General features: G+C 41.1%; 42 protein-coding genes, 1 tRNA gene, 1 pseudogene and 1 riboswitch. Of the genes and pseudogenes, 18 read left to right on the top strand and 26 right to left on the bottom strand.

Annotated features, from left to right (window positions below; translation table 11 throughout):
* Window positions 1–496 precede the first annotated feature (496 nt).
* The 6 genes from BLQ57_RS16885 to BLQ57_RS16860 form a co-directional block, all read right to left on the bottom strand.
* Window positions 497–1,516 carry a PorP/SprF family type IX secretion system membrane protein gene (locus tag BLQ57_RS16885; RefSeq protein WP_087940736.1) on the bottom strand — a complete coding sequence of 340 codons (1,020 nt, stop codon included), beginning with the start codon at window positions 1,514–1,516 and terminating at the stop codon, window positions 497–499.
* On the bottom strand, window positions 1,513–3,846 hold the full coding sequence (locus BLQ57_RS16880) for a T9SS type B sorting domain-containing protein (protein ID WP_087940735.1): 2,334 nt from the start codon (window positions 3,844–3,846) through the stop codon (window positions 1,513–1,515). The genes BLQ57_RS16885 and BLQ57_RS16880 overlap by 4 nt, the downstream gene beginning before the upstream one ends.
* Before the next feature lie 94 nt (window positions 3,847–3,940).
* Window positions 3,941–5,212: an adenylosuccinate synthase gene (locus tag BLQ57_RS16875; RefSeq protein ID WP_087940734.1), complete on the bottom strand. Its 1,272-nt coding sequence runs from the start codon at window positions 5,210–5,212 to the stop codon at window positions 3,941–3,943.
* Window positions 5,213–5,481: 269 nt separating this feature from the next.
* Window positions 5,482–5,826, bottom strand: coding sequence for an STAS domain-containing protein (locus tag BLQ57_RS16870; protein ID WP_087940733.1), 345 nt, complete (start codon window positions 5,824–5,826; stop codon window positions 5,482–5,484).
* Window positions 5,823–6,296, bottom strand: a complete 474-nt coding sequence (locus BLQ57_RS16865; protein ID WP_087940732.1) for a Fur family transcriptional regulator — start codon at window positions 6,294–6,296, stop codon at window positions 5,823–5,825. The genes BLQ57_RS16870 and BLQ57_RS16865 overlap by 4 nt, the downstream gene beginning before the upstream one ends.
* A 51-nt stretch (window positions 6,297–6,347) precedes the next feature.
* The gene (locus BLQ57_RS16860) at window positions 6,348–8,567 is read right to left on the bottom strand and encodes a RelA/SpoT family protein (protein WP_087940731.1); all 2,220 of its coding nucleotides are present in this window, start codon (window positions 8,565–8,567) and stop codon (window positions 6,348–6,350) included.
* 153 nt (window positions 8,568–8,720) lie between these two features.
* On the opposite strand from BLQ57_RS16860, the gene BLQ57_RS16855 reads away from it, so the two are divergent.
* The 4 genes from BLQ57_RS16855 to clpX all read left to right on the top strand — a co-directional run bounded on the left by BLQ57_RS16855 (window position 8,721) and on the right by clpX (window position 12,204).
* Window positions 8,721–8,802: transfer RNA gene (locus tag BLQ57_RS16855), tRNA-Leu, on the top strand.
* 95 nt (window positions 8,803–8,897) lie between these two features.
* On the top strand, window positions 8,898–10,226 hold the full coding sequence (tig, locus tag BLQ57_RS16850) for a trigger factor (protein ID WP_087940730.1): 1,329 nt from the start codon (window positions 8,898–8,900) through the stop codon (window positions 10,224–10,226).
* A gap of 77 nt (window positions 10,227–10,303) precedes the next feature.
* Window positions 10,304–10,978, top strand: coding sequence for a ClpP family protease (locus tag BLQ57_RS16845; protein WP_087940729.1), 675 nt, complete (start codon window positions 10,304–10,306; stop codon window positions 10,976–10,978).
* On the top strand, window positions 10,978–12,204 hold the full coding sequence (gene clpX / locus BLQ57_RS16840; RefSeq protein ID WP_087940728.1) for an ATP-dependent Clp protease ATP-binding subunit ClpX: 1,227 nt from the start codon (window positions 10,978–10,980) through the stop codon (window positions 12,202–12,204). The genes BLQ57_RS16845 and clpX overlap by 1 nt, the downstream gene beginning before the upstream one ends.
* Window positions 12,205–12,270: 66 nt before the next feature.
* Here the strand turns inward: clpX and BLQ57_RS16835 are convergent, their stop codons facing one another.
* Together BLQ57_RS16835 and BLQ57_RS16830 are read right to left on the bottom strand one after the other, a co-directional pair.
* Entirely contained in the window at window positions 12,271–13,767 is a 1,497-nt protein-coding gene (locus tag BLQ57_RS16835) for a S1C family serine protease (protein WP_087940738.1), read from the bottom strand.
* A gap of 155 nt (window positions 13,768–13,922) precedes the next feature.
* Window positions 13,923–14,354 carry an Hsp20/alpha crystallin family protein gene (locus BLQ57_RS16830; RefSeq protein WP_087940727.1) on the bottom strand — a complete coding sequence of 144 codons (432 nt, stop codon included), beginning with the start codon at window positions 14,352–14,354 and terminating at the stop codon, window positions 13,923–13,925.
* A 394-nt stretch (window positions 14,355–14,748) separates the two neighbouring features.
* Between BLQ57_RS16830 and BLQ57_RS16825 the strand changes: the two genes are divergently transcribed.
* Entirely contained in the window at window positions 14,749–17,205 is a 2,457-nt protein-coding gene (locus BLQ57_RS16825) for a mechanosensitive ion channel family protein (RefSeq protein WP_169712783.1), read from the top strand.
* 59 nt (window positions 17,206–17,264) lie between these two features.
* Here the strand turns inward: BLQ57_RS16825 and BLQ57_RS16820 are convergent, their stop codons facing one another.
* On the bottom strand, window positions 17,265–17,456 hold the full coding sequence (locus BLQ57_RS16820) for a cold-shock protein (protein WP_087940725.1): 192 nt from the start codon (window positions 17,454–17,456) through the stop codon (window positions 17,265–17,267).
* A gap of 86 nt (window positions 17,457–17,542) precedes the next feature.
* Between BLQ57_RS16820 and BLQ57_RS16815 the strand changes: the two genes are divergently transcribed.
* Window positions 17,543–18,031 (top strand): SixA phosphatase family protein, encoded by a 489-nt coding sequence (locus BLQ57_RS16815; protein WP_087940724.1) that lies wholly within the window; start codon window positions 17,543–17,545, stop codon window positions 18,029–18,031.
* Here the strand turns inward: BLQ57_RS16815 and BLQ57_RS16810 are convergent.
* The 5 genes from BLQ57_RS16810 to BLQ57_RS16790 form a co-directional block, all read right to left on the bottom strand.
* The gene (locus BLQ57_RS16810; protein ID WP_087940723.1) at window positions 18,028–18,762 is read right to left on the bottom strand and encodes an SDR family NAD(P)-dependent oxidoreductase; all 735 of its coding nucleotides are present in this window, start codon (window positions 18,760–18,762) and stop codon (window positions 18,028–18,030) included. The two genes, BLQ57_RS16815 and BLQ57_RS16810, sit on opposite strands and share 4 nt — an antisense overlap.
* A 162-nt stretch (window positions 18,763–18,924) precedes the next feature.
* Window positions 18,925–20,322 (bottom strand): ATP-dependent protease ATPase subunit HslU, encoded by a 1,398-nt coding sequence (gene hslU, locus BLQ57_RS16805; RefSeq protein ID WP_087940722.1) that lies wholly within the window; start codon window positions 20,320–20,322, stop codon window positions 18,925–18,927.
* A 76-nt stretch (window positions 20,323–20,398) separates the two neighbouring features.
* On the bottom strand, window positions 20,399–22,873 hold the full coding sequence (gene lon / locus BLQ57_RS16800) for an endopeptidase La (protein WP_087940721.1): 2,475 nt from the start codon (window positions 22,871–22,873) through the stop codon (window positions 20,399–20,401).
* Between the two features lie 248 nt (window positions 22,874–23,121).
* Entirely contained in the window at window positions 23,122–24,441 is a 1,320-nt protein-coding gene (rseP, locus tag BLQ57_RS16795; protein ID WP_087940720.1) for an RIP metalloprotease RseP, read from the bottom strand.
* Window positions 24,441–25,607, bottom strand: a complete 1,167-nt coding sequence (locus BLQ57_RS16790) for a 1-deoxy-D-xylulose-5-phosphate reductoisomerase (protein WP_087940719.1) — start codon at window positions 25,605–25,607, stop codon at window positions 24,441–24,443. Before BLQ57_RS16790 ends, rseP begins: the two co-directional genes overlap by 1 nt.
* Window positions 25,608–25,919: 312 nt before the next feature.
* Here BLQ57_RS16790 and BLQ57_RS16785 point away from each other — a divergent pair, with 312 nt between their 5' ends.
* Entirely contained in the window at window positions 25,920–27,371 is a 1,452-nt protein-coding gene (locus tag BLQ57_RS16785; protein WP_087940718.1) for a S1C family serine protease, read from the top strand.
* Between the two features lie 274 nt (window positions 27,372–27,645).
* Window positions 27,646–28,062 carry a nucleotidyltransferase substrate binding protein gene (locus BLQ57_RS16780; RefSeq protein WP_087940717.1) on the top strand — a complete coding sequence of 139 codons (417 nt, stop codon included), beginning with the start codon at window positions 27,646–27,648 and terminating at the stop codon, window positions 28,060–28,062.
* On the opposite strand, the gene dnaA is transcribed toward BLQ57_RS16780, so the two are convergent.
* Window positions 28,056–29,480 carry a chromosomal replication initiator protein DnaA gene (dnaA, locus tag BLQ57_RS16775; RefSeq protein WP_087940716.1) on the bottom strand — a complete coding sequence of 475 codons (1,425 nt, stop codon included), beginning with the start codon at window positions 29,478–29,480 and terminating at the stop codon, window positions 28,056–28,058. The two genes, BLQ57_RS16780 and dnaA, sit on opposite strands and share 7 nt — an antisense overlap.
* A 329-nt stretch (window positions 29,481–29,809) precedes the next feature.
* Between dnaA and BLQ57_RS16770 the strand changes: the two genes are divergently transcribed.
* From BLQ57_RS16770 to BLQ57_RS16760, 3 genes are all read left to right on the top strand, one after another.
* The gene (locus BLQ57_RS16770) at window positions 29,810–31,213 is read left to right on the top strand and encodes a methylmalonyl-CoA mutase family protein (RefSeq protein ID WP_087940715.1); all 1,404 of its coding nucleotides are present in this window, start codon (window positions 29,810–29,812) and stop codon (window positions 31,211–31,213) included.
* Entirely contained in the window at window positions 31,210–33,342 is a 2,133-nt protein-coding gene (gene scpA, locus BLQ57_RS16765; RefSeq protein WP_087940714.1) for a methylmalonyl-CoA mutase, read from the top strand. The genes BLQ57_RS16770 and scpA overlap by 4 nt, the downstream gene beginning before the upstream one ends.
* Before the next feature lie 62 nt (window positions 33,343–33,404).
* Window positions 33,405–35,288 (top strand): TIGR00341 family protein, encoded by a 1,884-nt coding sequence (locus tag BLQ57_RS16760; RefSeq protein WP_087940713.1) that lies wholly within the window; start codon window positions 33,405–33,407, stop codon window positions 35,286–35,288.
* A gap of 2 nt (window positions 35,289–35,290) precedes the next feature.
* Here the strand turns inward: BLQ57_RS16760 and BLQ57_RS16755 are convergent, their stop codons facing one another.
* Complete coding sequence (locus tag BLQ57_RS16755) at window positions 35,291–35,674, bottom strand: hypothetical protein (RefSeq protein ID WP_139162779.1); 384 nt, start codon at window positions 35,672–35,674, stop codon at window positions 35,291–35,293.
* 159 nt (window positions 35,675–35,833) lie between these two features.
* Here BLQ57_RS16755 and BLQ57_RS16750 point away from each other — a divergent pair, with 159 nt between their 5' ends.
* Both BLQ57_RS16750 and BLQ57_RS16745 read left to right on the top strand, forming a co-directional pair.
* Window positions 35,834–36,451 carry a hypothetical protein gene (locus BLQ57_RS16750; protein WP_087940711.1) on the top strand — a complete coding sequence of 206 codons (618 nt, stop codon included), beginning with the start codon at window positions 35,834–35,836 and terminating at the stop codon, window positions 36,449–36,451.
* 59 nt (window positions 36,452–36,510) lie between these two features.
* On the top strand, window positions 36,511–37,437 hold the full coding sequence (locus BLQ57_RS16745; protein ID WP_087940710.1) for an IS1595-like element ISAfa1 family transposase: 927 nt from the start codon (window positions 36,511–36,513) through the stop codon (window positions 37,435–37,437).
* Window positions 37,438–37,465: 28 nt separating this feature from the next.
* Here BLQ57_RS16745 and BLQ57_RS16740 read toward each other — a convergent pair whose 3' ends face one another.
* The 7 genes from BLQ57_RS16740 to BLQ57_RS16710 form a co-directional block, all read right to left on the bottom strand.
* Window positions 37,466–38,227, bottom strand: coding sequence for a hypothetical protein (locus tag BLQ57_RS16740; RefSeq protein WP_087940709.1), 762 nt, complete (start codon window positions 38,225–38,227; stop codon window positions 37,466–37,468).
* Window positions 38,228–38,269: 42 nt separating this feature from the next.
* On the bottom strand, window positions 38,270–38,593 hold the full coding sequence (locus BLQ57_RS16735) for a 2Fe-2S iron-sulfur cluster-binding protein (protein ID WP_087940708.1): 324 nt from the start codon (window positions 38,591–38,593) through the stop codon (window positions 38,270–38,272).
* 16 nt (window positions 38,594–38,609) lie between these two features.
* On the bottom strand, window positions 38,610–39,614 hold the full coding sequence (locus tag BLQ57_RS16730) for an NAD(P)/FAD-dependent oxidoreductase (RefSeq protein WP_087940707.1): 1,005 nt from the start codon (window positions 39,612–39,614) through the stop codon (window positions 38,610–38,612).
* A 72-nt stretch (window positions 39,615–39,686) separates the two neighbouring features.
* Complete coding sequence (locus BLQ57_RS16725; protein ID WP_087940706.1) at window positions 39,687–40,136, bottom strand: MarR family winged helix-turn-helix transcriptional regulator; 450 nt, start codon at window positions 40,134–40,136, stop codon at window positions 39,687–39,689.
* A 120-nt stretch (window positions 40,137–40,256) separates the two neighbouring features.
* Window positions 40,257–41,234, bottom strand: coding sequence for an ABC transporter ATP-binding protein (locus tag BLQ57_RS16720; RefSeq protein ID WP_087940705.1), 978 nt, complete (start codon window positions 41,232–41,234; stop codon window positions 40,257–40,259).
* Window positions 41,235–41,236: 2 nt separating this feature from the next.
* The gene (locus tag BLQ57_RS16715; protein WP_087940704.1) at window positions 41,237–42,262 is read right to left on the bottom strand and encodes a FecCD family ABC transporter permease; all 1,026 of its coding nucleotides are present in this window, start codon (window positions 42,260–42,262) and stop codon (window positions 41,237–41,239) included.
* A complete protein-coding gene (locus BLQ57_RS16710) occupies window positions 42,255–43,367 on the bottom strand; it encodes an ABC transporter substrate-binding protein (protein ID WP_240507853.1) in 1,113 nt (370 codons plus the stop codon). Before BLQ57_RS16710 ends, BLQ57_RS16715 begins: the two co-directional genes overlap by 8 nt.
* 129 nt (window positions 43,368–43,496) lie before the next feature.
* A riboswitch (cobalamin riboswitch) is annotated at window positions 43,497–43,699 on the top strand.
* 123 nt (window positions 43,700–43,822) lie between these two features.
* Here BLQ57_RS16710 and BLQ57_RS16705 point away from each other — a divergent pair.
* Both BLQ57_RS16705 and BLQ57_RS16700 read left to right on the top strand, forming a co-directional pair.
* Window positions 43,823–45,667: a TonB-dependent receptor gene (locus BLQ57_RS16705; protein ID WP_087940703.1), complete on the top strand. Its 1,845-nt coding sequence runs from the start codon at window positions 43,823–43,825 to the stop codon at window positions 45,665–45,667.
* On the top strand, window positions 45,664–46,716 hold the full coding sequence (locus BLQ57_RS16700) for a DUF5074 domain-containing protein (protein WP_087940702.1): 1,053 nt from the start codon (window positions 45,664–45,666) through the stop codon (window positions 46,714–46,716). The genes BLQ57_RS16705 and BLQ57_RS16700 overlap by 4 nt, the downstream gene beginning before the upstream one ends.
* Window positions 46,717–46,826: 110 nt before the next feature.
* Here the strand turns inward: BLQ57_RS16700 and BLQ57_RS16695 are convergent, their stop codons facing one another.
* The 3 genes from BLQ57_RS16695 to BLQ57_RS16685 form a co-directional block, all read right to left on the bottom strand.
* Window positions 46,827–47,558 (bottom strand): DUF3298 and DUF4163 domain-containing protein, encoded by a 732-nt coding sequence (locus BLQ57_RS16695; RefSeq protein ID WP_087940701.1) that lies wholly within the window; start codon window positions 47,556–47,558, stop codon window positions 46,827–46,829.
* Between the two features lie 93 nt (window positions 47,559–47,651).
* A complete protein-coding gene (gene meaB / locus BLQ57_RS16690) occupies window positions 47,652–48,635 on the bottom strand; it encodes a methylmalonyl Co-A mutase-associated GTPase MeaB (protein WP_087940700.1) in 984 nt (327 codons plus the stop codon).
* Complete coding sequence (locus BLQ57_RS16685) at window positions 48,628–49,035, bottom strand: hypothetical protein (RefSeq protein ID WP_139162776.1); 408 nt, start codon at window positions 49,033–49,035, stop codon at window positions 48,628–48,630. Before BLQ57_RS16685 ends, meaB begins: the two co-directional genes overlap by 8 nt.
* Before the next feature lie 51 nt (window positions 49,036–49,086).
* On the opposite strand from BLQ57_RS16685, the gene BLQ57_RS16680 reads away from it, so the two are divergent.
* The 3 genes and pseudogenes from BLQ57_RS16680 to BLQ57_RS16670 form a co-directional block, all read left to right on the top strand.
* Entirely contained in the window at window positions 49,087–49,623 is a 537-nt protein-coding gene (locus BLQ57_RS16680) for a CopD family protein (RefSeq protein WP_087940698.1), read from the top strand.
* Window positions 49,624–49,630: 7 nt separating this feature from the next.
* Window positions 49,631–50,284 (top strand): SCO family protein, encoded by a 654-nt coding sequence (locus BLQ57_RS16675; RefSeq protein WP_087940697.1) that lies wholly within the window; start codon window positions 49,631–49,633, stop codon window positions 50,282–50,284.
* A 204-nt stretch (window positions 50,285–50,488) separates the two neighbouring features.
* Window positions 50,489–50,700: pseudogene (locus tag BLQ57_RS16670) on the top strand (IS110 family transposase); the annotation flags it as partial.

Genomic DNA, 50,700 nt, shown 5'->3' with positions numbered 1-50,700 from the left:
TTTCTTCTTTTTTATTAGCCTTACATCACTTCAAAGAACTTTATATCCCCGCATTCGGAGACTTGGTGGAAATGCGCCCCTATGGACTCTTCAATCTCCTTTTTTCTGTTTTTCTGCCCCGTTCCTTCCGAACAGGAGTGCAAAGGTAAGCGATATTTTTTCTCCCGCAAAAAAAATGTTAAATTAAATTTTTGCAGGATGGGAAGATACTCTTTCCCACATTCCCTTACCCCATGTCAATCTTATAACCTCCTCTTCTCCTCTCGCTTTCCCGCGCGCCGTTTGCGTCGATTGGGAGTGCAAATATCGGGGGATTATCTGAGTTTACAAGACCTCAATCAAAAAAAATGACAGACTCTCGGTAATTCATTGAAAGTGAAGTAGAAAAATTATTTCCAAATTTTATTCCAATATGTGGACATGATTAATAGCTATTTAAAACAGACGATCCCGATCCGAATAAAAACCAAAACATTATTTTGAAAAGGTCTAGTAATTAGAATCTAAAAGATGGGATTGACTGCAAATATCGATCTTTAGGACCCTTAGAGGAGAAAATATACCGAACTGTAAGCTCATGACTGCCTCCCGTCATGGATTGACCCAACCTAGAAACAGAAAAATCAAAACTGTATCCCAACTCTAGGCCTGACTCTAGAACAAGTCCTATTACAGCAATTAATGATTCATTATTCGGTAAAGAATATTTGGTAGGAAACCCTCTATACCACAAGCCCAAAGCCAATGGTTCGAAAAAAAACTCACCTCCCAAATCCAACTGAGAGAACTCTCCTTGGGCTTTATAATTAAAAGCTAAAGCAAATGACCTCTCCTGATCTGTATTATTAAAGAAATCATTGATATTCCCTGGTGCCAAGTTCCAGCGATATCCTCCATGCAAAGCCCATCTAACCGGTAGAGAATTAGCCTCTACATCAAAATAGCTAATCGGTGGTTCTAAGAGATGAAAAGCAGCGACTCCCAGCCAGATATTTTTTCCTGAATAGAGCCCCCCTACATTCAAGTCCGCTGACCTTAAGATACTTTCTCCTTCAAAACCATCTCCAGGCTGACCAATAATCACTCCTCTATCAATATCCAATTGATCCCCCAATATCACGCCATCAAATAAAGCATCTCGCATCATCAAACCGCCTTGGGCTCCAAACTGGAAAAAACGATCCTCTCCTAACTTTAATCTATAGCTATAATTTAGATGTATCTCCGTCTGTTGGCTTTGAGTGAAGGAATCTCTAGTGCCTGAAACCCGTATTCCCAAACCACTATTAATTGATTCAAAATAATGATCTCCATAAACTGTAAAGGCCAAAAAACTCTGATCTATACCTGGCCATTGATTTCTAAAGCTTAAACCGATCCGAGATAGGCCCGTACTTCCCGCCATAGCAGGATTCAGGTATAGAGGATTAGCATAAAACTGAGAATACTGTATGTCCTGAGCCATCAAACTTAAACTGCCTAGAAGGACTAAAATGACTGTTATAACCCCCTTCATCTGATTAGTTTAAATTTCCCAGATTCCTTTACTGATTCTCCATCTACTGAGGTACCATTAAATCGATATACATAGGTTCCCGCGTCTAAGAGGACACCATCTGGTTTACCATCCCAACCCAAGGCATTAAGGCTATTTGACTGAAATATTAATTCACCCCAAGTATTAAATATTAGCAATTCGGCCTCTACGATCCCTTTATACTTTGGAACAAAAACCTCATTGGTTTCTTCAGTTGGAGTAAATCCTGTCGGAAACATCAATCGATAGCTTTTCGTGATAGAAATTACCTTGACCACACTCGCCTGACATCCATTCTCGTCGGTTATAAGAAGTTCTACTTCAAATGTCTCTCTCTCCCCAAAAATATAAAATGGGTTTTCTTCTTCTGAAGTAGCTCCGGGTCTAAAGTTCCATTCCCATTGGATTCCCCGCTCATCGGATAAATTGGTAAATTGAATAGTGTCGTCAGCAAAAATACCTCCATCAGCATCTCCTTTTATTCCAGTCCCTAAAACTTCAAAATCGAAATCTGCCCTCAATTCTTCTTCATAAATCAATACTTCAAATTCTATCGGAGGCCCATAACAATCCAAATCTTTATGCTTGGTCTCAAGTTGGTAGGTTCCTGATTCAGCGATCTGGACAATCTCTTCATTATGCAACTCTATATCATCTTTGGTAAGTCGATAATCAAAGCGCTCAAGATCTAAATCCAGAATAGCTGACAATCCATCTACTGACTGATTTGGCTCACAGCCTATCAAGGGTAAATTCAATTCCGGAATTGGAAAGTCAGGATACGCTATAAAAATTGGATTGGAAGTGGCTGGACAATTCTTCCTATTATATACGATCACTTCATAAGTACCTGCCTCTTGAATCCACAAGCGCTCGCTTCCTTCATCTGGAATCAAAACCCCATCCTTGTACCATTCAAATCGTTCATATTCCTCATCACCCAAGGCCTCAAGTTGAATCTCCTCTTCAGGACAAAGCCTTATCGAATCTTGAGATTCTTCACCATCTACTCGTTGCAGCGTAACAGGGTCAGGAGATTCTTGAATGACTAATGTCATAGCATTTCCTTCTGAGGTTTTGCCATAGCTATCGGTAATGGTATAATATACGGTGACACTTTGATCAGTAAAACCATCATTTGGAAAAAAAGTAAAATCCCCACCCTCTCCTGAAGCTCTAAAAGTCCCCTCTGGAAGTACCAACTCCCGATTTTCTTCTCTGCACCTCCCCTGCGAACAAATATCTGCTTCTTCCACTTCAATATCATCAAGGGATGCATAGAATTGTAAACACCTGATTTGAGAATTAGGATTGGGCAAAACTACTTCTTCATCCGTAATGAAATACGTGTTTTCCTGACCCTCACAGCTCGCCTTATCAGAAAAATCTACCCCTTCGGGATCTAGCAATCCATCATCATTGGACACCTCTACTATTAAGTTTCGTATTTCATGAAAATTAGTAGAACCTCCTGTAGAAGCGGCAAAACCCAATTTTAGATTTTCAGGCGCTTCAAAGGGATACGGTAATTGCTCAAAAATTGAAATTAATCTTGAATTATTAGCTGCTGTGGTAAACTGCATCTCCACCGTGATGAGGTATCCGACATCATTAGGATTCGGTTCGAGATTGATAAAGACTTTTCGATATCCTGGCTGATTTGGGTCAGTCACTCGATTAGTACCAGGCCCCCCTGAGCTAATTGGGAATTGCTGATCTGCAGGCAATCCAAATGGTCCAGCCTCCATAGTCCTTCTACCTGCGATGAATTCATACCCGGTAAATCCATTACCTGGACCTCTGATTACTACCGCGTCGGGGGCTTCTCCTTCCACAAGACCTGGAAATCCCCCTGTTCTTCCTTCCCCTGTGTTTCCAAAACTCCCATACTCATCAAACCCAATTCCAAGATAAGCTCCTGCTAAACCCTGCTCTTGGTTTCTTTTAGAATATCCTAAAGAGCCTCCAAAACCCCCGATCGTAAAATTGGGAATATTGGCATCATACAGAAAGAAAGATATCCCATCCGCCCCAGTCCCTCCATAAGAGAAATACTCAAAAGAGGCCTTGATTCCGAAAATCGAAGAAAAGGGAATATCAACGTAAACATAGCCTCTTTGAAATTCTTCATTAGATGTCAATCGAAGCACATTACCTACCAGCTGTGCATCTGCTCCGAAAACTGTATTGGATTGGGTATCATTTCCTTGAAAAGTCTCACAATACGGAAATCCCACCTGCCCTAGAACGGAAAAAGTATTGAAATAAATTAAAATCAGAAAAACCCACCAGGCCCTAAATCCATCCATAGAAAGCTAAAATAAGTCGAATAAGCCTAAAAATAAAAAAACCTCTAAAAAGACCTGGCTTTCTAGAGGTTTGGTGTATTTGAATTCTAATGATTTAGCGCAAAATAGTCTGAACACGATCTGGTCCAACTGAAACCAGTTTGATTGGTACATTCAATTCGGATTCAAGATAAGACACATAGGCTTTTAACTCTTCTGGAAATTCATCATAAGAGCGAACATCTTCTAATGAACAGTTCCAGCCTTTCATTTTCTTATAGATAGGCTTAACATCCATATTAGAAACCTCGAAAGTCAACTGATCGATTTGCTCTCCATTTGGGAGTTCATAATGAGTACAAACTTCAATTTCTTCAAAAATATTCAATACGTCGGCTTTCATCATAAATAGCTGAGTGACTCCGTTAATCATAATCGAATATTTCAATGCCGGAAGATCCAACCACCCGCATCGTCGGGGACGACCAGTAGTGCTACCGAATTCATTACCTTCTTTTCTCATCTCCTCTCCTGTCTGATCGAAGAGTTCGGTAGGAAAAGGACCACTGCCCACTCGGGTACAGTAGGCTTTAAATATTCCAAAAACCTCCCCAATTCTAGATGGAGCCACCCCCAGCCCAGTGCAGGCCCCAGCTGTCATGGTACTAGAGCTTGTCACAAATGGGTAAGAACCAAAATCAATATCCAATAAGGAACCCTGAGCACCTTCAGCTAGAATTTTTTTCTCCGCAGCCAGCGCTTGATTGACGACATATTCACTATCAATCAGATTCAGGGTTTTGAAAAACTCGATGGCTTCAAAAAACTGAACCTCCATTTCCTCCAACTGATCCAAAGGATGGTTGTAAAAGGATAAGGTGGTTTTGTGTTTTTCGACAAGTGCCTGATATTTCTCTTTAAAATCGGGACTTAAAATATCTCCCACTCGCAGGGCCAATCGACCAATTTTATCCTGATAGGTTGGACCGATACCTTTTAGGGTAGAGCCGATTTTTTTTTCTCCTTTAGATTGCTCTAGGGCAGCATCCAACAATTTATGAGTAGGGATGATGATAGTAGCTTTCTTAGAAATCAATAAATTTTTTCTGTAATCAATGGAGAACTTTGCCAATCCACCGATTTCCTTTTGGAGAACAATAGGGTCCAAGACCACTCCATTACCAATGATATTCAGAATTTGGGATCTAAAAATCCCGGAGGGAATTTGGTGCAAGACGTGCTTAATGCCATCAAATTCAAGTGTATGGCCAGCATTTGGCCCTCCTTGAAATCGAGCAACAAGCTCATAGTCAGGAGCTAAAACATCTACTATCTTGCCTTTTCCTTCATCTCCCCACTGGAGACCCAGCAATACATCCATCTTCATTTGAAGTGCGGTCTAATCGGTTTATATTAAGACTTTTTGAAGGGCGAAATTTGCGATAAGCCCAAAGAAAACCAAGTGAAAGCTTGTAAATAATTCCAAACAGCCTTTTCTCCTTTGTCTAAGCCCTGAGAATAGAATGATAAAATTATCCAATCCTAGTAAAACCTGAACCTTGAATTGGCGGAAAAAATGAGGATAAATGCAACAGAGACATTCTTAAATTGAGGAATGAAAAAACGCTTTCTTTAACAAAAAAGAATGTAAAACCCTTACTCTGGTTTGTTTTTAAAATCTTCCACTGAATCAAAAACTGTAAATATATTATTCAGCTTGGTGATGATTAGCAATTTTTTCACATGCTCAGAAGGAGCTGTAAGATAAACTTCACCTCCCTTGTTCCGCATTTTGGTCAACATAGTGATAAGCAGTCCAATCCCACTTGAACTGATGTATCTTACTTCGCTGAGATCGATTACGAAATTTTTGGCTCCTTCCTCGATCGCATCAGAAACGACTTCTACCAACTTGGGACCTACCTCATCCCCGATCAAATCACCTTGAATAAAAAGGTAGTGCCCTTGAGCATCTTTTTTTGTTTGATAGCTTAGTTTCATATTTCTTCTACAGGTCTATTTTCACAAGTTTCTTTGGTACAATTACCGTATAAAATCAAAGAGTGATGAAGAACTTTAAAGTTCAAAATTTCCCCTACGGTATTTTGGATATTTTGGATACGTGGATCACAGAATTCCAAAACTTGATTACAATCGATACAGATCAAATGATCATGCTGCTTATATCCGTAGCTTTTTTCAAACTGTGCTAAATTTTTACCAAACTGATGCTTGGTAACCAAGTCACACTCTACCAGTAAATCAAGCGTATTGTATACTGTAGCCCGGCTGACTCGATAGTTTTTGTTTTTCATGCTGATATAAAGAGACTCCACATCGAAGTGACCCGATCTTGAGTAAATTTCCTCTAAAATCGCATAGCGTTCGGGTGTTTTACGGAGTTTTTGATTCTCTAGGTAAGCAGTAAATATTTTTTTGACCTCTTCGAAATGAGCAGTATTCAAGGACATCTTCTTTTTTTTTCAAATATAACTTTTGTATTCAAGAAAAGATTCAATTGACTAATCGAATCGGGAAACCTTAATGATCCCCTCCACCTGTTGAAGATTTTCCATCAGCTGATCCAAATGTTGGGTGCTGTGAACATAAAGCTTTATAGTACCTTCAAAAATTCCTGCATCCGAATCTACTGTAATGGAGCGCATGTTTACTTTCAGTTCGCTGGAAATCACCTTAGTGACATCATTGATCAGTCCTACGCGGTCAGTCCCCACGATGTGAAGTCCTGCAAGAAAAGCGATTTCCTTTTGACTGGTCCATCTAGCTTTAATGACTCGGTTGCCGTGATTAGAGAGCAGTTCCAATGCATTGGGACAGGAAGTTCGGTGGATCTTTATCCCTTCATTGACCGTCACAAAACCAAATACATCATCACCAGGGATTGGATTGCAGCACTTGGCTAGGATATAATCCACCACATCCATGTCTTCCCCAATTAGCAACTGGTCATGGTCTGGTCCTTTGAGGCTTTTAATTTCTTTGGTAAAGGAGGATTCATCTTTTACCTTTTCTTGTATCGCTTTATGCTTAAGTTTTTGGTTTTCTTTGAAATCTTTAAACGATTTGATCGTCGTGGGATCAATTATACTTTTTCCGACTCTGTAGTAAAACTCATTGGCGGTTTTCAGTTCAAAGTAAGCTCTGAGCTTATCCACCGTTTCTGAGTTAAACTCCATTTTCATTTGCTTAAGCTTGCGCTGCACAATCTCCTTCCCGTCGAGTATAGCTGACTTCTTATCTTCTCGTAGTGCATCCTTTATTTTAGCTTTTGCTCTCGAAGTGACTACATTATTAAGCCAGTCCTCGGTGGGTTTTTGTTTGTTTGAAGTTAGAATTTCTACCTGATCCCCATTCTTTAACTTATGATTGATAGGAACCAATCGCTGATTAACCTTTGCTCCTATGCATTTTGCACCTACCTCGGTATGTATTTCAAAAGCAAAATCCAAAGCTGAGGCCCCAAAAGGAAGTACCTTTAAATCTCCCTTGGGTGTAAATACAAAAATCTCCTCGTGAAATAAATTTCCACGGAAATCATCCATAAATTCGATTGCATTGCCCTCATTAGTCTCTAGCATGCTACGAACCTGAGTGATCCACTCGTCAAGCCCAGAGCCTGATTTACCAGGATGGTCTTTTTCCTTGTACTTCCAGTGTGCAGCATAGCCTCTCTCGGCGATTTCATCCATTCTGTTGGTTCGAATCTGCACTTCCACCCATTGTCCTGTATTACTCATGACTGTTGTATGGAGAGATTCATATCCATTAGACCTAGGCGTACTGATCCAATCTCTCAGTCGGTCAGGATTGGGGCGATAAAAATCTGTCACTATCGAATAGACTTGCCAGCAGTCTGCCTTTTCATTTTCCAACTCACTTTCCAAAATAATCCTAACCGCAAACAGGTCATATACTTCTTCAAAAGGAATACCCTGCTTTTTCATCTTATTGTAGATAGAATAGACAGATTTTGGCCTTCCCTTTATACTAAAGTTAAAAGCTTGTCGGTTTAACTCTTCCTCAATGGGATGTATAAAATTCTTGATAAATCGATTTCGGTAAGCTTTAGATTCATTGATCTTGTTGACAATCTCCTTATAGGTATCTCCATCGGTATATTTCAGATAGAGGTCTTCCAACTCAGACTTGATTGCATACAGCCCTAGTCTATGAGCCAAAGGTGCATAGAGATACATGGTTTCTGAAGCAATCTTCAATTGCTTATGGCGGGGCATGCTGGCTAGTGTCCTCATATTGTTTAGCCGATCGGCTAATTTGATCAGGATCACTCGTACATCATCAGAGAGCGTCAGCAGCATCTTCCGGAAATTTTCAGCTTGCTGAGAACTTCCATATTCAAAAACCCCCGCAATCTTGGTCAGCCCGTCAATGATGGTCATGACTTTCTGGCCAAACTCCCTCTCGATGTCCTCCAGCTCCCAATAGGTATCTTCCACCACATCATGTAAAAGAGCCGCGACGATAGAAGTGGTTCCTAGACCTATCTCCTCCACACAGACTAGCGCTACTTCCAGAGGATGGTAGATGTAAGGCTCCCCGGATTTCCTCCGCATATCCTTGTGCGCCTCTAGTGACACATTAAAAGCCCGTTTGATCAGCTTGGCGTCGCCAGGTTTTAAAATTGGTTTTGCCTGACGAAGCAATCTCCGATAGCGTTTTAATATCTCTTTTCGTTCTTCTTCAACATCAACTTGAATCATACAGAAGGAATTTAATACAAAAATGGGTGGTTACAGATAAGATTTTCGAATAATTCTCAATTTTTTTTCAAACCTGATTTGCAAATTCTCAATTAGTATCTACATTTGCATCCACAATTGAGAAGGGGATTATAACCTTCCGATTTTGATAATGCGGATGTGGCGAAATTGGTAGACGCACTAGACTTAGGATCTAGCGCCGCGAGGCATGGGGGTTCGAGTCCCTCCATCCGCACTTATACCGAACCCTCAATCACTACACTGTCTTTGCGAAGCAGGAAAGAGATTGGGGGTTTTTAGTTCACTTTCATCTTAAAATGTAAAAGCGCTTTGGAAATCACGTTAGACAAGCACTCAGCAAATCAAGCCTCAATTAAAATTAAGTTAACTGAAGCAGATTATCAACCAAAAGTAGATGCGAAACTGAAAGACTATGCCAAAAAGGCCAATATCCGTGGCTTTAGACCTGGCAAAGCTCCCGTTTCGATGGTGAAAAATATGTACGGTACTTCTATCCTAGTCGAAGAGATTAACACGTTGTTGGGAGAATCACTCAATAAGTACCTTAAAGAGCAAACTTTTAGAGTTCTCGGAGATCCACTACCGGTGGAAACCGAAGAAGAAAAGATTGATTGGAAAACTCAAAAAGAGTTTGATTTTGAGTACAAAATTGGCTTCATCGAGAATTTCGAACTTCCTCTTGACGAAAAAATCACAGCCAATAAATACAGCATCAAAGTAGATGACAAACTTGTCTCTGAGACAATCGACAATCTTAAGTCTCAATACGGAGAAAGTACCAATCCAGAAAAGGCAGAGGCAGGAGACAATGTCTACGGAGACCTTAATTTGGTAGAGGGTGATTTCACCAAGACACTCTCCCTCCCTCTTGACAAAGTAACTAAGAAATTTGCTGGCAAATTCATCGGCTTAGGTAAAGATGATGTAGTAGAATTTGAAGGCAAAGAAGTTAAAAAAGGAGAATGGTCTGAGGCTTTTGGGTTGGAAAATGAAGAAATGGAGCATACCAAAGGCGCCTTTACATTCACAATCAAAAACATCAACCGTACAACAGAAGCCGAGATGAATCAGGAGTTTTTTGATAAAATATTCGGTCCTGATCAAGTTGCTTCAGAGGAGGAGTTTATCACGAAAGTGAGAGAAACTTTGCAATCTAGCTATGATCAAGAGTCTAAAGCCTTCTCAGAAGAGGAGTTGAAAAAAGTATTGGTAGAAAAAGCAAACCTCGATCTTCCAGAGGATTTCCTTAAAGAATGGCTAATCAAAGCCAATGAAGGGAAAGTAAGCGCTGAAGATGTAGAGAAAGAATTTCCTCAGTATGCTAATCAGTTGACTTGGTCCCTTATTTCTAACGAATTGGCAAAAGCAAACGAAATTCAGGCTCAACACGAAGAAGTCATTGAAAAAACAAAGGAGATGATCAGGCAGCAATTTGCCTCTTCAGGTCTAGGTTCTCAGATGGAGAGCAGTATGGACATGTTTGTCGACAATTACCTCAAAGGTGAAGAAGGACAAAACTATATGAATATGCTCACCTCAGTGCAAAATGACAAAGTCCTTTCTTTTGTACAGGAAAAAATCAAGTTAACAGAGAAAGAAATTACGATCGATGAGTTTAAGGAACTTTTAGAGAAGTAAAAACCTTCATATAATCATAAAAAAAAGTCCTTATTCAAGGGCTTTTTTTATTTTTGTTTACCACAACATATCAAAACATGATCAATAAAGAAGAATTTAGAAAGTACGCCATCCATAATCAAGGCGTAAGCGGGACGGCTTTTGACCAGTATACTCAGCATATTGAGAATATGACGCGGTCAGTGATTGAGGAAAGACCTCAGAATTTTAGAGAAATTGATGTGTTTTCTAGACTCATCATGGATAGGATTATTTTCTTGGGTACAGGAGTAGATGATCACATTGCCAATATCATCGTGGCTCAGCTTTTATTTCTGGAGTCAGTAGATGCTAAAAAAGACGTGCTACTCTACATCAACAGCCCAGGTGGATCAGTTACTGCCGGTTTGGGAATCTATGATACGATGCAATACATCGGACCGGATGTAGCGACTATTTGTACGGGTATTGCCGCTTCCATGGGTGCTGTTTTACTAGCAGGTGGAGCTAAGGACAAGCGATCTGCACTGCAGCACTCAAGAGTTATGATTCATCAGCCATCAGGCGGTATGCAGGGACAGTCTAAGGACATGGAAATCTCTCTGAAATTGATCCTTTCTATGCGTCAGGAACTTTATCAAATCCTTGCCAACCATACAGGCAAAACCTACGAAGAAATCGAAAGTGATTCGGATAGAGACTATTGGCTCAAAGCACCTGAAGCCAAAGCTTATGGTCTTATCGATGAAGTATTAGTTAAAAAATCAGTCTAATGGCTCAAGTAACCTGCTCCTTTTGCGGTAGAAACAAAAAAGATGTAGACCTTATGGTATCGGGCATTTCTGCCCATATCTGTAACTTCTGCATTGATCAAGCTTATATGATTCTTGGGGAAGAAGAAAAAACCAAGAAAACAACTGCAAGTAAGCCCAAGTTCAAATTAAAGAAACCCAAAGAGCTGGTAAGCTACCTGGACCAGTATGTCATCGGTCAGCAGGATGCCAAAAAGGTTTTGACCGTAGCCGTCTATAATCATTATAAGCGCCTGCAACAAAAAGTCGATCATGATGAAATCAAAATCGAAAAATCCAACATCATCATGGTCGGTGATACTGGAACCGGGAAGACTTATCTTGCCAAGACTCTAGCACGTACACTGGAAGTTCCTTTTTGTATAGCAGATGCGACAGTACTGACCGAGGCAGGATATGTAGGTGAAGATGTAGAAAGTATCCTTACGCGACTCCTCCAGGCTGCCGATTACAATGTAGAAGCAGCCGAAAGAGGAATCGTATACATAGACGAATTAGATAAAATTGCCAGAAAGTCAGACAACCCCTCCATCACCCGTGATGTAAGCGGAGAAGGAGTACAGCAGGCCATGCTTAAGCTACTGGAAGGAACCATAGTCAATGTCCCCCCTCAGGGAGGGCGAAAGCACCCTGATCAGAAAATGATCGCAGTGAATACAGAAAATATTTTATTTATCTGCGGTGGGGCATTTGATGGCATCGCAAGACATATCGCAAAAAGACTAAACACTCAGCCTTTGGGCTTTTCTAAGGCCAAAGGTGCTGTAGTGGCTGATAGAGAAAACCTCCTCCAATACGTGACCGCTCAAGACTTAAAAGCCTTTGGTCTCATTCCAGAATTGATCGGTCGACTACCTGTTTTGACTCACCTAGATCCGCTTGACAAAGATGCTCTAAAACAAATCTTGACAGCTCCTAAAAATGCCTTGGTAAAACAATACTCCAAGCTTTTGGATATGGAAGGGGTAAAATTGACCTTTGAAGAAAGTGGTATAGATTTCATTGTGGAAAAAGCGGTAGAATATAATTTAGGAGCTAGAGGCTTGCGTTCTATTTGTGAAGCAATCATTACAGATGCCATGTACGAATTACCTTCGGATGATACCATTAAAGAATTGATCATCGACGAGGAGTACGCCAAAGCACAATTTGATAAGTCTAAATTTAAAAGACTCCAAGTAGCTTAAAAGCCCAGTAACTTAAACAAAAAAGACCAGCTTTTCAGCTGGTCTTTTTTGTTTAAAGGTTTGGACTTAATCCAGTTGCAGCTCAAAATAGTATTCTGTTCCGTCTTGGAACATTCCCAAGATCACTAATTCCTCACCCGACATACTTTCCAGTTTGTCCAACAAATCATCTACATCGGCGATTCTACTTCGGCCATTTTCGCTGATTATAGAGGTAATGATAAATCCAGACCTAGCTCCAGCATTTCTCCACTTAGAGTTACCTAGAGTGGTAATTAATGCGCCACCTGAAATATTTAATCTTTCCATTTGCTCCTCGGTCAGGTTCTCAAACATCACACCTTCAAAATCATAAGTCTTTGGAATCACCTTTTCGACTATATTGGTTCCCCCATCAAAATTCTTGAGTGTAGCCTTGGTTTTTTGAGTTTTGCCATCTCTTACATATTCCACCTCTACTTGATCGCCAGGACGTTTTCTGGCGACCATTTCTTGTAGCATCGCAACATTATTAGTCGGACGACCATCCACACCAACGATGATATCACCTTCCCTCAGGCCAGCTTCCTGTGCTCCGCTATCGTTATTCACACTACCAATATATACTCCTTGCTCTACTGGAAACTCTACTCCCAGCCTCTCTTCCAACTCTGGCGAAACATCATTAATATTCACTCCAAGGAGGCCACGCTGTACTGCACCATAGTTCATCAGGTCATCCATAACCTTTTTCACCAAACTACTAGGAACAGCAAAAGAATAACCGGCAAAAGAGCCCGTATTTGATGCTATCGCAGTGTTGATACCTATTAATTCTCCTGCCAAATTTACCAGTGCACCTCCTGAATTCCCAGGATTGACCACTGCATCTGTTTGAAGAAATGCTTCTACTTGTAAATTATTCTCAACTCCTCTGAGGATACCGATATTTCTGGCTTTAGCGGAAATTATACCTGCCGTTACTGTGGAATTCAGGTTAAAAGGATTTCCAACTGCAAGTACCCACTCTCCAATTTGGGTTTGATCAGAATCTCCAAATCTTACGAAAGGTAATCCTGACTCTTCTATTTTGAGCAAAGCCAAGTCAGTAGTAGGGTCAGTTCCTATGACTTTGGCTATATAGCGTTTATTATTCTCTAAAGAAATATCAATTTGAGATGCTCCTTCTACTACATGGTTATTAGTGACAATGTATCCATCTGCGGAGATAATTACACCTGAACCAGAACTCATCGGAGCCCTGCCTCCATTTTCCTGACCTCCTCGAGGCGGAAAGCCAAAAAACTCCTGAATTGGATCCCTTTGAGAACGGGGAGAATAAGATAATGTACTCTTGACGTGTACCACCGCAGGGGTAACCATACCCGCTGAAGCAACGAAGTTTATGCCGTCTGGAATGGTGAAATTTTCTCCGTTAAGTAGGTTCACGAAGCTTGTTTGCTGTTTTTCGTCAAATGAACTCGCCTGTTTGGGTTGAATTAGATAACTGACACCAGCTAAAGCTACCATCCCACCAATGACGGAGGCTAAGAACATTCCTAGAAAGAATTGTTTTTTATTCATCATATTATTTGTGGTTCGAGTGATTATACAAACCCTAAGACTCAACAATAGCGCCTTAGGGTTTGATTTGAGGTTTAAATTAACAAGAATTAACCGCAAAAACTCCTATACGTTAAATAACTGTAAATAGAGAATACGGTTACTTTTCAAAGGATTTATTTTACCTCAATGGTAGCCTTCTGAGTTCTTTTTTCCACTTTGGGAAGTTTAATTTTCAAGACGCCGTCTTCATAGATAGCTTCGATCTGCTCCGAAAGAACAGAATCGGGAACATAAAAAGATCTTGAAAAAGCCCCGTAATGAGTTTCTAAGCTATGGAAACTCCTACCCTCTCTTTTTTCTTCCAATCTACGCTCTCCGGAAATAGTCAGCTTTCCTTCGGTCAAGTCTACTTGGAATTCACTCTTTTTCATTCCAGGCACGGCCACATGTATTTCAAAGGCTTGTTCATCCTCGAATACATCCACGGCCGGATTAAACTTCCTTGCTGAAGCAGTTCCCATTGATTCATTGAAGAGCTTTTCGACTATCCCTCCAAAAGAAGAAGGGAAAGCAGGATCTAATTGATTATATCTAACTAGTTTCATTGTTTTGTTGGTTTGGTTGTGAGTTTTATCTCAAAAGAAAATTCATACCAAATGAAATAAACAGCCTTTTTGTCAGATAAAAAGAGTTTCTCAGTTCAAAAAAAGTCAATTTGTCATTAGAATGAGCAACAATTCGCTTTAAAATGGGATCGATTTCTTAAAAGTTTACTTTGCCTGCGCATGATTTCAAAATGTAATAAAATGGGAACTTGTCTCGTGGATATTTTGCCAGGCGAGTTTACTATCTTAGCTTGTAGCTATAGGCAAAAAACGATCTGATTTTTAGATAATTTCTTTGCTTATTTAAAAGAGGTGAAAAACTCCAAAAAATGAAATACAGATGAAGGAAGGTTTATTTTATACTTTCCATGGATCTTTGTACAACTACCCTATTATGAAAAATAGTATCCTGTTCTTGCTCTGCTGCTTTTCAATTTTACCTGTTTTTGCTCAACAAAGTTCAAACGAGCCACTTTTGGACAGTATTTTTCAGCGCCCCACCGAACTCGATTTGGATAGCGGAAAAGTTGATCCTACTCCGAGCTTGGAAGAATTGATCCGTAAAACGGAGGAATATACCATTCAGACTAATAGACTTCAGATTCAACTTCAGGACAAAATAGACACCTTGATGCTGTCCAGTGGCATTCAAGAAATGAGTCAAAGCTTAGAAACCCTCAGACAGCGTTTTAATCTGAGCTCCTTCACCTTTAACCTTCGATACATTGGAGTGATCAATCGGTTTTTGGAATCTAACAAGATTGAATTTGAGGAATACGAAAAAACCATCAAAAACAAATCTCTCGCTCTCTCCCATGCTGACTCCTTATTGAAATCGATTAGAGAGGATATCATATTTGATTATCTTCCTAAGGACACGGCCACTTTTACCTCCTATTGGAAAAAGGTAAATTACCTAAGAGAGCAAGTCAAAGAATTAAGCAATGAAGTATTTCAGCAAGAACTACTGACCGCCCAATATCAAACAGAACTTAGTAGTATCAAAATAGAAAGCGAGCAACTTAAAGAATACATCGCGATCAAAGAAAAACAGATCAATGCAAACCTCTTTAAGCAGGAAATCAATCCAATCTGGAAAAAATCCGCCCAAGTCAAGCAAGAGAGTATTCTGGAAATCACACAACAATCGGTTATGCTCAATGGCCGGTTTCTATTTAGGTATTTCAATGATCATTCCACAGCTGTCATCCTTTCATTTTTCATCATCCTTGGTATTTATTTAGGGATGCACTTGGTTCTGAGACAGACGTCAGAAAAGAAAAAAGTAGGAGACATTATACTAAAAAGAGTGACTTTTTTCAGGCAAAGGCCATTTTCAGCAGTGATGGTTTCGATTCTTCCGCTCTTGGTTTTTTTATTCGAAAGAAATTCAGTCACTTTTCTGTCCTTTATTTTATTCCTTCAATTAATTTTTACTACCGTACTTATTGAGGCAAATTACCCAAAGAGAGTTTTAATAAAATGGCTTCTTATTTCCTTGTTTTTCGTGTATTGCTTGGTGTCCAACCTGTACTGGGAGATCGCCTTTAATGAACGCTACTATTTACTTTTAGGTAGTTTTATCCCCCTTTATTTCAGTTGGGAGGCCTTTAGAAAATTTGAAAGTAGAAGCACCACAGAGCAAAATTTCATTAAGAGACTCTCCTTCCTAACCTTCATTTTACTCACTTTAGGAGTCTTTTTAAATATCCTAGGCTGGTTTAGCTTTTCCAAAATTCTAACCATCTCTGCTACTATCGGCTTTATACATGGAGTAAGCTTATACTTTTTTGTGATAGTCATCATGGAGGCTATCTATCTACTACTTGAGAATAGTAAGAAGGAAAAAGATCATTTCACTAGCTATTTTGATTACCAAGGTATTCAAAGACGACTGAAAGGAACATTTTTACTGGTTGCTTTTCTGCTTTGGGCTTCCATTTTATTGCAAAATTTATCAATTCAGCAGCCCATCATTGAGTCGGTCAGTGATTTTTTATCTAAAGAACGCTTCATAGGAAACAGCTCTTTCACTTTTGGCAGCATATTTCTATTTGGCATCATACTCTATGTCACGATGCAAGTAGCCAACACAATCGCTTACTTCATCTCCCTCAGGGATCAAAAAAATGCAAGCAGTCGGGAAAAAAAGCTGGGGAGCTCTATCCTCATTATCCGCTTGGCGGTTTTCACCATCGGGTTTTTCTTGGCTACTGTTGCCTCTAGCATTCCCCTAGATAAAATCACTATCGTACTAGGCGCCCTTTCTGTGGGCATCGGTTTTGGACTACAGACTATCATTAATAACCTTGTATCGGGGATTATATTGGCCTTTGAGCGACCCATTCAAATCGGAGATGAAATCCAGGTGGGTCAAAACTCCGGTACTGTCAAAGAAGTGGGAATCAGAGCCAGTAAAATCCAAGCCTACGACGGGTCGGAAATTGTGGTACCTAACGGGGATTTACTTTCCCAAAGCTTGATCAATTGGACTCTATCAGATAAAAGAAGAAGGGTAGAATTGATCATTGGGGTTTCTTATGATTCGGATATGTCTCAAGTAAAAAGTACCATCGAGGAAATATTAACAAGAGAGAAAATTCTAAAATTTCCCGTCCCAAAAGTCTACATGCAAACTTTCAATGATAGCTCGGTAGATTTCAGAGTGCTTTTTTGGGTAGAAAGTATGGACATTTGGTTACAGGTTCGGTCCGAGGTAATGATCGAAATCTTTGAGGCATTTAAAGCTAAGGGTATTGAAATTCCTTATCCTAAGAGAGATCTTTATCTCAAAAATTTGGGTGAAATACCTGATACAGTCCAAAATAAGCCAAGTTCGCCAGCTGAATAAAGAAAAAATCCCAAGAGTGGCCTTGGGATCTTTACTTCTAATTTCTAATTCAAAAGCTCTTAGGCTTTCTTTACGTTGATTGCATTAGGCCCTTTTTTGCCTTCTTTGACTTCATAAGACACCCTGTCGTTTTGTGCAATTTTGTCAATCAATCCAGTAGCATGGACGAAGACTTCACTCTGGGACTCATCATCTACTATAAATCCGAACCCTTTGGCTTCATTGTAAAATTTTACTGTTCCGGTAAACATAATAAGTATTATAAATTGTAATTTAATTGCGATAAAAATAAATATTCAGCTAAAAAAAACAAAGAATCATTTTTAATTTTCCAAAAATGAAGAAAATTATTTTGGTAAGGCATGCAAAATCCTCTTGGGAAAAGCCCTTTCTAAGAGATCATGATAGGCCTTTGGCCGAGAGAGGAATTAAAGCAGCCCCGGAAATGGGTAAAAGACTCAAGAGTCGAAATATAGAACCGGATCTAATTTTAAGCTCAACAGCCGAAAGAGCCAAAAGTACGGCTCAATTAATCTCCAAAGAACTTCAGCAATCAGATGCCTTAGTTAGATTAGATAAAAATCTATATCATGCATCTCCACCTACACTACTTTCTATTATCCGAAAACTTCCAGAATCTCTAGAGACAGTCCTACTCGTAGGACATAATCCGGGACTAAACGATTTAGCCAATCAATGGGGAGCATCTCTTGAAAATCTACCCACTGCTGCGGTTTATGCTGTAAAAGCAAACTCCACTTGGACAGATTTCAATGCTGATAAGGTTGAGTTTTGGTTTTATGATTTTCCTAAAAACAAAGCCTAGGGTAGCTCAAAATTTCGCACATCTTGAATCACTTCAGGAAACCTCTCGGGATTTCCCAATAAATACCCAATTTTCTCAGCTACTAAAGCCGGGGCGGTCAACTCTCCTTTTTCTTTAAAGCTTTTGAATTTCTCCAGTTCGGGAAAATCCTTCACATCAGCTTGACGGATTTCATCCTGCATGGTCGTATCCACTATACCGGGAGCAAGACTATAGAAATGAAAGGATTCGGTTTTATTATCCCGATCGGCTACCATAGTAAACATAGCCAAAGCTGCTTTGGTACTGCAGTACCCGCCCCAACCTGAAACAGGTCGGGTGGCTGCCCCCGAACTGATATTGCAGATCACTTTCTTAACCGAATTGGATTTATACTTTTTTATAAATGCATTGGTCAAAAACATCGGAGCCAAAAGGTTGAGATTGACCTGCTGCCTCAGTTCTTTAGGATCCAATTCTCCAATGGCCTTAACTTCTCCGATCCAACCGGCATTGTTGATCAAAAGGTAATTTTCAAATTCTTCACTTGGAAAAATCGAATCTAATTCCTGCTGAAGTACTGAGAGATCAGATAGATCTAAGTCCTTTTGGGTGAGGCGAGGATGGGTGATTGAAAGTGCGGTGCGGGAGATCGCTATTACGTCAACTTGGTCCATCGATAAATAATGATCCAAAATCGCTCTCCCAAGGCCTTTACTGTGGCCAGTGAGAATCAGTAAGGTTTTTGACATGGGTAACAGGGTGAATGTTTAATAAAACCTAACAAGGATCGACCCAATTTTTCTTTAAAAAATTCAAAAAATCACAAAACACTGTATATCAATAATTTATATTTTTATAAAATTGAATTTTTAAAAGAAAGTGGGCATCCCCACCTTCTTTTAATCCAATTTTTACAAAATATATTGAGAAAGATCTCTATTTTTCACTAGTGTACTTAGTCTTTCTTGTACCATTTCATGAGTGATCATGATTTTAGAATTGGGCTCAATTGTATCCGGCACATCGAATAAAAAGTCATTCAGTAAATGTGACATTACAGTGTGTAATCTTCGAGCTCCTATATTCTCTACTTCTTGGTTGATCAGAAAAGCCAACCTTGCCAGTTCATCTATCGCGTCTTCAGTAAACTCCAGCGATACATCCTCCGCCTCAAACAGGGCCTGATACTGCTTAGTCAAAGCATTCTTAGGTTCTCTCAGAATTCTTGAAAAATCATCTTCTGTAAGGGCATTGAGTTCTACTCGAATCGGGAATCGACCCTGTAGCTCGGGAATTAGGTCTGAAGGTTTGCTCACATGAAATGCTCCCGCTGCGATAAATAGCACATGGTCAGTATTGATTACCCCATATTTGGTCGTGACAGCAGTACCCTCCACGATAGGTAGTAAATCCCGCTGTACACCTTCCCTACTCACGTCCGGTCCTCCTCCATTTTTTCCAGACTTGGAGGCAATTTTATCAATCTCATCTATGAAGATGATACCGTTATTTTCTGCTAGCCGAATAGCTTCTTCCTTGAGCTCATCAAAATCGATAAGCTTCGAAATCTCTTCCTCCAAAAGTACCTTTCGCGCTTCGGCGATAGTAAGTTTCCTTTTTTTCATTTTCTTAGGCATCATGCCTGAGATCATGTCCTGAAGCCCTGCCATGCTGGCATCATCCATCATCCCGTTGCCGATCATGCCTATTCCCACAGGAGAGGAGGCCTTTACATTGATTTCTATTTTCCGATCGTCCAGCTCTCCGTTTTGCAACTTTTCTCGGAAACGCTCCCGGGTTCTTTCATTAAGCTCCTCATCAGAACGTGGATCTTCCTCTTGAGCAATAGCAAGGTTATTTTGCTTAAACCCGGCATTTTTTACAGGAGGGATTAAAATATCTAAGATTGTTTCTTCTACGGCAGCCGCCGCTTTTTCTTTGACCTCTTCGTTTTTCACTTCTCGGACCAAATGGACAGATTGCTCTACAAGGTCTCGGACCATGCTTTCGACATCCCGACCTACATAACCCACTTCGGTAAATTTAGAAGCTTCTACCTTGGTGAAAGGTGCCTGAGCAATTTTCGCAAGTCTACGGGCTATTTCGGTTTTACCCACTCCTGTAGAACCAATCATGAGAATATTATTTGGCACAATATCCTTTTGAATATCTGTTTTGACCATCATTCTCCGAATCCGGTTTCGGAGCGCGATAGCGACGTTTCGCTTGGCGTCTTTCTGCCCGATGATGTATTTGTCTAGTTCTGCTACGATCTGCCTAGGTGTGAGTGATAACTTCTGATTTGTCATAATCTTTAATTTGCTGATTTTGCATTAAGTTGAAAAAGAAAGGGGGAAAGGACTTTAGCTGCCTTTCCCCCTTTGATTAGTTGCTTTTAGAATCTGAATGGAGGGAAAAGTGCAAAGGCCTATCCACTTTGGATTTCAAAAGGGCAATGTCTAGGACTTCCCCTACTCGATCCACAAAATGAAACTCCAAGCCTTTCAGATAGTTTTCATCTATTTCCTCAATATCTCTTCTGTTTTTCTTGCAAAGGATGATTTCTTTGATCCCTGCTCTCTTGGCGGCTAAAATTTTCTCTTTGATTCCTCCTACAGGCATTACCTTACCGATCAAGCTGATCTCACCGGTCATTGCCACCTTAGCCTTGACCTTACGCTGAGTGTAGACAGAGGCCATCGCAGTCAGCATCGTAATACCTGCAGAGGGTCCATCCTTTGGCACAGCTCCTGCAGGCACGTGGACATGAAGGTCATACTGATCAAATACCCGATGATCAATTCCCAGCTCTTCTGCTTTTGATTTGAGATAAGAGAGTGCTGTGACAGCCGATTCTTTCATCACATCACCTAACTGCCCTGACAAGGTCAATTTCCCCTTGCCTCTACTCAGACTTGACTCTATAAAGAGGATTTCTCCTCCTACACTAGTCCAAGCCAAACCTGTCACCACACCGGCGACAGAATTATCCTGATAGGTTTCTTTATCAAATATTTCTGAACCCAAAATCCTCCGCACTGCCTCTGTATTGATTTTTGGATCGTATTCTTCTTCCATAGCGATGGATTTTGCCACATTTCTGATGACTTTACCTATAGCACGCTCCAAGTTTCTAACCCCCGACTCTCTGGTGTAATCCTCAATAATTTTTACCAAAGCAGCCTTCTCAAAGCGAATTTGATTGGCTTTTAATCCATGTTCCTTTCGCTGTTTTAGCACTAAGTGACGCTTAGCGATTTCTACTTTTTCTTCTTGAGTATATCCTGTCACCTCGATGATTTCCATCCGGTCTCTTAAGGCAGGCTGTATTGAGTCTAGAGAGTTTGCAGTGGCGATAAACAATACCTTGCTGAGGTCATATTCGACCTCAAGATAATTATCCAGAAAAGCAAAGTTTTGCTCAGGATCCAACACTTCCAAAAATGCTGAACTCGGATCACCCCTGAAATCAGAAGAAAGTTTGTCGATTTCATCCAATACAAAAACTGGATTTGAAATCTTCACTTTCTTCATATTCTGAATGATCTTACCAGGCATAGCGCCTACATAAGTTTTTCGGTGGCCTCTGATCTCGGCTTCATCATGAAGACCACCAAGGGACATTCGTATATATTTTCTACCCAGTGCCGCAGCGACGGATTTCCCCAGAGAAGTCTTCCCTACTCCAGGAGGTCCGTACAGACATAATATCGGCCCTTTGAGATCATTTTTTAATTTAAGTACTGCCAAATACTCAATGATTCGGTCTTTCACTTTCTCTAACCCGAAATGATCAGCATCTAAGATTTTACGAGCATTTTTTAAATCAAAATTATCCTGAGTCAATTCATTCCAGGGTAGCTCTACCATCGTCTCGGCATAATTCAGCGCGATAGGGTATTCGGCTGCTGAAGGATTGATTCGGAGAATTTTATTCAATTCTTTTTCAAAATGAATCCCAACTTCTTCAGGCCATTTCTTGGAAGCTCCCCGAAGTCTAAGCTCCTCCACTTCCTTTTCGGGACCTTCTTCACCCAACTCGGTCTGAAGGACTTTCATCTGCTGCCGGAGAAAATAGTCCCGCTGCTGCTGATCAATATCCGTATGAACCTTCTTTTGAATCTCGGACTTCAACTCAAGCATTTGAATATCTTTCATCATGAACTCCAAAAGCAAGGTAGCCCGCTCCACACCATCGTTGATTTCCAATAATCGCTGCTTGGATTCTACCGGCGCATTGATATTGGAGGACAGGAAATGAGTCAAAAAAGGAGTATTATCAATATTATCTAAAGCTACTTGTGCTTCTCTAGGGATCTCCGGATTCAAATGTAAAATCCGAGTAGCCGCGTCTTTCAGAGATTCCTCCAAGGCTTGGATTTTCTTAGAACTCTTGGGAAAGTTTTCTTCCAAATAATCCACCTTAGCAATAAAATACGGATCGTCAGTTACCTCTTCTTTAATTCGAAAGCGTTTTTTGCCTTGAATAATGATGGTAGTATTACCATCAGGGAGCACGATCATTTTGATGATTTTGGCCAGTGTACCCACATGGTAAATATCATCCCAAGCCGGGTCGTCATTGTTAGGATTAATCTGTGCGCAGACGCCAATGTATTTATCTCCTTTATGGGCTTTTTTGACAAGTTTGATAGAACGCTGTCTACCCACCGTAATCGGGATAACCACACCTGGAAACAATACCGTATTTCTCACAGAAAGGACGGGGATTTCTTCCCCTATATCATCTTTTCCCTGTTCTTGCTCCTCATCATCGGTAATCAGCTGGATCAGATCCCCTTCAGCTACATAATCACCACTCATTAAGTTTTCGAATTGGGAATTTTCAAATTGACTCATATAGACATTTTGACAGACATGCTGTCGGTTTAAGACTTTATTTAATAAAGAACCCTCAATGTACGAAGGATTCACGGTAAAGTTCAATGGCCATGCCAAACGGAAACTGGGTCAGATTGGCAGACTAAGCTCATCCCAAATAGCATGAAGGAAAAACAATGAATTTGATTCGAGATTAACTGAAGCAACCCGAAAAAAAAACAGACCCCAAATCAGAGGTCTGTACATGTTTTCAGGTTGAAAATGAATTAGCCTCCGGTGAAGATTTTCAAAATATCATTTCCAATCGCAAAAACCATCAAAGCCAATAGAATAACCATTCCTACCTTTTGTGCATTTTCTAAGAATCGGTCCGATGGGGCTCTACCTGAAACCATTTCATACAATAAAAACATCACGTGTCCTCCATCAAGGGCAGGAATAGGAAGCAAATTCATGAAAGCCAAAATCATCGAAATCAGGCCTGTAATGCTCCAGAATTTTGACCAATCCCAAGAGTTGCCATAGATTTTTGCCATACCAATAGGCCCGCTGACGTTTTTAGCAGAAACTTCTCCTGTAAACATTTTACCCAGTGCCTTAGCATTGATAATCACCACCCCAAAGGCTCTTTCGGTTCCTTTGCTAATCGCCTCTCCGAAAGCAAACTTCCTCCTAACAGGATCGATCAGCGGATTTGCCGCAATTCCTATTGTACCTTCGGCAGATACCGGCACCGAAAGGGTATCAATTGACCCTTCAGAGGAAACCACTAGGCTGGCATTCTCATTTTTCAATTCAGCCAAAGCACTTTGAAGCTCATCAAAATAGGTGATTTCCTGACCATTGACAGCTAGAATCTGATCTCCTTTAGAAATACCAGCCTCTACTGCAGCACCTGATGGATCTACGTCTAAAATATCAAAGGGAAATCTGATGCTGATAAATTTAGCGAAAGCTTCTTCGGAATTAAATGAATTGATAAAACCGCGGGGAATATCAATTTGCAATTCTTCACCATTTCGCTCCACGGTATAGTATCCGTTTTCGCTCAGCAGTACGCTTCCACTACTGAGATCATTGATACTTTGATAAGGTTCCCCGTTTACGTTTAAGACTTTGTCTCCAGTCTTCAGTCCTATAGACTCGCCATATTCGTAGGATACAATTCCGTTTTCGACTACTTGATCTCGGGAAAAATAGGTCTCCCCATTATTATAAACCATAATCACGAAAATGACAATACCGGTAATGACATTGACAATAATCCCTCCTAGCATGACGATCAGTCTCTGCCAAGCTGGTTTGGAGCGAAACTCCCAAGGCTGGGGCTCGGAGGATAATTGGTCGGTATCCATAGACTCATCGACCATACCGGAGATTTTCACAAACCCTCCCAGAGGAATCGCCCCAATAGAATATTCCGTTTCCCCCCATTGAAATCCTGCGATTTTTGGAGGAAATCCGATGGAGAATTTCTCCACCCGCATGCCAAATAGTTTGGCAGTTAATAAGTGACCCAATTCATGTAGCCCCACTAGAATTGATAATCCTAGGAGCAATTGGCCCACCATAATCAAAGTATCCATTATGTATTACGCTTAATTAATTCTTCTGTATATTTTCTAGCTTTCTCATCGGTCGCCACGTAGTCATCAATACTGGGACTAGAGATAAATTCAATGTTTGCCATGGTCTCCTCGATTAAATCAGACATCTGAAGAAAACCTATTTGGTCTTTCAGAAAGGCGTCCACCACAATCTCATTGGAGGCATTTAGTACACAAGCGGCATTACCTCCCCTCTCTAAAGCGTCAAAGGCCAGTTGAAGGTTCCTAAAGGTCTTTTTATCGGGTTGCTCAAAGGTGAGATTTGGGTAATTAATAAAGTCAAATCTCTCGAAATCACTTTTTAATCTGTAAGGATAGCTCAGAGCAAATTGAATAGGGATACGCATATCCGGCAACCCAAGTTGTGCTTTGAGCGAACCATCCTCAAATTGTACCAAAGAATGTACGATGCTCTGAGGATGTACGATGACATCAATTTGTTCGGTTTTCAGACCAAAAAGCCATTTGGCTTCAATCACTTCCAATCCTTTATTCATCAAGGATGCAGAATCAATGGTGATTTTGGCGCCCATTTCCCAGTTGGGATGTTTTAGCGCTTGAGCTTTGGTCACTGTCTCCAGAAATGTCTTGTCTTTCCCTCTAAAGGGTCCACCTGATGCGGTAAGGATGATTTTTTCAATGGGGTTGTGAAACTCTCCCACAAGGCATTGAAAAATAGCAGAATGTTCAGAGTCTACAGGATAAATATTTACACCCTTTTCTTTGGCAAGTGCTGTGACTAATTCACCAGCCACCACCAGTGTTTCTTTATTGGCAAGTGCTATCTGCTTGCCTGCCCGGATCGCAGCGAGGGTAGGTAATAATCCAGAGTATCCCACCAAAGCGGTCAAAACCACATCAATCGTCTCCATTTCCACGATTTGCTCCAGAGCTTTTTGCCCGGCAAAAACCTTAATTTCATGAGAAATTAAGGCATCCTTAACTTTCTCATAGTTTGAGATATTGCCGATGACTACGGCATTGGGATTAAACTCCAAGGCTTGGGCGATCAGTAAATCGCAATTATTTTGTGCAGTAAGCACTTCTACTATAAAATCCGATGGATGCTGACGAATCACCTCCAAAGTCTGTGTACCGATACTGCCCGTGCTACCGAGAATGGCTACACGCTTCGCTTCTGTCATTCAATTTTGTTTTTGAAGAAAATTAAAACCTCCGCAAAATAAGAAGGTTTAATTGATAGGCTGACAAAATTACAAGATGCAAAGACTTTTCCTCGTACAATTTCGTCAGTTTTTATGTTTAGGAAAAATTTTTGATGGAGAAAAAAAACTCAAATATGCAAACTTGAATCATCGATAACACGCCTTTCATGAAGAAGAGGAAAATCCAAACGCTCAGGTTTTGCTTAAAAGAAGGTTCTGTTCCTTAGCGTTAAAATATGTGAATGAACCTAACCGAAGGATCATTCATTCGTCCAATTGAAAAAATGACCCATGAAACACTTTCTTAAAACTACTGGAATTTCATTCTTGGCAGGATTGGCAGGAGCTGCCTTTTGGATGTCTGTCACAGACTATCAAAACCCCACTTCACAAGATAATTCTCCTCGGTTAGAATCTCTGATGACCTCTTACACTGAGGCGCCTGAAAAAGAAAACCCCAAGCCTATCAGGAGAACTGACCCTCCCATTTCTTTTGTGGAAGCTTCAGGGAACAGTACCGAATCGGTCGTTTTCATCAAAAATTTCTCTGGTAGTGACCCAAGAAGGTACAGTATGTTTGATTACTTTTTTGGGACAGGCCCTACACAGCAAGTAAGTACCGGATCAGGGGTGATTATCTCTGAGGACGGATACATCGTGACTAATAATCATGTCATCGACCGAGCAGAAACCATCGAAGTTGTTCACAAAAAAAGAACTTATCAGGCAAGACTAATCGGCACAGATAAAAATACAGATATCGCTGTATTGAAGATAGATACTGAGGGGCTACCAGCGATCAAGAGAGGCTCATCTCGGGATTTGCAAATCGGTGAATGGGTCTTAGCAGTAGGAAATCCCTTTAACCTGACTTCTACTGTGACCGCGGGAATCGTATCTGCCAAAGAGCGACAAATTAATATTTTGGGGGGAGATTTCCCCTTGGAAAGTTTTATCCAAACGGATGCTCCTATCAATCCTGGAAACTCAGGAGGAGCGCTCGTCAATGTGTCGGGGGAGCTCGTGGGAATCAACACCGCCATATTGTCCAGAACGGGTTCCTATACGGGGTATGGTTTTGCGGTCCCTGTGGATATCGCTATGAAGGTGGCCAATGACCTGATTCAGTATGGAGAAGTTCAAAAAGCCATTCCAGGAATTGAAGCTGTAGAAATCACACCGGAACTCGCTGAGGAAATGAATATTTCATCTTTGGATGGCGTTATCGTCAAGCATGTCATCAAATCAGGCGCGGCAGAGCAAGCTGGACTAGAGAGAAATGACGTAATTATTCAACTCGGTGATCAGACAATTACGGGAATGGGCAGTTTTGAAGAGGCATTATCCTATTATTATCCGGGGCAAGAACTTCCCGTCACCTTTACCAGAAAAGGTAAAAAATCTACAGCAATCCTGAAACTTCAAAACTTAGAAGGTGGGACAGGTGTCCTGAAACGGGAATTTTACAGTTCCAGACTGCTAGGAGCCAGACTAGAAGCAGTCAATACTATCGAAAAAGACCGACTAGGCATCGACTTCGGCATTAAAATCACTGCATTGAGCAGAGGGTATCTTCGCGACTTAGGCTTGAGAGATGGATTTGTGATCACTCAAATCAATCGAGAACCCGCCCGCGATCCAAAATCTGTGGGTAAGTACCTAGAAGATTACAGTGGAAGGCTATTATTAGAAGGAGTGGCGCCAAATGGCCAACCTTTCATGCAAAGCTACACCGTTCGCTAAGGTGAATAGCAAAACTCTGAAATCAACCCAGATAAGAAGTTTGCTTTAAACGCTTATACAAGTAGGAAAATGAAAAACTGTTTCAAGAGCGGAATTTTGTTAGACCTTCATTAACTACCACCACAATCAAAAAGGGGGATCGATTAACCTTCGGTCCCCTTACTTACCTGAGGAAAAGCCATATTTTTCCAAGAAAACTCTTATTGAGTATTGCTATTTTCCTTTTGACCATAAATTACCGTATCTTATACTTGACTAACCAAATCATTTGCAAATGAAGTCTTTACCTTCCTCCTGCGAACAGTGCTTTGAAGAATTTAAGACAGCGCTGGAAGATCTCCGCATTTATGCTGTGAGGAATAAACAGGGTAAGCTTTCTGAAAGTCAGTCTAGAGAATTAATCATCAGCTTTGAAGTGACCCATGAGCTGGCACTGAAAGTCATGAATACGTACTTTAAAAAGTATGGAAAAGGCCCATTTTCAGGATCTAGGGATTTGACTGTAGAAGCTTTTCATGCCGAGCTGATCGATGAAGGTAAACCTTGGCTAGACATCGTGATCGACCGAATCCAATACAATCCTATTTATGAAATCGATACACAAAGTCTGTTCATTGAGAATATTCTCAAGAAATACATAAGCTTGTTTGAAAAATTTGAGGAAACCATGAGCAAGAAGCTGGATCAATAAGATCGCATCTTGAATTTTTTCTTCAACTCTGTGATTGAATTTCTAAAGGAGCTATCCGTTTCAATCATGTCATTCACCGTTTGTACCGCGTGAATCACTGTGGAATGATCTCTTCCTCCGAAATGATACCCAATCGATTTGAGGGAGTGGTTGGTAAATTCTTTTGAAAAATACATGGCAACTTGACGAGCCACGACGATCTCTTTTTTACGAGTTTTCGCTTTGAGGTCTTCTAGGTTGATAGAAAAATATTCTGAAACTGTTTTTTGGATAAAATCTATTCCTACCTCCGTCTCTATATCCTTGATGATATTTTTCATGACGGTTTTTGCCAGTTGAAGATTGATTTCCATCCGATTGAGAGAAGCATGGGCTATTAATGAAATCAAAATACCTTCCAGTTCGCGGACATTGGTGTCTACCGTGTAGGCCAAATACTCGACTACATCATCAGGAATAAAGATTCCCTCAGATTGCATTTTTCTCCGAATGATAGCTACTCTGGTTTCGAAATCAGGCATTTGCAAATCAGCCGTCAAGCCCCATTTGAATCGAGAAAGCAATCGCTCTTCCAGTCCTTTTAAATCTCTAGGAGGACAATCGGAGGTCATGATGATTTGCTTTTTGTTTTGATGGAGATGATTGAAAATGTGAAAAAACATTTCCTGAGTTCTATCTTTTCCTGCCAAAAACTGAATATCATCTATTATCAAGACATCTACCTGCATGTAGAAATTGGTGAAGCTTTTCACGTTTCCATCCTTGATTGAATCCATGAATTGGTTCACAAATTTTTCTGAGGAGACGTAAAGCACAAACTTGTCTTCGGGGCCATTTTTAATTTCATTTCCAATCGCCTGAACCAAATGGGTCTTACCCAATCCTACTCCACCATAAACCATCAGAGGATTAAAGGAAGTAATACCCGGCTTAGTGGCTACAGCAAAGCCTGCAGACCTAGCTAAACGATTACAATCTCCCTCGATGTAGGTGCTGAATAAATAATTGGGATTAAGGTTGCTTTGTGTCAGAGCTTCTGCACCAAGAGACTGCATCTCAAATGGCGTTGCTTTTTGCTCTGAGTTGGCTTGGGACCCACCTTTTTTGGCACCGTGATTCCCTTGCGGATAGGACACAACATAGGGTTGGTTGGCTGAGTTGCCTCGATCTACTACGACCGCATATTCTAACCTTCCACTACCTCCTAAGGTTGTTTTTATGGCTAGTTTAAGCTCCTGAATGTAATTATCCTCCAGCCATTCGTAGAAAAATTGACTAGGCACCTGAATGGTCAGGCTCGTACCCTCCAACTTGACAGGGTTTATGGGTTTGAACCAAGTAGAAAAGCTCTGCTCATTCACGTGTTGCTCTATGACACGTAAACACTCATTCCAAACTGCGCTAGCTTCTGAACTCATTAGAAAAGATTTCTGAAAAACAAATACCCGGACGGATTTCTACAAGGGCGTCAAATTTGAAGAAAATTCACTTAAATAAAAAATGATTCAGTACTTGAAAATCCGGAATTTTGTTCAATGTTAAGTCAAACCAAATATAATTCTGTAGAAAGGAATACAAACTCAATTACAATCCCAATCTACGTGAACAAGTGAGTGATAAAATAAAAGGGAAAAAACATAAGAGTACCCTTTCACCTATTAATGAAAGTAATTTCTGACAATATTCGGCAATTCATTAATTTTGAGAAGCTCAAAAGCAGAGAAATTATAAAATATAAAAACCCAATATGACTCCAATAGATTTTTATCCCTTCGAGACCCAAAGCAAGTCAGACTGGCTGAAACTGGTAGAAAAGGATCTAAAAGGCAAAGATTTTGATCAAACTTTGGTCAGTTCGGTATGGGGACAAATACGTCAAGAGCCTTTTTACACTCGAGAAGACCTTCCCGGTACCAATCAACCCATGAGATTTCATCCTCCCTCAGATATACCTGGTATGAGTCCAAGACTTTGGTCAAATGCTGTTTCGATTTACAATACCTCAGATCCAAAAACCAACGAAGAAATTCTAAATCACCTCCAAAATGGAGCTGATGCACTTATTCTTCATTTGGAAGGGAACGAAAATTGGGACACACTCCTCAAAGGTGTTTTGCTCGAGTACATCTCCATTTATCTTTTGCCTGAAAATAATGAATTAACAGCGATTTGGGATTTTATCCAATGGCTCAAAAATCAGAAATTAGGCAACAACCAATTACACGGAGCGCTGTTATGGTCACCGACTTCCCCACTTTTTGAAGGACAAAGTGATTTTTCTGTAGCCGCAGACGAGGGGGCCAAACTTTTAGAAGCCTTTGCGAAATTTCCAGACTTTCGAGCCTGTACTATTGACCTAGCTCGATATAACAACTCTGGTGGCACAGGCATCCAAGAGATTACTTTTGGTTTGGGAGAGCTCATAGAGATTACCACGCATTGGATCGAAAGCGGATTAAATGCTCAATTTGTCTTTGAAAATATCGCTTTCCACAGTGCTGTAGGATCAGCTCATTTTCCCGAAATAGTCAAATTAAAATCATTGAGAAAACTGATCAGCGATGTAACAGGAAAATTTGGTGCAGCGCAAGACCAAGAATCTATCCACCTACTTTGCTCGACTTCACAATTCTCCAAATCCTACCTAGACAAGAATTCAAATTACATTCGACAGACTTATGAAGCCAGCGCTGCCATTATCGGTGGATGCAATACCCTTTGGGTCCGTCCAGCAGAAGGGGAATCCGCTGGTTCTTTGGAAACAAGGATAGCCAGAAATGTATCCACTGTGCTACGCGAAGAAAGTTATCTGGATAAGGTCATCGACCCTTCAGCAGGTGCTTACTACTTGGAAAGTATTCAGGCAAAACTGGAGGATATTCTCCGGGAAAATATCGCCGAACTAGAAAAGAATGGTGGTTGGCTTGCTCAATTCAAAAGCCGAATAGTTCAAAAAGAAATACGGGAAGCTAGAAAAAGCACTCAAGAACTGATTGTAAATCACGAAAAAGTCATCATCGGTGCCAATTACTCCATCCCAGATGAAAAATTAGTAAATAACCTGCTCTTTCATCCTATCCAAGAGGAAGAATATGCACTTCTTCCCACCCGAGCGACTTATCTTTTAGAAAGTAAAAAACTAAATCAATGAGACCTGATTTTACCCACTGGAATTCCAGAAAAATAAGTACCAACACCCAAGACTCACAGGTATGGGAAGCACCCGAGCAAATTCAAATCCCAGCAGCTTTTGATCCTGACAAAATCATAAAACTTCCTCATCTTAATTTCTCTGCGGGATTACCACCCTATTTGAGAGGGCCATATTCCACGATGTACATCATACGGCCGTGGACTATTCGACAATATGCGGGATTTTCGACAGCGGAGGAATCCAATGCTTTTTACCGAAGAAATTTAGCTGCGGGACAGAAGGGGCTTTCAGTGGCTTTTGATTTGGCCACACATAGAGGCTATGATTCTGACCATCCCCGGGTCGTCGGTGACGTAGGAAAAGCAGGAGTAGCCATTGATACTGTGGAGGATATGAAAATCCTCTTTGATCAAATCCCTCTGGATCAAATGTCTGTTTCCATGACCATGAATGGGGCTGTAATTCCCATTTTGGCATTTTATATCGTAGCTGCAGAGGAGCAAGGAGTCTCAGCTGAAAAACTCAGCGGAACCATCCAAAATGATATTTTAAAAGAATTCATGGTCCGCAACACCTACATCTATCCCCCTTTGCCTAGCATGGATATTATCGCGGATATTTTTGAGTTTACTTCCAAAAAAATGCCTCGTTTTAATTCCATTTCAATCTCCGGCTACCACATGCAAGAAGCAGGAGCGACAGCGGATATTGAGTTGGCTTATACCTTGGCAGATGGACTAGAATACCTGAGAACGGGGATTAAAGCCGGATTGGATATTGATGATTTTGCACCTAGGCTTTCCTTCTTCTGGGCGATTGGAATGAATTATTTTATGGAAATAGCAAAACTCAGGGCAGGAAGGTTACTCTGGGCTAAAATTGTGAAAAAGTTCAACCCAAAAAGTCAAAAGTCGCTTGCCCTCAGAACCCATTGCCAAACATCAGGCTGGTCACTGACCGAGCAAGACCCCTATAACAATATCGCCAGAACCGCTATCGAAGCGCTTGGAGCTACGATGGGACATACCCAATCACTCCATACCAATTCATTGGATGAGGCAATTGCTCTTCCAACTGACTTTTCTGCTCGAATCGCAAGGAATACGCAATTGATTTTACAACAAGAAACAGGGATCACTGATGTCGTGGACCCCTGGGGTGGATCTCATTATGTCGAATACCTCACCGATCAGCTGGTACAGCGAGCTTGGACACTTATCGAAGAAGTGGAAAGTCTTGGCGGTATGGCAAAGGCGATAGAAGCTGGACTGCCCAAGCTAAGAATTGAAGAAGCAGCTGCAAAAAAACAAGCTAGAATCGATGGAGGAAAAGATATCATCGTAGGCGTCAACCGCTATCAAATCAAAGATGATTCTGGAATTGAAGTCAGAGAAGTGGATAATCAGTCAGTGAGAGAATCACAATTGAGACGGCTGGAGGAAGTCAAAAAGCAAAGAAACCAAGAAGAAGTTAATCAAAGCTTAAATGCACTGACAGCTGCCGCTAAAGACAAAAAAGGCAATTTACTGGAACTAGCCGTGGAGGCAGCCCGAAAAAGAGCTACTTTAGGTGAAATATCCGATGCAATGGAAAAAGCATTCGGAAGGCATCAAGCTCAAACCAAATCTATCACCGGTGTATACGCAGCAGAAGTGAAAAATCAGGACTCATTCAAACAAGCAAGTGCACTCGCTGATCAATTTGCCGAAATGGAAGGCCGAAGACCGAGAATCATGATCGCTAAAATGGGGCAAGATGGACATGACAGAGGGGCAAAAGTAATTGCTACCGGTTTTGCGGATTTGGGCTTTGATGTGGACATAGGACCTTTATTTCAGACACCTAAGGAAGTCGCTGAGCAAGCCATAGAGAATGATGTGCATATCGTAGGAGCTTCCTCCTTAGCTGCAGGACACAAGACGCTGATTCCAGAATTAATCAGGGAATTGGCAAAATTGGGAAGGGATGACATCATGGTGGTAGCGGGAGGTGTGATCCCCGCCAAAGATTATGACTTTCTTTTCAAGGCAGGGGTGTCAGCCGTTTTCGGTCCTGGCACTGTGCTTTCCGAAGCGGCTATAGAGGTGCTAAAGCAATTATTGAGCTCCTCAGAAGAGTCGGCTTGATCAGTATATTCCTATTTCTGATCGATCATTAACAAATAGAACAACTTGAAATCTCCTTCCTCATGGAAACATATACCTTCATTTATGATCCTGAACTTCCTGAGGAGGAGATTCAAAATTTTATCAGAAAACTCTCTCCATCACCGAGAGCGAGTATTTCTTTTGATCAGTTTTCAATTACCAAATTCAATAAAGAAGACTCCTTACTATGCTGGCTTCCGGATGACAAGAGCATTCAACTTCTTCAGCAAATCAACTCCGAAAGCCCATCCTTGGCTTTTCTACCCCACCCCGAATTACAACTACTAGCCAAATCTATCGGTATTCCAAGCTCCAAGGAACCTGCTTTTGAGCTTTTTCTGAAGGCAGAAACCATAGGGGAGATCGACATTCTTAAAGTGAATGAGCAACTTTGTACCAATTCACTGGTGATCGGGGAGCCTTTAAGTGTCTTGTACGATACCTTTGAATCGAGTTATTTCCAAAACTTGAAAAAACGAGTCTCCAGATTTTCAAAACTTTTCAAAAAAGTCAAACTCAAATCATTTACGATCAACTACTTGGTCGACCAAGAAGAGAAAAGCATCCAAATAGCTGCATTGGGGATTTTGGCAGGAGCTCATGGAGAGAATAATCTCTTTTTTAAAAAAACGATAGGTGATTCAGGGTTGGATGACGGGATGATTCATCTGGCTATTTTAGCTCCTAAAAGCTTATTCTCAGTACTTTTAATAGGGTTCAAAAATATCTTCACCCCTTTTAAAAGAAAAAACATACCCCCTTTTCTAAGTTACATTTCCAGTCCTAAAATCACCATCGAAGCTCAGGATGAATTCGCCTATGCCCTAGACGGTAAGGAGTCTCACTCAAAAGCGCTTCACCTCATGCTGATGGAGGAAAAAGCAAGAGTCTTAACGGGATTTGAAAAGCAAAAGAACGACATACCCGTTCCAAAAGAACTGAACGTGTCAAGATTACCAAGTGGCAAACTCAAGGAAGAACTCACAAAAAGAAACCTCCCCTTGTTTCGGCATGCCACCACTGAGGAATTTAAGGATCTCTTCACCCTACTCAAGAAGAACGCACAAACCAGTTCTACCTACTTGGTTCTGATGGCCTTATCCACTCTTATTGCCACCTTTGGGATTTTTGCTAATTCCGGACCTGTAGTGATAGGAGCGATGATTTTAGCGCCTCTGATGGGCCCTATTATTTCCTTATCTATGGGAACACTGAGACAAGATAGCACCTTGATAAAAACCAGTCTTTTCAGCGTTTTTTGGGGAATTGTATTGGGATTATGCTTTGCTATTTTAATTACTTGGATGACTCCTCTGAAAACAATGAATCCCGAAATCCTTTCTAGAATCAGACCCAATTTACTGGATTTAGGAGTAGCCGTAGCTTCGGGAATTGCTGGGGCCTATGCACATTCCAAAGAGGAAATTGCCAAAACACTGGCGGGCGTGGCCATCTCCGTGGCTTTGGTTCCTCCACTATCGGTAGCAGGAATAGGCTTGGGATGGGGACAATGGAATATCTTTTGGGGAGCGTCTCTCCTCCTGGGGACCAACCTCGCAGGTATCGTGATGGCTGCTGCATTTACATTCCTCATCCTGGGATATAGCCCTTTCCGACTTGCGAGAAAAGGATTGGTCATCAGTGGTCTAATTTTGATTTTAATCACTGCGCCGCTTGTCCTCAGTTTTTCTGAAATGGTCAGGGAAAATAGGGTCATTCAAGAACTTAGCGGAAAGGAAATTCCACATGGACTGCTCAGAGATGTAAAAGTGATAGGATTGAGTCCGCTTAGGTTATCAGTGACCGTACTCTCAGATCAAAAACTAGAGCAGGAGGATTACAAAGCAATCAAAAATGAAATTGAAGAGAAAATCGGGCAAACCATTGAATTGGAACTGACACTAGGAATAAAACTAATAGAATGAGGTTATCCACCGTAAATCAATATGGCTTTTCCTCCTTCGCAGGTTATACCTGAAGGCGGCCCCACAAATAAGCAATTGGAAAAACGATTGTTTCTAATGTTATCCTCTCGCTGCAAGTCGTTGTACTGCTGCACTTTTTCTAAAAAATTCTTTACGTTGATTTTTTTTGAATAGGCTATGTATTCCCACGGTCCTCCACAGGGTTTACTTCCAAAGGCTACAAAATCCCAGTCTGAGGGATCCATACAAGGCTGGGACTCGGCAAGTTCTTTTATTTCCTGACCTAGCAAAGTCATTTCAGTAGAAAGTTCTACCTTCTGATCACTTTCAAAAGCAAAGCAAGAGGAAAGTAAAAGAACAATAATTAAAGAGTAGTTTAACTTCATAGCTTTCATAAAAACAGTTGTTCTAAATACGAGATTTAATCAAAAAACGATACAAAAACTCAAAATTCCCTCTTAGACATTGCTCTAAAATGCTGAATTTCAAGAAGAATTTACCTTCCTAAACAACAACTCACCTAACTCTTCGTTTTCTTTCTTATAATGAACAAAAATTTGTCCTTTTTCCTTCTCGCTCTTTTTTTAATAAGTGGTTGCACAAAAATTGATTTACCTACTATTCAAGAGGCCCCCTATGGTGTGTACCATGCTGAATCCATATCTACCATTATTCCTATTGATTTCTCGAGATCAGGCCGACTAATCACCGAGCACATAGATGATTTTTCATATTGCAGTGAGTATTTTTCCATAGAATGGCGTCTAAATAAGGAAACACCCATTATGGACTTTGACTATTTCAGCTTCGTCGAATGGTACAACGAAGAAACAATGGAAGATGAAATTATCATGGGCTGTGGCATCACCAGAAGAATTGTAAAACTAGGAGAAAACAACAGTCTCGAATTGAACTTTTTTGGCGATGACGGTACTTATTTCACGGATCCATATAGTATAGATACCTATTTTAAAATCAAAAGGCTAGAATTTTTCCCAAGACAGGAATCCATCAATCTAGTTGCTGACCAGCAATTTTATGACTTCGTAACTGAAGAATTTGTAGAAACAGAAGTCACCTATCGCTTTGAATTTGGATCACCCGCTTTTAATTATATGACTCTTCGGAATTCTACACGTAGCCAAATATTCTTCGACAGCTAGTGACACTAGTTTCCGTAGTCGTGAAGATAAGCGGTACTTGTGTGAAAATACACAGGCGCATGAATATCATAGATTTTATCCATCATTTTCCAAACGAGGAAAGCTGTGAGATCTTTCTGAAAGACTATCGGCAAAAAGCAGGGATTTACTGCAAAACCTGCAAGGGATTCCCTAAGCACTACTGGTTTTCGGGCAGGAAGTTCTTCGAATGCAGTGTTTGTCGAAGGAGAACCTCCTTAAAAGCCGGAACGGTGATGGAGTCCAGCAATCTGTCGCTGCATACCTGGTTTACTGCGTTTCTGTTGATGTCAGCTACCAAGAAAGGCTTTTCCTGCTTGGAGTTCCAAAGACAGCTGGGGCTCAAGCGATACCAAACAGCTTTCAGTCTGATGCATAAGATCAGGGCTGTCATGGGAAAGCGGGACAGTCTTTATTTGCTCAAGGGGATGGTGGAATATGATGAGGCTTATGTTGAAAAGGCAACCCGTAAAAGGGTTCAGGAAAACCTAAAGCGAGGAAAAGGCAGTCAGAAACAGGCGATTGTCGCAGTGGCTTCCGAATCCACCCCTTTGGAAGATCCTGAATCCGGTAAAAAAGGAAGCCATTGTGGCTTTTTCAAATTGAAAGTGCTTAAGGATGCAACCAGTGATTCGGTGGAACAGTTTTTGGAAAATAACGTGGATTCTTCATCGGTGTTATTTACCGACAAAAACACCGCCTATGTCGATCTGGAAAAAATGATAGAAGAGCACATCAAAGTGAAATCATCCAAGGATTCAGCAAATGGAACGCTCAATTGGGTTCACACGGCGATCAGTAACCTGAAGAAAAACCTCCTGGGTATTTATCACATGGTTTCAGAAAAATACCTGCAAAACTATCTGGATGAATTTGCTTACAAGCTCAACAGAAGATACTTTGGAGAAAAATTATTTGACAGACTCATTATTGCAGCTGTCTATCCATACGTGCAACATTACGAATAGTCATATTTAATTATTGAAACTAGCAATCCTACATCCTATCATAGCGTGATATAGAAAAGAGTTTACCATCTAAGCTATAACCTCTGTCTAAAACTATCAAGAACGTAACTGGAAAGGTGACCTCATTATCGTATTTAGGTTCAAAATTCCAAGTGGAGCGTTTCATAGCAGATTCGATTAGATAATCAGCTGTGGGGTCAAAACCCGATATCGTATCAACTTCTTTTAAACTCTGTGAATAATATTTTACTAGGTAGATTCCAAATTCATTTGATGTTTTTGGGATTTTAAGCTTATTTATTTTTGTAAAAAAGTCATTACCATAAAAATTTATCCGAAAAGAATCAGATAGTTTTAATGAGGTTTCCGATAAAGCCTGAAGAATCTGCAGCTCCCTCTTCATTACATACTCATAGCGCACAGGAAAATGCCTACCCAAGCATAGATTGGTCCTATAAATCCCAAACCTTCTATCCAAATACATCAGATATTTCTCCCCTTCCTTCAAATCTCCTCCCATACACAAATTGTTAAGGTCAAAATCAAAAAAAAATTGATCTAGTTCTACTCCTTTAAAAAATTGACTGACTTCAAACTCCACTTTTTTGGTTTTGGCCGAAGGGTCTTGAGCATGGACTTTTTTAACCGTCCCTATTCCCACAAAATCAGAGTTCCTGAAAGCATCATCAAGCGGTAAAAAGATGCATTCACAAGCAAAAAGGCAGGTACTCATCTCTAGAAAAAACAAAACAAGAAGAAAACGCATGATGGAATCTAAAAAAAAAGCCACCTTTTTCCAGATGGTTTAACGAAATTTATCATTTATTTTTAATCAGACTACATCCTCACCTCGGAGCTTGATGACTGATCCTTCCAGGAGATCTGAAATTCGTATTTGGCAAGCCAAGCGGGAGGTCGGAAAATACTCAGGTAAATTTTCCAATTGATCGAGTTCTATATCTGAAGCCTGACCTAATTCATCTTTGCCTTCCAAGACCTCGATATGACAAGTAGCACAAAGCGCCATACCGCCACATGTTGCTAAAATAGGATAGTCTGAGGCTTTTAGGATTTCCATCAAACTAAAGCCCATATCCTCTGGAGCCTCTATTTCCTGACGATTTCCGTCCTGATCTTCTACCGTAAAATTTACCATGGTGCAAATTTAGAATTTAGAATGAATTCACACCATTTACGGTAGTGTATTTGAAGCTAAGTTTTTGATCGGGATAGACGAATTTGAATGCAGAATGCATCATAATGGCAGCCTCATGAAAACCACACAAAATCAACTTGAGCTTGCCTGGATAGGTGTTGATATCTCCAATGGCATAGATTCGCTCTACTCCTGTAGAATAGTCTCTTGTATCTACTTCGATGGCATTTTTATCAATACTCAATCCCCAATCTGCTATAGGACCTAATTTTGGACTCAGCCCAAACAAGGGAATCAAATAATCGGAATCAATTTTGATTTCTGCTTTATTTTTATCCTCCAAGGTCACCGAATTTAGCTTGCCATTGCCATTCACCTCTTTCAAATTTGCTGAAAGAATCAGGTTAATCTTACCTTGATTAGCAAGGTCAAAAACTTTGGCAGCAGAATCTGGAGCTCCCCGGAAAGTTTCATTACGGTGAACCAAAGTGACTTTCTTGGCTACATTAGCCAAATAAATGGTCCAATCAAGCGCAGAGTCTCCACCACCTGCTAGGACTACATTTTTATCCCGGAAGGTTTCTGGATTTTTGACCATGTAGGTGATCCCTTTACCCTCAAAATTCTCAAGGTTTTGAAGAACCGGTTTTCTCGGTTCAAAACAACCCAACCCCCCTGCTATCACAATAACCTTGGCATGCACATGGGTTTTTTCATTGGTGGTAATGATGAAAGACCCATCATCCTGACGATCCAGGTGATCTACTCGCTCTCCAAGAGTAAAGGTCGGCTTGAAAGGCTTGATCTGCTCCATCAAATTATCGACCAATTCCTGAGCTTTGACTTCCGGATAGCCTGGAATGTCATAAATGGGCTTTTGGGGATAAATTTCGGAAAGCTGACCCCCTACCTGAGGCAAGGCATCAATTAAATGGCAACGCATCTTAAGCAATCCTGCTTCAAATACCGCAAACAAGCCTACTGGTCCGGCTCCGATGATGCAAAGGTCTGTATGAATCATGCTATTTAAACTTTATGGGAAAAACCCTGAATGTTGATTTTTGTTCGTGTAGAAATTATTAGTATGCTAAATTTATTCCTCTAACAATTGCCCATCCAAATTCTGGTAAATCGTATTGAGAATCCGCTTAAATTCTTCAAAATCCTGCTCGCTGAGGTTTTCCCACGCTTTCTCGCGAATTTCAAATATTTTAGGACGTAGCGCAGTGACTTTTGATACGCCACTTTCAGTCAAATTCAAATGAAAACTTCTGCGATCTTGAGGATGAGGCACACGCTCTACATAGCCCTTCTTGCACAATAAATCTACGATCCGAGTCAAGGTGGGGTGATCTTTGAAAACCAAATTTGCCAGTTCGGTCTGACTTAATTTCCCGTGCTCAGAAAGATTTTTTAATACCAACCACTGATCCACAGTCACATCAAAAGCCCCATCCTTGAACTGCTGCTGCGCATACTGCTTCACTTTACGTGCCGTACGATCCAATAGGAAGGAATATTTCGCAAACTGCTCTTGTGTCATACCAATAATTAGTATGACAAATATATAAATAAAGTTTTTGCAATAAATAATTCCCTATAAAAATGATAGGGAAATAAAGCCTCCGGAATAAAAACTTTAGTACAGCAACCACGAAAGTGACTAGTCATTTTTCAATTGCAGGAATTGAAGAAAGGTCTCCAGTTTAGAAAAACTTTCCCCTTCAAAATCAATAGTAAAAGGCTTACCCATAACTTTCACAGGCGATTGGATTTTTTTTATTCCTGCTTTAATTAATGATTTTTTGAGCCAAAAAATCAGTTCTTCCTCTCCAGTCACGGACCATTCTAAAGTGTCACTTTCAAACTCAACCCTTCCCCTTTTCTGATCAAAACGATAAGTACCTGAGGGATATAATTGATTGATCGAGCCAGAAATCACCAAATCCTCAGGAAGCCCTCCGAGCAAAGGAGCTCCACAGGTGAGCAACCAAAAATAATCAGCTGTCTCCAGGGCTATCTCCAAATCATGCGTCACGACTAAAATCGCTTTTTGCTCTTGATGGGCTATTTGCTGAAGCAAGCGCATAATCTCATAACGATTGACCAAGTCTAGATGAGCCGTAGGTTCATCCAATATCATTAAAGGACAATCCTGTGCGACCGCCCTTGCGATCATCGCCTTTTGCCGCTGACCATCTGAAATCTCCCCTATCAGCTCCTTTCTCAAGTATTCAATATGTGTGGTGGATAAGGCTCTTTGGACAATTTCCTTGTCATACTGACTTAAACTTCCTGACCAAGTCAAATAAGGAGTACGTCCCAGTCCCACAAGTTGCTCCACCGTCAGATTACTCGGTAGCTGAGGCTCAGATAGTACAACAGACAGTTGCTTCGATAGATTTTCGTAGCTAAAATCACTTACCCTTTTTCCATCGAGCTCCAGTCTTCCCTCTAGAGGTATTAACTGGCCCATCATGGCTTTGATGAGCGTAGATTTCCCAACACCATTTGGGCCCAAAAGGCAAGTCAATTGACCCGAGCACAGCTCAAAATTCAAGGCTTCCAACACTACTTTTGGCGCGTCCTTATTTGGATAACCCAAACTGATATTTTTCCCGACTAGTCTTGCTTCTGCCATAGCTAAAATTCCTTGCTAAAGTTTCTTCGAAGAACCAAACCTATCACTATTGGGGCCCCTATTAGAGAAGTCACGGCATTGATAGGCAGGCTCTCTGCCAACCCCGGCAGCTGGGCGATGCTATCGCAAATCAATAGCAAAGCCGCCCCAACTAAACCCGAGGCAGGAATCAACACCCGATGATCAGCGCTTTTCCAGATCATCCTTGCCAAATGAGGGACTGCAATTCCCACAAAAGCAATGGGACCACAAAAAGCTGTAATCGCCCCAGCCATTAACCCTGTACTTCCAATCATCCACCACCTCAATTTTTTGGTATTTACACCCATGCTTTTTGCATAGGACTCGCCCAGAAGGAGGGCGTTGAAGGACCGAATCGAAAAGAGTACTGGCAAAATTCCCAAAAACACCGAAGCTCCCAAAACTGCAACTTGAAGCCAATCCAAGCTTCCCAAACTTCCCATTGACCAAATGGTAAAAAGCTTCAGCGTCTCCGCACCGGAAAAATAAGATAAGACTGAAATAATAGAAGAAACCGCTGCCCCAAACATAATCCCCACAATCAACAGTGTCATCGAGTCTTTTACTCTCCAGGCTACTACACTTACTAGCGAAAGAATCAGTCCAGCTCCTAGGGTGCCCGCCAAAGCCAAACTCCAAGGGTGGATCGCTCCCATTCCAAAGCCTAAGAGTGCCCCAGCCAAAATCAAAATAGCAACTCCAAATCCTGCTCCTGCACTTATACCTAAGACATAAGGACCAGCTAGTGGATTTCTGAAAAAAGTTTGCATCTGAAGTCCGCTCAAACTGAGTCCCAGACCTGCAATGACGGCGACAAAAGCCTTTGGCAATCGATAATTAATGACTATTTGCTCAAAAGAAACCTTCTCCCAGTCAGAGAAAAAAATCCCTTTGAGAATCTGTACAGGCCCAATGGCTACCGAACCCAAACTTATATTGAGAAGAAAAAGGAGCATCAAAAGAAGCATTCCTCCGGCCAACAACGTAACATGGTTTCGTCTATTCATTGATCTGGGTATAGAAATACAATTCATACTCAGGCAGAAGCGAGGGATGTAAGATTTTAATCAAATCCTTCAGCACCCAATCTGGCCGCATATAGCCCAATTCAAAATATTCTAATCCTCCTGCAGGTCCTTTTTTTCTGGTATATGTGAAAATTTCACCTCGCTTAAATGCCTCAAACCCACGATATCTTGATTCCCGCTCTCCCATCTCCTTCAGACTGACAAAATCAGCTGATCCTATCCAAAAATCAGCATCAATAGCTTTGTCCAATACAAACTCATAACTCAACTCTAAGCTTCCAGTCCCCTTGAGTTCCGAAAAAATATAATCCCCTCCAGCATTTTCTAAAATCTGAGCACCCCAGCTATCCGCTCCAGGTGCAAACCAGACATCCTGATAAAGTACCCCTGACAAAATCTTTGGCTTGAATAGACTTTCCTGACTTTCTATTAATTTCTTGGCCTCCAAATACTCAAGCGCCACTGCATCAAAGACCTTCTTGGCTTCCTCAAATCTACCCAATAAAATGCCAGTAAACTTAATCCACTCTGCTCTTCCCAGAGGATGCTGCTCCACATATTCTCCATTGATGACAGCGGGAATACCTGAACGAGTCAGTACCTGAAGGTTTTTAAGATCCTCTCCCAGTGTCGATATCATCACCCAATCAGGTGACAAATCCAACATCATCTCTATGTTAGCAGCGGGAGCCGAACCCAAATCGATGAGTTGATTTTCACGGATCCGCTCCCACACTTTTTCTGATGAAATCAAATCGAGATTAGGAAAAGCCATCAACTTTTCCGTCTCGCCCAATAAATCCAAATGAGGAATATGGGTAGTAGATGTGAGAATCACTTGTTCGATCGGAAGTTGAATCACAGCATCATATCCCACTGTATTTTCCTGACTTCCTTCGTCCAAAATCAAATAGTCAAATGCCTGATCCGCACCGGTCCAAGGCTGACTGACTCTCACTGTCCAAAAATCTTCCCCTCTTTGAATTTGAAAACCTTTGGCATAATCTAGTTCAACTTCAAAAAGTCCTATTTGCTCTTCTTGTGATGGAGCATCACAAGCAAGAAAGCAAAAAGCTAGATTCAAAAACAGAAGACCGGTTATTCGAAGATTATTCAATTTTGAAAGGATCAATTAAAAGCCAAATTAACAGCAAGCAAGAACCGATTACAAAAAAATCTTTCTTGATCTTGCATTTGATCAGAAAGAGCAACTATGTTTGTACCAGAAATAGGTTTCTAAAAGCATATTCTTTGTTTTTAGGATTAAAAGGGAATTCGGTTAAAAACCGAAGCTGTCCCCGCAACTGTAAGTCTGAAAAAAGCTTTTGCTCACACATGCCATTGGTTCAAAGAACGGACTGAGAAGGCAGCAAAAGTCAGATAAGCCAGGAGACCTGCCTAATTCTGTAGATTCTGTGCTTTCGGAGGAAAAGCGAAGAAGACTTGCATCAGCTGTCGGTAGGTTACCGACCACGTTTCATTTCTTCCCATTTCTCTTCAAGCCCGAATCGAATTGATTATAACTTAATTCGATCAGGCATGATTTTATTCGTTTGGGTGATCTCCTTTTTTGGGTTTAGTCCGGAAAAGCAAGACACAGTATCTCTGTCCCCGATAGAGATCGAAGCTTCCTTTATTGATCGATATGATCAGGGTCAGAAGCAGGTCACTTGGGAAAAAAAGGACTTGGCTTCATTTCAATCACAAAGCCTAGCACGATTACTCGCTGCTCAAAGCCCCGTCTTCATTCGAGAATATGGTCCAGGAATGCTTGCTTCCCCTTCTTTCCGAGGTACTTCCGCAGGCCATACCTCTATTTTTTGGAACGGCATCCCACTCAATAGTCCCTCCCTCGGGCAAAGCGACCTTTCTTTACTTCCTGTCTTCGCCTTCGAAAGTGCAAGCTTACATTTTGGCTCCAACGGTGCCCTGATAGGAAACGAGGCAATCGGCGGCAGCCTGCATCTCCATTCAAATTACGAATTCGAACAAGGATTCTCTGCCCGGTTTTCTCAAGAAATGGGCAGCTTCGGACAAGCTAACACTCAAATCAAAGGAAGCTACTCTAGCGATAAACTCTATTTCCAAAGTAAATTCTACAGGCAAAGTGCCGAAAACAATTATACGTTTAAAAATTTAGCTTTACCCGGCACTCCAATTCAAGAACAGGACCATGCCGAAGTAAATCAGATGGGCTATTCACAAGACTTTGCTTGGAAAATCAACAATTCCAAAAAGCTAAAAACTTCTTTTTGGTACCATGAAGCAGACCGAGAAATCCTCCCGCCCATGGGTTCAAATAGTCAAGACCGGCAAAGAGATCAAAGTTTCAGAACCGTGGTTGATTATGAGAAATTGGGAAAGAAAAGCTCATGGCTTTTCAAAGGAGGACTTGTCCGGGAAAAGCAAGTTTTCAATGAAAGCATCAATCTGACCAATCAACTCTTTCTGGGCGCAGAGTGGGACTATCAGGCGAAGGAAGATTGGTTTTTTCATTTGGGAACTAGACTATCTCATATACAGGGTGACTTAGATACCTATGAAGCCGTGGATCAGCGGATAGAACTCTTTCAGTCAATCAGGTATCAGCCCAAGGATAATTTCAGTCTGGCTTTGAATCTTCGTCAACTTTCCTTTGCAGATCAGCTGCAGCCTTGGATTCCGAGTATAGGGATGGATTGGGAATTTTGGAAAAAGAAAAATCAAAGCTTGAAGTGGAAAGCTTCACTCGGGAGAGGGTTCAAGGTCCCCACACTGAATGATCGATTCTGGAACCCCGGAGGAAACCCTGAATTGCTTCCTGAAAAAAGCTGGACTGCAGAAACCGGATTGGAATGGAAAGCTGGAAACTTCTCCCAAAGTCTTACTACCTACCGACTCCATGTGGAGAATTGGATCATTTGGCTTCCGCAAGGTTCCTTCTGGAGCCCTCAAAATATCCGAGAAGTACGCTCAGACGGTATTGAATACCAAGGGAGCTATACCTACAAATCTGGAAATTTTTCATGGAGCACCCAATGGCAATACAGCCTCAATCGAGCAGTCACCGTTCAGTCCGACTCAGAAATGAATTTGGGGAGACAATTGCCCTACACGCCAAGACATCAAGCGTCACTCCTACTGAGAGTAACTTTCAAACAATTTCAAATCAGCAGTCAAAACTCCTACAATGGCAACCGTAAAATCACTGCGGACAGCGCCAGATCCCTAAATGCATTTTTCCTCAATGATCTTCATTTTGATTTTCTGGGACTGTCAGTAGGCAATGTGAAGGTTCCTTTGCAGTTCCGAATTCAAAACATAGGGAACACTGACTACCAAGTGATTTACCTCAGACCCATGCCGGGAAGATCTTATCATTTCAATTTATCTATTCAATTATGAGAAACCAATTAATCCAAATCAGTGCAATTATTTCGCTCTTTTTTCTATCCTTTTCTTGTACCGAATCCGTACCAGAAAGACCTCTGGGAGAATTTGACAGAGGAATCCTCATTCTCAATGAAGGGGCTTTTGGGAGTAATGACGGCGAAGTGTATCATCTCAATCCTAGCACGGATGAGTTAAAACCAGCTATTTTTGAATCCGCAAACGGAAGACCTTTCGCAGGACTTTTGCAAGATTTGATCTACGAAAATAACCTGATGTACCTTGTCGCCAATACCGGCAAAATAGAAATAGTCAATCCTGGCGATTTTACTAGCATCGGTGCCGTTACTTCTGATTTAGATCAGCCTCGATCATTGGCTGTCAATTCAGGAAAGCTATTTATATCAGACTATGGGCCCTATGATGCAGACTTTAACACTCCCTCATCTTATATCGCTGTAGTCAGGAGTACCGAAGGTGGATCCGTTGCGAAAAAAATCCCGGTGTCAAGAAAGCCTGAAGATTTGATTTCTTTTGGGAAATTTATACTCGTAGCGGGTTCAGAAGAAGGAAAAGTAGAAGTCATCGATTCCGAATCGGAAGAGGTCGTTGAAATCCTGGAGGTAGAAGGCAGTCCCAAAGTTTTTTTTGAAGCACAGGGGAGGATCTACCTCTACTCCACTGCTGCTGAAGAGGTGATTTTTTACAGCTTTCATCTGGATAATTTCACCCTAGCCTCCACCAATACCTATCCCATTTCAAATGCAACTGGTAAAATTGCCTTTGGCAGCAATGACATCATGTACCTTTTGACTAGCTCAGGATGGCCTGACTACCAAGATGGGATTGCAGCCCTATCCTTGTTCAACTCCACTATAGATTTAAATTGGCACGAGGGGTCCGGATTTTACGGCATTGGTTTCGACACGAATGCAGAGGAAATTTATTTGAGTAATGCAAATGGTTTTCAGGGAAACGGAAGCGTCACCGTTCTAGACCAGAATGGTGAAGAAAAAAGAAGTTTTGAAGTAGGAAGAGGTCCTTCGGGTTTTTTGATGCGCTAGAGAAAAACTGAGGCTGTCTCAAAAATGCGAAGACCCAATCAAATGTCTCCACACAGCAAGGGTCCACAGTATCTGTCAGCCCCTAAGTTCCCTTTTGAGACAGCCTCTATTTATTTTCTAACGATACCTCTTACTTGCTCAGGAGCAAAACTCAATTCGGTATACCCCATCACATAAGGGCCGATTTCATAAGGAATATAAATCAAGTATAAGCTATCCTCTCTAAAGCCAATGGCTTGAGGTAAGAAAAACCCTGTCTCAGGAAGAAAAAATTGCCCCGACTCTTTCAAATCTTGATCTGGGGGAATTTGATGAAAGGCTCTAAAAGAATCCTTTGCCATGCTCAACAGTTCCTCCTGATTCAAAATCAGCTGATCACGCTCGATTACCTCCCCACTTTGGGGATCAAAATTCAAAAAGTAAACTGATGAATTTGGATGAGCTCCTCCGGTGAAAACGTAGTGCTCAAAATAAACGCTCAGCAATGAATCGGACTGATGACTCACCCGAGCCTCGACTTCCAGCGAACATTCCCCATAGGCATCGGGAAATTCTTCTTTGAAGTCAATATAATTTTGAAGGAAATTTTCTACGCTTTTTTCAAGGTCAGCCGATATATCCTCGGAATCCAAATAGCGCTGAAGTTGAGTTTCAATAGTCGCATTGATCACTGCGCTCTGCGCTCCACCTGCCGCAATAGGATAGCTCAAGGAAACTTTGGCACATTCTTTACCTACACAGTTTTCTGCTTCTAGTTGGCGGGTATCCCACATTATCGCCTGATTTTTACCTTTACTACAAGAAAGTAAGGCTAGAGCAAAAAAATAGAGCACATATTTCATGAATTGATGGATTTTATACTATTAAAACTGCCCCGCTGAAGGAGATGATCGTTCAGAGAAGCCTTGGATCATAACCCAAAATACCTTTTTGGATCAAGAAAGAAAGATCTTGGTCAGCTCCCTAGCCAGAGTCATGGGGTTTTTGATGCCATTTTTGACCTCTTCTTCATCTGATTCCAGCAGCTTTTTCACTTTTGGCTGAGCATAAAACTGCTTGCCTAGTATCGCTTGTACCGATTCATGGAGCCATGTCAATCGCTGAGAAGCTCTCGTTCGCTCAAACCAACCACTTCGAAGCATCTGATCCTGAAATTTCAAAACCATACTCCAAGCCTCCTCCAATCCTTCGCCAGAAATAGAGGACCCTGTAATCACCTGAGGAGACCAGCTATTTTCTGCCAAGGGAAACAAATGTAAAGCATTGGAATAAGTGGATTTCGCTCTTTTGGCAGCAGCCACATTCTCTCCATCAGCCTTGTGAATGAGCAGCGCATCTGCCATTTCCATAATTCCTTTTTTAATACCTTGAAGTTCGTCTCCAGCACCCGCAAGCATCAGCAGAAGAAAAAAATCAACCATTCCCTTCACTGCTACTTCAGATTGCCCTACTCCTACAGTCTCTACCAAAATCACATCAAAACCAGCCGCTTCACAAAGCAGCATGGCCTCACGGGTTTTGGCACTCACGCCTCCGAGCGTACTTCCTGAAGGACTGGGCCTGATGAAAGCCCTTTTATCCAAGGCTAATTTTTCCATCCGGGTTTTATCTCCCAAAATACTACCCCTGGTTTTTTGGCTACTAGGATCAACTGCCAAAACCGCTACCTTTTTTCCTTTGGAAAGCAGTAACTTACCAAAAGCCTCAATAAAGGTACTCTTTCCCACTCCCGGCACCCCAGTAATTCCGATCCGAATAGACTTTCCCGAATGAGGTAAAATCTCTTGGACTAATTGACCAGCAAGCTCCGAATCGGAATCAAGATTGCTCTCCACCAAGGTAATCGCTTGGGAGAGAATCACCCGGTTACCCTGGATCACTCCCTGCTTATATTCTTCGAGACTTTTTCTTTTAATCATTTTTACTAAAACTGAAACGTTCTTCTCCCATGGGAGTTTTCTGAAAACTACCCATCAAAAACGGCTCATAGACCGAATCAAAATAGGGCTCATTGGGCCTTACCTTTACCTTTTTGTTCAATTCATCCGAAAAAAAGAAAACCAAAGTCCTGCCATATTTAGTGTGGGGCATGGATTTCGCAAATTCTTGCATCAACTCGTAATCCTTCTCTATGACTTTGACCGAATACACTCTCAATACTGGGCCGGTATTGTTTTCATTTCGATAAAAATCCATTTCTTCCAATTTTCCCTCAAATCGACTCAAACCAGCTCCAGAGAAGCTTTCCTTGGTGATATAAAAGACGAGCGCAATGACGAGCGTCAATATACCGGTAAATATAATTTTGTTAGTTTTCAAAAATCTTAGGGCTTAAACTGATTAGGCCTTAATTTAGCCGAAAAATTTGACATGGGTTTCGAATACATTAAGGCACTTCATATCATTTTTGTAGTTACTTGGTTTGCAGGACTTTTTTATATCGTACGATTATTCATTTACCAGACTGAGGCGATGGAACGTCCCGAACATGAACGGAAAATCCTCAAGCCTCAATTGGACCTGATGACCTACCGGCTGTGGTACATTATCACCTGGCCTTCTGCTATACTTACCCTGATTTTTGGTACTTGGGTGATTACCTATCGGCTAGGCTACCTTGAGCTGGGATTTATGCAGGCCAAACTGGTATTTGTGGTCCTACTCTATGCCTATCACCTAGGCTGTCACAAATTATTCAAAGAATTGCAAAATGGCCGAACTCGCTGGACCTCCACTCAGTTAAGAATCTGGAACGAAGCCTCGACGTTACTACTATTTGCGATTGTATTTCTCATTGTGCTGAAAAACACCATCGATACCATTTGGGGAATAGCAGGACTTGTCGGTTTAGGTGTCCTTTTGATGCTAGGCATCAAGCTTTATAAAAAATACAGAACAAAACCATAAGCAATCCATGCGCAAATTCAGTTTGTATCTTTCCCTCCTACTTACAGGAATGATGACCTGGCAGTGTACTTCCACAAGCACTAACTCTGAGGAATCACTGCCTATCTTGGGCAACTGGCATGTAGATGAAGTAAAAGTAGATGGAGAAACCCGAAATGATACGGTTTACCATCAAATCGCGGATTTTTCATTTATTAATCAGAAAGGTCAAGTTGTAGATAAATCCACTGTCGAAGGCAAAGTGTATGTAGCAGATTTTTTCTTCACCACTTGCCCTACCATTTGTCCAATTATGAAAAAAGAGATGCTTCGAGTTCATGAGGCATTCAAAGATGATCCCAACTTTAAAATCTTGAGTCACTCTATTGACCCGACACATGATACGCAAGAGGTGCTAAATGAATATGCTGATAAACTGGGTATCGAAAATGCCGACACTTGGAATTTCTTAACTGGGGATGCAGAAAAAATCTACGAAATAGGCCAAACTAGCTACCTCACTACAGCGATGGAAGACCAAAATGAACCGGGCGGATTTTTACATAGCGGAGCTTTCGTCCTCGTAGATCAAAAGGGACTCATCAGAGGAGTGTACGACGGGACTAAATCAGATCAAGTGGACCGTTTGATCAGAGACATACCTAAAATTCTCAAACCATGAAATCGAGCACGACGCAAACGACACACACAGGCATGATTACAATTCTTGCGAAGATTCCACCCCGATACTCGGGACAAGTTGTGGCCATAAAAATCAAATTATAAACACATGAAATATCCATGACGGGAGCGCGACACACAGGGGGATGATTATATCCCAGCATCCACCGTTTTCGTAGAAATCAACTGTACAAATCAGGACGTTATGAAAGCTCAGACAGTAAACTTTGATCAACTCATTGCAAGGGGCTGTGGAATAGATGTCCACAAGAGCCTTATCGTGGCGACTATCAGGGGTGAAGGCTTAAAGGAAGAGACCCGTTCCTATGACGGCTTTACCGAATCGCTTGAACAGCTTCGGGACTGGTTGAAAGAAAAACGTGTGACCCATGTAGCCATGGAGAGTACGGGGGTCTA

The organism is Algoriphagus faecimaris, from assembly GCF_900101705.1.
In the GTDB taxonomy this organism is placed as follows: Bacteria; Bacteroidota; Bacteroidia; order Cytophagales; family Cyclobacteriaceae; genus Algoriphagus; species Algoriphagus faecimaris.
Note: the sequence above shows the minus strand (reverse complement) of the source record. Positions and strands in the feature narration are given on the sequence as shown.

What these genes read in the sequence shown, in the direction of transcription:
- BLQ57_RS16885 (WP_087940736.1), bottom strand. Translation starts at nt 1,516, where the DNA reads ATGAAGGGGGTTATAACAGTCATTTTAGTCCTTCTAGGCAGTTTAAGT.
- BLQ57_RS16880 (WP_087940735.1), bottom strand. Translation starts at nt 3,846, where the DNA reads ATGGATGGATTTAGGGCCTGGTGGGTTTTTCTGATTTTAATTTATTTC.
- BLQ57_RS16875 (WP_087940734.1), bottom strand. Translation starts at nt 5,212, where the DNA reads ATGAAGATGGATGTATTGCTGGGTCTCCAGTGGGGAGATGAAGGAAAA.
- BLQ57_RS16870 (WP_087940733.1), bottom strand. Translation starts at nt 5,826, where the DNA reads ATGAAACTAAGCTATCAAACAAAAAAAGATGCTCAAGGGCACTACCTT.
- BLQ57_RS16865 (WP_087940732.1), bottom strand. Translation starts at nt 6,296, where the DNA reads ATGTCCTTGAATACTGCTCATTTCGAAGAGGTCAAAAAAATATTTACT.
- BLQ57_RS16860 (WP_087940731.1), bottom strand. Translation starts at nt 8,567, where the DNA reads ATGATTCAAGTTGATGTTGAAGAAGAACGAAAAGAGATATTAAAACGC.
- BLQ57_RS16845 (WP_087940729.1), top strand. Translation starts at nt 10,304, where the DNA reads ATGATCAATAAAGAAGAATTTAGAAAGTACGCCATCCATAATCAAGGC.
- clpX (WP_087940728.1), top strand. Translation starts at nt 10,978, where the DNA reads ATGGCTCAAGTAACCTGCTCCTTTTGCGGTAGAAACAAAAAAGATGTA.
- BLQ57_RS16835 (WP_087940738.1), bottom strand. Translation starts at nt 13,767, where the DNA reads ATGAATAAAAAACAATTCTTTCTAGGAATGTTCTTAGCCTCCGTCATT.
- BLQ57_RS16830 (WP_087940727.1), bottom strand. Translation starts at nt 14,354, where the DNA reads ATGAAACTAGTTAGATATAATCAATTAGATCCTGCTTTCCCTTCTTCT.
- BLQ57_RS16825 (WP_169712783.1), top strand. Translation starts at nt 14,749, where the DNA reads ATGAAAAATAGTATCCTGTTCTTGCTCTGCTGCTTTTCAATTTTACCT.
- BLQ57_RS16820 (WP_087940725.1), bottom strand. Translation starts at nt 17,456, where the DNA reads ATGTTTACCGGAACAGTAAAATTTTACAATGAAGCCAAAGGGTTCGGA.
- BLQ57_RS16815 (WP_087940724.1), top strand. Translation starts at nt 17,543, where the DNA reads ATGAAGAAAATTATTTTGGTAAGGCATGCAAAATCCTCTTGGGAAAAG.
- BLQ57_RS16810 (WP_087940723.1), bottom strand. Translation starts at nt 18,762, where the DNA reads ATGTCAAAAACCTTACTGATTCTCACTGGCCACAGTAAAGGCCTTGGG.
- hslU (WP_087940722.1), bottom strand. Translation starts at nt 20,322, where the DNA reads ATGACAAATCAGAAGTTATCACTCACACCTAGGCAGATCGTAGCAGAA.
- lon (WP_087940721.1), bottom strand. Translation starts at nt 22,873, where the DNA reads ATGAGTCAATTTGAAAATTCCCAATTCGAAAACTTAATGAGTGGTGAT.
- rseP (WP_087940720.1), bottom strand. Translation starts at nt 24,441, where the DNA reads ATGGATACTTTGATTATGGTGGGCCAATTGCTCCTAGGATTATCAATT.
- BLQ57_RS16790 (WP_087940719.1), bottom strand. Translation starts at nt 25,607, where the DNA reads ATGACAGAAGCGAAGCGTGTAGCCATTCTCGGTAGCACGGGCAGTATC.
- BLQ57_RS16785 (WP_087940718.1), top strand. Translation starts at nt 25,920, where the DNA reads ATGAAACACTTTCTTAAAACTACTGGAATTTCATTCTTGGCAGGATTG.
- BLQ57_RS16780 (WP_087940717.1), top strand. Translation starts at nt 27,646, where the DNA reads ATGAAGTCTTTACCTTCCTCCTGCGAACAGTGCTTTGAAGAATTTAAG.
- dnaA (WP_087940716.1), bottom strand. Translation starts at nt 29,480, where the DNA reads ATGAGTTCAGAAGCTAGCGCAGTTTGGAATGAGTGTTTACGTGTCATA.
- BLQ57_RS16770 (WP_087940715.1), top strand. Translation starts at nt 29,810, where the DNA reads ATGACTCCAATAGATTTTTATCCCTTCGAGACCCAAAGCAAGTCAGAC.
- scpA (WP_087940714.1), top strand. Translation starts at nt 31,210, where the DNA reads ATGAGACCTGATTTTACCCACTGGAATTCCAGAAAAATAAGTACCAAC.
- BLQ57_RS16760 (WP_087940713.1), top strand. Translation starts at nt 33,405, where the DNA reads ATGGAAACATATACCTTCATTTATGATCCTGAACTTCCTGAGGAGGAG.
- BLQ57_RS16755 (WP_139162779.1), bottom strand. Translation starts at nt 35,674, where the DNA reads ATGAAGTTAAACTACTCTTTAATTATTGTTCTTTTACTTTCCTCTTGC.
- BLQ57_RS16750 (WP_087940711.1), top strand. Translation starts at nt 35,834, where the DNA reads ATGAACAAAAATTTGTCCTTTTTCCTTCTCGCTCTTTTTTTAATAAGT.
- BLQ57_RS16745 (WP_087940710.1), top strand. Translation starts at nt 36,511, where the DNA reads ATGAATATCATAGATTTTATCCATCATTTTCCAAACGAGGAAAGCTGT.
- BLQ57_RS16735 (WP_087940708.1), bottom strand. Translation starts at nt 38,593, where the DNA reads ATGGTAAATTTTACGGTAGAAGATCAGGACGGAAATCGTCAGGAAATA.
- BLQ57_RS16730 (WP_087940707.1), bottom strand. Translation starts at nt 39,614, where the DNA reads ATGATTCATACAGACCTTTGCATCATCGGAGCCGGACCAGTAGGCTTG.
- BLQ57_RS16725 (WP_087940706.1), bottom strand. Translation starts at nt 40,136, where the DNA reads ATGACACAAGAGCAGTTTGCGAAATATTCCTTCCTATTGGATCGTACG.
- BLQ57_RS16720 (WP_087940705.1), bottom strand. Translation starts at nt 41,234, where the DNA reads ATGGCAGAAGCAAGACTAGTCGGGAAAAATATCAGTTTGGGTTATCCA.
- BLQ57_RS16715 (WP_087940704.1), bottom strand. Translation starts at nt 42,262, where the DNA reads ATGAATAGACGAAACCATGTTACGTTGTTGGCCGGAGGAATGCTTCTT.
- BLQ57_RS16705 (WP_087940703.1), top strand. Translation starts at nt 43,823, where the DNA reads ATGATTTTATTCGTTTGGGTGATCTCCTTTTTTGGGTTTAGTCCGGAA.
- BLQ57_RS16700 (WP_087940702.1), top strand. Translation starts at nt 45,664, where the DNA reads ATGAGAAACCAATTAATCCAAATCAGTGCAATTATTTCGCTCTTTTTT.
- BLQ57_RS16695 (WP_087940701.1), bottom strand. Translation starts at nt 47,558, where the DNA reads ATGAAATATGTGCTCTATTTTTTTGCTCTAGCCTTACTTTCTTGTAGT.
- meaB (WP_087940700.1), bottom strand. Translation starts at nt 48,635, where the DNA reads ATGATTAAAAGAAAAAGTCTCGAAGAATATAAGCAGGGAGTGATCCAG.
- BLQ57_RS16680 (WP_087940698.1), top strand. Translation starts at nt 49,087, where the DNA reads ATGGGTTTCGAATACATTAAGGCACTTCATATCATTTTTGTAGTTACT.
- BLQ57_RS16675 (WP_087940697.1), top strand. Translation starts at nt 49,631, where the DNA reads ATGCGCAAATTCAGTTTGTATCTTTCCCTCCTACTTACAGGAATGATG.